Here is a 57,671-nt window from a genome sequence, read left to right as displayed (position 1 = left end):
AGCTGTCTCCTTCTTTAAATTTAACTTTCGTGGTTGTATCTGGAACGTTACTTATACATACTAATATTTTCATAAGCGATGTTTTTTTGTATATGATATAAGAGAAATAGAAGATTCCTTTCTCTTTTATTTTTTCAAATTTTTAATCCACCAAACCTCTCGAAATCACAATTTTTTGAATTTCTGAAGTTCCTTCATAGATCTGCGTTAATTTGGCATCACGCATTAACCTTTCAACATGGTACTCTTTCACATAACCATATCCGCCATGAATTTGAACGGCCTCTGTCGTTACCTTCATTGCAGTTTCTGCAGCATATAATTTTGCCATGGCACTGGCATGTCCATAAGGTTTACCCTGATCTTTCAACCACGCAGCTTTCAGGCAGAAGAAGCGAGCAGCTTCAATTTCTGTTGCCATATCGGCTAGCTTAAATGCAATGGCCTGGTGGTTGATAATTTCTTTTCCGAAAGCTTTTCTTTCCTGGGCATATTTGAGCGCCAGTTCGTAGGCTCCCGATGCAATTCCCAATGCCTGGGATGCAATTCCGATTCTTCCTCCTTCGAGGGATTTCATGGCGAATTTGAAACCAAATCCTTCTTCTCCCAATAAATTCTCTTTGGGCACTTTTACATTGTTGAACATGACTGAATGCGTATCAGAAGCTCTCATCCCCATTTTATTTTCATGCGGTCCTACCGATATTCCTTCCGAATCGGCTTCAACAATCAGTGCGTTAATTCCCCTGTGCTTCAGCTCCGGCTTGGTTTGTGCAATTACAATATAAGTAGATGCCGATTTCCCACTTGTAATCCAGTTTTTTGTTCCATTCAGCAGGTAATGATCCCCCATATCAACGGCAGTTGTTCTTTGAGAAGTTGCATCCGATCCGGCTTCTGGCTCCGACAAAAGGAAAGCACCAATTTTCTCTCCTCGAGCCATAGGCTTTAGGTATTTTTGCTTTTGTTCTTCGTTACCAAACTTCTCTACCCCCCAACAAACCAATGAATTATTCACCGACATAATTACAGAAACCGATGAATCGATTTTAGAAATTTCTTCCATGGCCAATACATACGAAATGGTATCCATTCCACCACCATCATAGTCAAGTCCTACAAGCATTCCAAGGAAACCAAGTTCCCCAAGCTTTTTAACCTGTTCGGTTGGATATATCGCTTTCTCATCTCGCTCAATTACTCCAGGTAATAACTCTCGTTGAGCAAAATCACGAGCTGCATCTCGAATCATCAATTGTTCTTCGGTGAATTCAAAATTCATAGTGTTTGTTTTTAGGTGTGTTAAAATAGGCTAACAGCTTTTAGCATTCAACCATTAGCCTATTTACATTATATTCTACTTCATTTTATTCAAATTAATTCCTACTCACCTCTCTTGTATACAATAACCACAAGAGATTTATCATCTCCCCCCATATTTACAGACATACCATAAGGTCTGTCTTCTTTCATTTCAATTTGTGCTTCACCAGCATTACCTGTTAACTGTTCCCAAACGGTAACTGCCTGGTGAACTCCGGTTGCTCCTGTTGGATGTCCCCAACCAATAAGTCCGCCAGTGGTATTAAAAGGAACTTTACCTTCGCGTGATGTATGACCTTCCAGTACAAAGTCAACTCCTTTTCCCTCTTCGGCAAAACCAATGGCTTCAGCACCCATGATTCCTGCAATTGAGAAACAGTCGTGAACTTCAACCGTACCAATCTGATCAACAGCAACTCCTGCCATTTCCAAAGCTTTAGCAGCAGCTGCCTTCATGGTGGTCAAACTGGTCATATTTTCCGGTTCCTGGGTAATATCAGCCGCAGCTTGTCCAATTCCCAACACTTCAACAGCATCTTTCGGATCGATACCAACTTTCTTTAGCCCTTCTTCAGAAACAATAGCAATTGCTGATGCTCCATCAGATACTTTTGAACAGTCTGAATAATTCAGGTGATCGACAAATTTCTTTGGATTTACAGGCATATTGGCCATGCTTTCCAAATCCTTATTTTTATTGTGAAACTCCTGAGCTGTTTCGCATAAACGAGCATTTTCAATAGCATTGCAATACCATTTTGCCATGGCCTCACGAGTCTTTTCTCTACCAAATTTTTCGTAGTATGCACCAGCACGATTACTGAATACTCCAGGGAAAAAGTAGGCATGACCATCTTTCCTGGTCTTCATCCATCCAGCTCCTGCTAAAACATCGGCACCGTACATAGCTTTCATGGTATTCTGTACCTCGAAGCCAACAACCAATACAACATCAGCTGTTTCGGCAAGAACAGATTTAATTCCACTTGCCAAAGCCAAACCTCCCGATGCACAAGCACCTTCAACACTTATGGCAGGTTTGTGTTTCAATCCTTCATCAATCATTGGTAAAAATGCCGGCAGGTTTGCCTGCTTGTTAAAACGAGATGCCATAAAGTTTCCAATTACTCCTTCATCTACATTTTGAGCACCACCAATCATTTTTAAAGTTTCCTGCCCAGCTTCCTTGATATAATGTTCCAAATCTGGACGTGGCTTTTTTGGATGAAACTCTTTTCTTCCGGTTCCCATTGAAATTGTATTGTAACCGGCTACCATATATACTTTTTTGCGTAAAGCTTTCATATCTTTTTAGATATCAGATTTGAGACAGAGAACGCTTTAAAATCCTCAGATCCCGAATCCATTTGTTAAATGTTTAGTTGTTTAAGTGATATCACTTTCGATTGTATGAATCAAATGCATGAGCATTTTTCAACAAGCGAGAAGTTCTCTCTTTTAAAAATAATCGTTAATCGGACCATAAGCATGGAAAAATCCTGTTTCCAATACAGTATTCACATCATTTGCTGATGCTGCAACTTCTGTATCAACAAGCATTTGACCAATTGCTTTCGAATTTTGTCCGTAAGCAACAGCAAGGTTCGCCCCAACACTGTCAATTGCATGCAATTCCTTAAAGAACTTTTGCAAGTAGTCAGCCTTATTTTTATCGCGCACTACAGTTTTCCAATAAATCTTAAGCGTAGGCAGTTCTCCTAATTTGGCTGCACAATCCATTTCGATATCTTCTTTAGAAACATATTTTCCTGCGCCAAAATCATATACATGTGTAATTCTTCCTTTCTGATATTTGAACACTCCATCTTTCTGCGATCCATCAGCATACTGTCCACCTTTTACATCCTTATCGAACATCTGATTTAGTACACCATGCGAAAGTGTTTCTTGTGGGAAAGAAGGCTGCATACTTTCCAAAATAAATTTGGTTACATCAACGCCTACATAGTCGATCAACTGGAAAATTCCCATTGGGCGCACCAACAGGTCTCTACTAATTGTATCGATCATGAAGAAAGCTTTTGCCCATCCTTCTGTTTCGGCAAGCTTTTCAGCCTGGTTTAAAGCATACAAGGCATCACGCATAAAGTGCCCGTTGCCAATAAATCCTGCTACATCTTTCGATGGAACAATAATTTTCCTCATCGACTTAGCCAGGGCAATCGAGAAATCGTTTAATTCGTCGCCCGTATTTTCGCACTTAATAATTTCAAGTAACTTTTGAATTACCGGTGGGTTGTAGAAATGGTATCCAACGATATCGCCGTTCAAACCAGCTTCCTTTTCAATTTCACCAATTGGAATTGAAGAAGTATTGGTCAGGAACCATGCATCAGGATTATTTTGTTTGATTAGTGAGAACAATTTCACTTTAAGAGCTTTGTCTTCTTTAATTGCCTCAAAAATTAGATTCGATTCAAATGTAGTTTCAATTCTTGTTGATGTTTGAATCATCGCCATTACATCTGTCACAAACTGTTGAATTACCTCTTCATTATCCACCAGGTTTTCATTATCTGCGTACCATTGTCTTAATTCAACGATGTTTTTCTCGGCATGTTTTTCCAACTGGGATCTAACATAGCCCAGCAAATTCACTAATGCAGGCTGTGATACATCAATTGCGTTCAATACAAAATCTTCTTTTGATTTTTGGCCTATTTTAAGTTTGGCCATTTCGAATGAAAGTAATACCAGAATACCGCTTCCCATTTTTCCAGCAGCACCCAATACACTTACGTTTTTCATTTTAGGGACTAAATCCATTTGTTTATTGTTTTATATTTAAATTTCTTAATCATTTTAAGGTATAATTCACCCAATTGAGCTAACTGTTTAAACCCATCATCACAACCTACAAATCGCAAGTTTATGCGATAAGTTTCCCCGCTAAAATTGAATGTTACCAATTAGGCTGACGCTTTTCCAAAAAGGCGTTAACACCTTCTTCGCGTTCTTTTTGATCTTCCTTAAATAATCGACCAAATTCTTTCGATTCCATTTTTCCGGCATCTTTGCTGCCCATTTCTAATCCTTCACGAACCATTTCTTTTACTAAACGCAAAGCATTTGGACTTTTCCCAGCAATTTTCCCAGCCAGTTTAATCGAATCTTCCAGTACCAATTCTGGTTCAGATAACTTTTGAACCACTCCCAGGTTATAAGCTTCCTGTGCGGTTATTCCTTCTCCGAGCATCATTAAATACATGGCATTTCCAGCTCCTACCAATCGCGGCAAGCGTTGTGTTCCGTTAAAACCAGGAATCAAACCAAGGTTTACTTCTGGCAATCCCAAACGGGCTTTTTCACTTGCTACTCTAATATCACATGCTAAAGCCAGTTCTAACCCTCCCCCAAGGGCAAATCCGTTAATGGCTGCGATAACCGGAATTTCCAAATTCGCGATTAAATCGAATACTCGTTTGCCTGTTTCAGAAAAATCGTAGGCATTTTGTGGAGAGTATTCCTGCATTGCCTTGATATCAGCTCCAGCGATAAAGGCTTTTCCTTCGCCGGTAATAATTAATACACGAATATTTTCAACATCATTGCTTTCCAAAAAGCAAGTTAACTCCTTAAAAACCTCTTCATTTAAGGCATTTAAGGCTTTAGGACGATCTAGAGACAAAATTCCAATTTCATCTCTTTTTTCAAATTTTAGATAATTGTACATCATAGGTGTGAGTAAGACTTTTTTTCATCTATATATCTAAATATAACAAAAACTCTTAACACTCAAAAGGTAATTTATCATACGATCAAACAATTGGCTTACACCCCCTAGATTTACAGGCTTTTAGAATCGAGAAAAAAGTTGAAAAAGATCTGCAATTCCGCTATCAAAAAAGGACAATAAAAAACCCGATTCAAGTTTGAACCGGGTTAAGTATAATAAGAATGAAATTCTTTGTGTTGTTACGCCATATTATGGTAAACGTTTTGTACGTCGTCGTTGTCCTCAAGTTTTTCCAATAATTTTTCAACATCGGCAACTTGTTCTTCTGATAATTCTTTTGTGTCCATTGGAATTCTTTCGAAACCTGAAGAGATCACTGTCATGTCATTTTCTTCCAGGTAAGACTGAATTTTACCAAAATCGGTAAATTCACCGTAAAGCATTACACCATCTTCTTCTGCAAATACTTCTTCCACCCCAAGATCGATTAATTCGAATTCTAATTCTTCAATATCGTATTCTTTATTTTCGATTTTGAAATGACACTTGCGCTCAAACATGAATTCAACACTACCAGCAGTTCCTAAACTACCTTTGCATTTGTTAAAATATGAACGAACGTCGGCTACTGTTCTGGTATGATTATCGGTTGCTGTTTCTACAAGAATCGCAATTCCATGAGGCGCGTATCCTTCGTAAACAAGTTCTTTGAAATCTTTTTGCTCCTTAGAAGAAGCTTTTTTAATGGCACGCTCAACGTTATCTTTAGGCATGTTGGCTGCCTTAGCATTTTGAATAACTGCACGCAAACGAGCATTTGTTGACGGATCAGGGCCACCTTCTTTTACTGCAATAACAATATCTTTACCGATTCGGGTAAAGGCTTTGGCCATCTTATCCCAACGCTTCATTTTACGCGCTTTTCTAAATTCGAATGCTCTTCCCATAATTTATGTATAAAATTTTTTCGCAAAAATAACACATGTATTCCAATCTGTGAAACGAATAGACAATTTTATTCGGTGTTTTATTTTGCTTCTAAGCATCTTTTAAAATGAGATTGCTCATTGTTTGCAGGTGTACAATTGCCTATATTAGCCCTGTATATTCAATAATTAGATAACAAACCTAATCAGATGAAGAAAATTTTTATTCTTTGTGCTGCGTTTTTAACTTTAGTATCAACTACTAATCAAGTTATTGCAGAAAAGAAGGCAGAAACATCCAACATTACTGCCGAAACAATTAAAGCAACCATTAACGAGCTAAGTGCAAACTGTTTGGATAAAAGCTTGCTTGAAAAAGGTGTAAAACATGCTGCTAGCCTTTGGCGATTGAGCGATGGAACAGAAGCAGACTTTACAAACTTCTGTAAGAAAAGCTATATCTCCGATAAGGCTGAAAAAGAGATGGTGTTCCATAAAATTTCGAGAAATCTTGAAATTATTACCGGGCACTTTAACAAAATCACTTTAGACTTATTGGAACCTGTTCATTTGAATACCTTCGAGCAGCACCCAATCGACAATGCTTTTGGAGCGTATAGTGTAGGTTCTCACTGGATGAACGACTTTTACAACAACAAGATTGCTTTTACAATTGCACTGAATTTCCCTTCGTTTAGCCTGGCTGAAAAGGAAGCAAATGCTAAAGACTGGACTCGCCAGGAGTGGGCATACGCACGTTTGGGAGATTATTTTACTGCCAGAGTTCCTTCGGAATTGCTGCAAGCTGCCGGTACTGCTGCGGCCGGTTCTGATGTATACATCGCAGACTATAACATTTATGTAGGTCACCTTACGGATAAAAAAGGGAATCGCTACTTTCCAGAAGACAAAGTATTGCTTTCTCACTGGAACTTGCGCGATGAAATTAAAGCGAACTATGCCAACAAAAAGGTTGGTTTAGACAAGCAAAAAATGATTTACCAGGTGATGAAGAGAATCATTTCACAGGAAATCCCTGAAAAGGTAATCAACAGTGGTGATTTTGAGTGGGATCCATACACAAATGTGGTTTACAAGGCTGGTAAAGCTGTAGATGCTACTCCGGAACCAAACGAAAGATATCAGCAAATTCTGAATAATTTCCGTGCGAATAAGGCAATTGATCCTTACTATCCAGATCAGAATACCTTTATTAAGAGACAGTATGATGGAGCCAAAGAGATATCAGCGGAAGCAACCGAAAAGATTTTCTCTGCATTCCTAAGTTCTGAAGAAACCAAAAAAGTAGGTAAACTGATTCAGAAGAGATTGGGTCGTAAGTTACAGCCATTCGATATTTGGTACGATGGATTCAAGGCTCGTAGTGGCATGGATGAATCGAAACTGGATGCACAAACAAGAGGCTTATATCCTGATGCTGCGGCATTAGAAGCTGATTTGGCAAACCTATTGGTAAAATTAGGATACGATAAGGAAAGAGCTCAGTGGCTGGCAGATCGAATTGCGGTTGATCCTGCAAGAGGATCAGGTCATGCCTGGGGTGGAGCAGCTAAAGGCCAAAAAGCTCACTTGCGTACCAGAGTTGGTGCAAAAGGAATGGATTACAAGGGTTATAACATTGCAATCCATGAATTTGGTCACAATGTGGAGCAAACCATTTCTCTTTACGATGTTGACAATTTCGTAATGAACGGCGTTCCGAACACGGCATTTACCGAAGCTTTGGCATTTATTTTCCAAAAGCGTGATATGATGCTATTGGATGTAAATGATGATTCGCCACAAAAAGATGCATTGAAGAAATTGGATCTTTTCTGGAGTGCATACGAGATTATGGGTGTTTCATTGGTTGACATCCGCATGTGGAGATGGTTGTATGCAAATCCTGAAGCAAGCGCCGCTGAACTTCGCGATGCTACCATGGATATTGCAAAAGCAGTTTGGAATGAATTCTACGCTCCTGTTTATGGTATGAAAGACCAGCCAATTTTAGCGGTTTATTCTCACATGTTGAACAGTCCGTTGTATTTATCGAACTATGCTTTTGGTAATGTAATTGAATTCCAATTGGAGCAACATTTAAAAGGAAAGACCTTCCCTACCGAAGTAGACCGTATCTTTAAGCAAGGTAGATTAACGCCAAACCAATGGATGGTAGAAGCAACTGGTAATGATTTATCGGCTGAACCATTATTGGAAGCTGCTAAAGAAGCTTTAAAAGAATTGAAATAAGATAATTGCTTTTGGCGATAAGCCATTGGCAAAATACACAAAGGCCATCTCGAAAGGGATGGCTTTTCTTGTATGCTATCATAGCATTTTTAAAGCTTATTTAATTGCATCATAATAACAAGCTGTTGTTTGAATAAGTAAAGCATAAAAATTAAACATTATCTCATCTATTTTGTGTATTATTAAGAATTAAACCAAATAGCGAGAAAATAAGAATGGCTAGATCACATGGCAGCGATACCTCTAACGTTCCGAAAGGAAAGATTAACCGAAGCGGCATAAGTAGCGCTTTGCGTTTGTATAAATACATTAAACCATACCGTGGGCAATATTTTTTAGGCATGTTTTTCCTGTTGGGCTCAAGTTTGGCCAGCCTGGCTTTCCCAAAACTGCTTGGCGACCTTGTGAATACCGGCAATTCCACTACACTCGGACAAAGTCTAAATCAAACGGTGATATTAATAGCAATTGTATTGATTGTGCAGGCTACCTTCGCCTATTTTCGCATCATACTCTTCGTAAATGTTACTGAAAAATCTCTGGCTGCCTTGCGCCAGGCCAGTTACAGACATTTAATCAAGTTGCCATTACAGTTTTTCGAAAAAAGAAGAGTGGGCGAACTTAACAGTCGAATTTCTGCAGATGTTATTCAGTTGCAGGAAACAATGACCAGTACATTGGCTGATTTCATTCGCCAGATTATCGTAATTACAGGAGGAATTATCTTATTGGCAGTAATCTCGATTAAACTAACTGCCTTTATGCTGATTACCCTACCTCCAACCATGATAGCTGCAAGATTTTTTGGTCGTTTTATCCGAAAATTCTCTAAAGAAGTGCAAACCAAGGTTGCCGATTCGAATACCATTATAGAAGAAACCCTACAAGGCATACAGAGTGTAAAGGCATTTACCAATGAGTTTCTGGAGATTTCGCGTTACAAAAAGAAGACTTTGGAAATTGCCGATTTGGGCATGACACGCGGTAAATATCGTGGGGCATTTTCCTCTTTTATCATATTGGGATTATTTGGCGCTATTGCTGCAATGGTGTGGCAAGGTTCACGATTGTTACAAGCAGGCGAAATGGCTGCCGGAGACCTGTTTTCATTTGTGATTTACTCGGTTTTTGTTGGAGGAACCATTAGCGGATTGGCCAATGTGTATACCAATATCCAAAAGTTCATTGGTGCTACCGAAGATCTGTTCAAAATCTACGATGAAGTTCCCGAAGAAATTGAGGAACTGCAGAAATTAGATCCAAAATATAGAATGAATGGTGAAATCCATTTGAGGAACTTGAGCTTTGCTTATCCATCCCGACTGGAGCAGAAGGTTTTAAATGATATCAACCTGGAAATTAAAAGCAACCAGTTAGTTGCTTTGGTCGGACATAGTGGTGCTGGTAAAAGCACCTTGGCCTCCTTGCTCCTACTCTTGCATCGTCCACCAAAGAACAGTCTGTTTTTCGGTGAACTCGATAGTCATGATTATTCCCTTTCGGCCTTGCGAAGCCAGATATCTTTGGTACCTCAGGACATTTTCCTGTTTGGTGGAAGTATTAGGGAAAATATCGCTTACGGAAAACCAGATGCAAGCCAGGAAGATATTTACGAGGCTGCTCAAAAAGCAAATGCCTTAGAATTTATCGACCGTTTCCCGGAAAAATTCGATACCATTGTTGGAGAGCGCGGAACACAACTTTCGGGTGGTCAGCGACAAAGAATTGCCATTGCCAGGGCAATTTTAAACGATCCTAAAATTCTAATTCTTGATGAAGCAACTTCTTCACTCGATTCAGAATCGGAAAAACTCGTGCAGGAAGCATTGGAAAAACTGATGATTGGCCGAACCTCAATTGTAATTGCACACCGCTTATCAACCATTCGAAAAGCCGATGAAATTGTAGTTTTAGAGAATGGTAAAATTGTTGAACAAGGAACTCACGATCAGTTGATGACCATTTCCAGTGGTCAGTATAAAAAGTTGATTCAACTCCAATATTCTTCCTAAATCCTTACACACAAGTTTGTAGATATGTAAATATTCTCTAACTTCATTCTTTGATCTGATAACAAGTTCTATTTTTAAGTTATGTCGGCAAGTAGCATATTTTTAATTCTAATTAGTGGTTTGGGTGTTCTTCATGGTATTTTTTTGGCATCTTTTCTTCAGATTCACGAAAAATACAAAAACACCTCCAACAAATTTCTTGCTTTGCTGCTGCTGGTACTTTCGTTTCGGGTTGGAAAATCGGTATTTCTAAATTTTGCCGAAACACTTGAATTGTGGTTCATCTTTATTGGCCTTGCGGCGATCATGTTAATTGGTCCTCTTTTCTATTTCTATGCCAAATCCTTAAGTCAAGCCAAATTCAAGTTAAAACCCATTCATTATCTGCATTTTATTCCAACTCTGGGAGGCATTGCCTTTAGCATTTGGGTGAATACTCAATCCATTTTTTCCATTTCGAAGGTGATTTTGGGCCTTGCATTTCTATCCTATTACCTTCATTTTTTGACTTACCTAATTGTCTGTTTCCTATATATTCGAAAAGAACGCAAGAACAATTTAGATGATAATTCATATGCCTTGTTACAACTCTTATTCTATTCGCTTTTAGCCGTATGGATGGTATATGTTCTGAATTTATTCGATAGTATTATTCCTTACATTATTGGGCCTATTTTATATACAATTCTCGCTTATGCAATTAGTTTGATCGTAGTTCAGAAAGGTTACCTAAAAAAGGTGAAATACAAAACAACCAGTATTTCGAACGAACTGTCGGATGAAGTGTGGAGCAATGTAAAAAAATTAGTAGTGGATGAAAAATTGTTTAAAAATGGAGATTTGACCCTAAAATCTTTAAGCCAGCAATTAAATGTTACACCCCAGAGTCTGTCAATGATCATTAACCAGAAGAACAAAACCAATTTCAATAGCTTTATTAACCAATTTCGTATCGAAGAGGCAATACGGCTATTCAAAGATCAGAATTACAAAAATTTTACCATCGCTTCTATCTCATATGAAGCTGGTTTTAACAGTGTTTCGAGCTTTAATACTGCCTTTAAAAACTTCACAAAAAGTACACCTTTTGCCTATCGGAAAAGCCTTGCAGATTGACCATTTTCTTTTCCGAAATGATCATTTCCTAAAAATATTGCATTGGATTTTACTTGATTTGAGAAGTTTTCAAATCAAAATAGAATTACAATGTTTAGATTCAAAAAGTATCCAATTTTAAAATGGTCATTAATCGTCATCAGCTTTTTTATGATCTCCTTAATTGCTTTCGGATATTGGTTTATTGGTATGATTCCTGCCGGACCAGATCAGGAAATATTAAGTAGAACCCAAAGCAAGGATATTCCCTACCTGGCAAATAAAAGCCAAAGCAAAAATGGCAAAATATTAGTTGTGGTAACCAGCTGCAATAGCATGGGAAAATCTGGTAAGGAAACAGGTTATGAACTTACCGAAGTCTCGCGTGCATACTATGTTTTTGAGACCAACGGTTTCGAGGTTGATATTGCCAGCCCGAAAGGAGGAACACCGCCTATTGTAATCGACGAAGATGATATGGGCGTGTACGATTATGCTTTTCTAAACGACCAGGACGCACAAAAAAAGGTACAGCACAGCACCCCCATCGATGATGTGAACGAAGATTTATATGATGCCATTTATTTTGCAGGTGGAAAAGGCGCCATGTTCGACTTTCCGAAAAACCAAAAAATCAAGCAAATTCTTAGGAAATATCAGGAATCGAATAAGCTAATTGGAGCCGTTTGTCATGGTCCGGCCGCACTAATTGACGTGCGTATGGAAGATGGCTCATTCCTATTGGATCAAAAGAAAGTATGCTCATTCACGAACGAGGAAGAACTTTTTTTAATCTCAGATGCCAAAGAAATATTCCCTTTTCTTTTACAGGATAAACTGAGCGAGAATGGAGCTCAGTTCCAGAAGGGATATCAGTATCTCGACAATGTAATTGAGGATGGAAATATACTTACAGGCCAAAATCCCTGGTCGACCTGGACATTGGCCGAAGCCATGATTCGAAAGTTGAAGCATACACCGCTAAAAAGAGAAATGACTGAAGAGGAAATTACCATTAATGTTTTGGCAGCTTATGAACAGAATGGGTACAAAATGGCAAAAGAACTGGTAAATACTATTGTAAATGAGCAGAATAAGTCGCTAAGCCGAAACTTAATTGGCATACATAGTGTGATTGCTGCCATGAAATTTGAGTTTGGTAAATGTGTGGATTTAATCTGTTTGTTGAAGCATACCAATAAGCTTTTGGAAAGTAAATAAGATGATCTCCTAATGAATCAGATATGAATAATGGTAAGCAAAATATTATAGAGATTTGTAAAAATTATTTATTCTATGTGATAAAATTTTTAGTAGTCTTTAAGCCAGACAGGCTGTTCTTTTGTCATTGACACAAAAGAACCAAAAACTCTAGGCTAAAGCTCTTCGCTACCCATAACGGCTCAAAGCTTAAACAGAATAATATTCGTTCGTTCCTCACTCATGAAATTCTGTTCTTAACAGCTTCTTCACCTATGGGGCCCATCGTCGAGCTTCATGCCAAGGGAGCTGCAAATATTAATCTTTGCAATTAAAAAATTGCAGCTCCCTCAACATTAAGTCCGGAGACCGGGACCCACTTAGTGAAGGATTCGTTAAGAACAAAAAGTTGTTTGAGTGAAGCGAGTTCTTTTTGTTTAGAATTCGAACTTTAGTGGGTGGTTGAGGACTTTGTCGATGATTTTTTGTTTACTTTTTTATCCAAGAAAAAAGTAAAAGCCCATCCGGCTGGAGGATATATCATAAATTGAAAACAAAAAGGCAACACATAGTGCTGCCTTTTTAAAATATTATTGAATCGACTCTTACAATCCGAAGAAGTAAGAAAATACTTTGCGAACGTAAGCATTATCCTCAACTCCACCAGTTTCGCGAACCGAGTGCATTCCGAACATAGGATTTCCAATATCAACTGTACGGATATCAACCTGACCAGTTGAAACATTACCTAGCGTGCTACCTCCAACTAAGTCGGAACGATTTACAAATTTCTGGTAAGGAACATCTGCATTTTTACACAAGGTTTCGAATACGGTTCCTGAATCGCCATCGGTAGTGTACTTTTGGTTGGCATGGATCTTAATTACCGGACCTTTGTTAATGAACGGACGGTTTGTTGGATCGTGCTTTTCTCCGATATTTGGATGAACAGCGTGAGCCATATCAGCCGAAATCATGAACGAATTGTAGATGGCGCGATGTAAAGCTTCCATATCCTTACCCAATTTGAATACAATGCGCTGAAGAATGTGGCGCAATACCGGAGAACCTGCTCCCTGCTTGGTCACACTTCCCACTTCTTCGTTGTCGAAAATGGCCAACATCTGAGTTTTCTTAGAATTACCTGCCGACAATAAGGCTTGTAAACCTGCATGTGCCATCGCTAAATCATCTAATCTTGGCGAAGAGATAAACTCATCGTTCAATCCGAAAATGGCACCTTTCTCTACTTCGAATAAATTCACATCAAAATCGATAATTGATTCTGCGTCAATTTTCAATTCATTTGCAATGAGCTTAACCAGGCAATTGTCTTTTTCCATTTCTTCGGTAATCATCGAAAGCAATGGAAGCATATCTTTCTGCTTGTTCAGTTCAACTCCGTCGTTTACTGCACGGTTCAAGTGAATTGCAAGGTTAGGAATCACCATTAATGGACGATCGATCTTCACATACAAGTGCTCAGGGTGTAAAGGGTCATTCGATTTTACCGATACACGACCAGCAATAGAAAGTGGTCGATCCATCCAGGTATTCAAAATCGGACCACCGTACACTTCTGTATTTAATTTGATATAGTTTCCTTCTACTTCAATTTCAGGATTTGGCTTGATTTTAAAGCCCGGTGCATCAGAGTGAGCACAAATCATTTGGAATCCTTCTTCTTCAATCTCACCTGTTCCGATCTGGAAAGCAAAAATCGCAGATCCATTTTTGCTTGTAAAGTATTTTCCTCCTTTTTCAACTGCCCATTCTTCGCGAAGGTCCAGTTCCTGGAATCCAGCCTCATTCAGCTCTTTTCTGATATTATTTACAGCATGGTAAGTACTCGGACTACCATGAATAAAATCGATTAATTCTTGTGCTTGTTGTTTTGAATTACTCATTGTGTATGTTTTAATATTGTCTTCGAAATTTGAATTTCAAATCTACATTATTTTTTAAGTTTGGCAAGTACTTTAGGCAGGATATCAATTCATTTTTCATTCAATAGTTTTATATTTGTTCTAATCTGATTACCCTAAGTAAAACTAACTATGACAAACGATCCAATACTGGAACTGTATAATCATCAATTTGCAATTATTTCGTTAGAAACTACTGGTATCTCACCTCAACATGGCGATCACCTGGTGGAACTATCCATTCAAACTGTAAACTGGAATGGAGAACTTTTGGACAGCTATGAAACACTGGTACATCCTGGAAAAGATGTAGAGGGATTTCAAATTCATGGCATTACCGATGATATGGTAAAAAATGCACCACTTGCTTCTGAAATTGTACCCGATGTCCTCTCACGTTTGAATGGCAAAACTCTAGTGGCTCACGATCTTGATTTTGCAGTTCGATTTCTGGAACCAATACTCAACGGAAGCATGCCAAAACTGGAAGGCATTTGTACATTGAAACTTTTCAATTTGGTAGCACCACAATCGGGTTTGCGTAGGTTGGAGCAGCTTTGCACCTATTACGATATCGATTTTTCGGTACGACATAGCGCAAAGTCTGATTCAATGGCAACAGCTAAACTGTTTTCCATTTTAAAGAATTTGTATGCCCAGGAATTTGAACTGGAAAAGTTTGTGGAGAATTTTCTGCAAATCGTTGAAATTGAAGATTGTCCGAAAGAGCGCAACGTTTTTATGAAGCGCAAAGAGGCAAAAAACATTGCCAACATACAAAAAACCAAACTGTACGATTTACTAAACAGGTTAACTTCCAGTGCGGGAGATTCTGTTCCGGTTCGTCAGTATCTGAATGTTTTGGATCGTGCACTTGCAGATCGTATTTTGGAAGAAAAAGAGATTATTTCACTGGTTGATTTGGCTACCGATTACAAGCTTTCAAAAGAGCAGGTTATGGAAATTCATGAGGAATATCTGCGCAAGCTGATTCGCATTTACCTTTTAGATGAAATTCTGACCAATGCCGAAATGGATGATCTTCATTTGGTTTCCGATTTGCTTTGCATTCTACCAAAAGAGCTGGATTTATTGATCAAATACGAGCGTACCAAAATTCCAATTACCACGCCAGGTGTTCAGAAACAATTGAAATCGCTGGCAGGTAAAAGTGTATGTTTCTCTGGTCACTTGAATTGTAAGATTAATGGCCAACGAATCGATCGTGATTTGGCACAGCAATTGGTGAAGGAACGTGGTTTAATCGTAAAGCGAGTGGTCTCGAAAAATGTAGATTACCTGATTACAGCTCATGCAGAACAATTCTCCGGGAAAGGACGCAAGAACCGCAAAGCCATGGAATATCATGTAAATGTAATGGATGAAAAGGTATTTTGGGAAATGATTGGCGTAGTTGTTGATAATGAATAATGAATAATATGGCGCGATATTCGCGCCTTTTTTGTGCCCTAATTGCTTAGCTCCTGCTCAACAATCTATGCTTCGTTCGTAATTGATAATTCGTAATTCTTAATTAACTTCTCCACTTCATTCATTGCAGAAGAAGCAAAAACCAATGGATACATGTCTTCAAAATACCAAAGCGAAGCAAAGTACAAACCAATTGGTGTTGCATTAATATCATTCAAATCTTTCGGAAGATGCAATTCCAGCCATTTTATTCCACTTTCGATATGGGTCTCGATTTGGTGAGACGCTAAAGCTCTAATTGCCAGCGAACTTTCTTCTATACTAGAGATAATATTGGCACTTCCTCCCCATCCACCATCCTCATTCTGAGAGGTCTGGAGAAAGGCTAAAGCTTTATTTTTCACTTCATCAAAATCGTGTAAACCCACTGCATGTAAATCACTTAAAGAATAAAGTACAATTGAAGTTCCATACACCGGATTCTGATGCTGCATATCATCCTCGTTTCCAAACCATAATGGCAACCACGAACCATCCTCCTGTTGCGATTTTCTCAAATATTTCCAGGCTGAACGAATGCTTTTTTCCATTTTATTTTGAAGCAGGCTATCCATCTGATCTTTCCACAATGCAAAAGCTTTTAATGTATGGGCAGTAATATCAGGACAAGAACAATCGAAAGGCAATTTTCCCCAGCCTCGACAGAAGGTTGGCAAACCTCCATCGTAATTCTGTAGATCCATTAACCATTGTATTCCTTGCGCGATGGAATCGAGAGGTACATTTTCAAATTTACTGAGCTTGTGCAAAGCGATTAATGCACCAGAGGTATCATCGGCATCGGGAACACCTCCTTGCAAGTGAGTCCATGCCCAACCACCAGGTTTCGCCTTGGTAAATGGGTGTATATTTTTTAACTGTTGATTCAAATAGTGAGATACAAGCATCTCTCTATCTGACAGTTCCGAAATTCTATCATTATCGAGAGCATTCACAGCCAGGGAGCTTACCCAGGTTGCCAAATGCGTATCAATTGGCCATGATCCATCTTCCCGAATGGATTGCTCTAAGAAATCAGCAGCTTTCTTACAAACTTCCGATTTTCTTTCTCCTGCTCCTATCAAACTCATCAGAACAAATCCGGTTAAGGGTGTTGCTTCTAAAAAACCACCATTATCAGGTTGCTTTTCGGCCAATATTTTCAAAACCTTAGGTTTTACCCATTTGTTTAGCTTTCTCACCAGTTTATTCTGCCTGCTATTGCGCGATTTTACCAAACCAATGGCTATTAAAGCCGGAATGGCATAACTCACCACCGAAAGCTTGAGAAATTTAAAAAGCTGGTCGGGAAAAACAGCCATTTGGAAAGGAAGTTGTGGTACAAGTTTCCAGCCTTTGTCGCCCAATCGACCAGCCAAAGCACACATCGATAATATGGGAACAGAAAAGGTTTGGTCGCTCTGATAGTGATTCAAGACAGCAGAGCTGATCGATTCCGGGTCTAGTTTTTTCAATCTATCCTTAAGCCAATCCTCAGCATTTTGAATGGTTTCGGCGAATTCAGCCCGATCTTTTGCAATGGAAAAACATGCCCAGGTGAGCAAAGTTGTACTCAAATTACTTTTGCTGCGGATTGTATCTCCCCAGGCGCCATCCAAATTTACATTCTCTGCCAGCCAATATAATCCTTTATTGATCTGGTAGTCGTATTTCTTCTTGTCATATTTCCAAAGGGCAAAAACTGCAACAGCTGTCGAAAGGGCGCTGCTGGAAAGTTGTCCATCCCAATACCCATTTTCATTCCTTACGGAGATAATCTGATTGTCCAGCTTTTGCTTAAGAGACTGTATTCGACTGTAAATCTGATCCATATATAAATTTCACGTTCTACGATAAAACACCGATACCCAAAAGAGCATAGTAGGTATATTCCACATCACAGGTCATATCTGCTATGCTTCCAAAGAAGCCTCCAGACTCATCCCAGTGAAGGTTGATGAAATTTAAGGAATTTTCGGCAAAGGATTCCATTTTTTCTCCAGACAATTTTAAAGCCAGCAAAGCCGTGGCCGTGGAAAGCAAGTCGGTAATTGGAACATTGGCGCTTGCTTTAAACCCACCTCTCCGGGTATACATATCTTTCAAATACAGTTTCGACTGTTCTTGTTCTGCATCCATAATCAAAGCTGCAGCAGTGGCAGATGTTACACCGTCGCTACTGTTTAATTCGTTGGCAAATGAGCCATTGGGCAAGTTCAATTTCTGATTGGCGCGACAGATTTCCTCTAATCTTTTTTCATCATATCCTAAATCGTCGAAAAGTGTCCAGATTAAAAAGTTGGCATAGACAGTCGATTGCTTTTCGTGGCGTCGATTGTGATTGTATCCTTGATCTTCAGATTGATATAAATCCAACACCTGAAACAAGCCATGATATTCCTTTTTAATGCTCTTTGAAATTCTTTTAATCAATAAATTCCCTATAAAACCCTCTGTTAATTCTGCCTTAAGGTTGAAACCTGATTTTTGCTGCAAATCGATCAAATTCAATAGAAATTTAGCACGTATCAAACAGACTGTATGAATAAAATCCAATTTCGATTTGTCAATTGAATTCAGATAGCTTTCTTCTTGCCTGACATTTAGCTTTACCCCGAAAATCAGGCTTAACGTGTAGCCAAAAACCGAATAGTAAAGATCAGGTTTCGCTGCACGGTCTTTAAAACCTCCACCTTCATATTTCTGCGAAGAAATAAATGAGCTGATGTGATTTTGAGCCTCGAGGCTAAGGATATCTTTGCTTTTTAAGAGCGCTTGAAAAATGGATGTATTGCAGCTTCGTTTTTTATTCAAGGTGTTCTAATTTGTCGATATTAATCAATGATTTTAGTTTTCGGGAACGATGCGATTCAACAGGCGCGTTAACAAGATCTTTAAATTTGAACTTGACAGTTTACTAAGGCTTCGCATTGCCTGGTGCTTGTATTCGCTTAGCATTTCTTCAGCCTCTTTCATGGCCAGATTTGTCTCCTCCCAATGCAATATTTCCGAATGTACCGAAGCATCGCCTTCCTGGTTTCTTTTCGACCATTCCTGCATTTTCTGAGGATATTTTTCATTCAATATACTTGATACCAGCGATGGTTGAACGGTATTAAAGCCACTGGCAATTTCCTTTTGCTTAAAATCATCCAGGTCATCATTAATTTGATAGGCTATTCCCAAAGCCCTGCTGTATTCTGCAATCACATTCTGTACACTTCCATTGGCATTTGCCTGTATGGCACCAAATTGCAAAGCTACTTCGAAAGCAGGTGAAGTTTTATTGCTAAAAATTCGGATGATTTCTTCTTTGCTTAGAAATTTGCCATTCGATCGCCACAACAACTCCTCACCTTGCCCCAGGGCCAAATCGCGATGCGCCTTAGAAGCTACCTTCATTAAATTTCGTATGTGCTTGGCTCCCGATTCCGCAATCATCTGGTATCCATAACCTACCATCAAATCACCAACATTTAAAGCCACCGGCATATTGTATTCCTTGTGTAAGGTTGGTTTACCATATCTTTCATCATCCTCATCAACAATATCGTCGTGCACCAGCGAAGCCTTATGAAAGCATTCTATGGAAACTGCCAATTTCTGTATGGTCTCGTCATACTCGCCCGATTTACCGGTAAGAGCATCATAAACAGCAGTCATAATCAATGGTCTCCAGCGTTTTCCATCTTTTTCGATCCAGTCAATGGCAATATCAACCGTTTCGTCGCGATAGGAGAAAAACTCCTCCAGATTCTTTTTGCTAAACCAAGATTTTACCGATTTCTTTAACAGATCCAAATCAATCCAGCCATTCCAATTGCTCTGATTTCTTACCGCAAGAATTTCGTTCAACCAAATCTCATCTACCTTGGAATCTTTACAGTCGTTATTGTACAAAGGAATTGCTATGGATGGCACAGCCTCTTTTACTGCCAGCGGAAAAGATCTTTCGAAAGAATGCAAACAACCAACGCCAATTACACACTCTACCTGACCAGAGGAGAGCAAAACACTGGCCGAAGTTGTTCCTTCGCTTACAATGGTATGGTAACCCAGGTCATCAGCCTTTGAAATGATATCAGCCAAATCGCACCTGCCACATTGTTCGCAAAGCAGGCCCAATTCGTCGAATTCCGCCGGACAATCGGCATGACTAAAGCATTTAGGCAGTAACAATATTCTTCGATTAAAAGGAATACCAGCCACGATATTCTGCCATGCAAAATTGTTAATCATTACAGCCAAAAGTTTCTGATAAAGAAACAATTCCGGATGCAGCTTGATCAACTCTCCCGAATGGAAAATCACCTCCTCTTCCTGTAAGGGCGGAACAATTTCCGTTTCAGCAGCATAATCGCGAATCAAATCCCTGATTTGCTTTAATTTTTCAGGAGTTTGCGGCAGTGCATTTCCTAAATTGGTATTGATTTGATCTTTCCTTAAAATCATTTTATAGATTCCAGATTTAAGATGAGAGAATAAACGAATATAATTACATCCCTTTTAATTGGTTGTTATTGATTTGTTAATTGCCGATTGATTATCCATAGGCACCAAAGCCAAAGAAGGAGTACTTTTTGGCAAATCGATACACCCATGATTTTTCGGGAATTTCCTTTCCCGGTAAATGATGGCCTGCACAAGGCTTCATTTTCTGTAATTCTTGAAATGCTGTGCTTCTTTTCGATGAATCATATGCATCCACCTCCTGGAGCATACGATGTAAATGTTCAGGATCGTCAAGTAAAATACAGCCTTGTGTTTTTTCTTTAATTCCTGATCTTAATCCTGATATGTATTTAGAATTTTCAATGACTGATTCCAGGTTTGAACCATCGCCAACATTCTCTCCCGCAAATTGTATTGGCGGACAAAATTCTATATCACCGTAAGGGTTGATATGGTGCGATAAGCCAATTGCCCCCGGACAAAGTGCATTTCCTTTTTCATCCCAATAGGTATCGATAATCATTAATGGCGCTTTCACACGAATATCGACCATGAACTGGCGCAGTTCCAAAATCTCCTCTTCGGACAAGGCCAAATCGGTTGTTGGACGCTCGCCAACAGGACGATAAATATAGTACCACAGGTAATGCACCCCTTTTTTAATGCAGGAATTCACAAACTCTTCGCTCACCAAATCTTTAAAATTCGATTTGCAAACACTTGTGGCAACACCGGTAAATAGTTTGTTTCGGGTTGCCGATTCTATGCCAGTCATTGTTCTGCCATAAACATTATTTGCACCACGACGAACATCGCTCACATCCTGCAAACCTTCCACACTAATTAAAGGAGAAACATTTCCCAGGGCTCTCATTCTTTGAGCAATCTCATCGCTCAATAAAGTTCCATTGGTGAACAACTGAAAATAGCAATCGGAATGTCGCTCGATAACATCCATTAACTGCGGATACATCAAAGGTTCGCCTCCTAATAATCCGAAGAAATAGGACCCTTTCTTCTTACTGGAATTGATAATATTCTCCAATGTTTCCACATCCATGCCCTTGGAAGTATTGTTGATGCTTACCCAACAGCCCTGGCAATTCAGATTACAGTTATCGGTCACCGAAATCATCATAAAGGCAGGATACAATTCACCTTTTTTCAGACGTTTCTTGTGTTTCGCCACTGCCTTCATTCCTTTAAAACCAAGATTGTATCCAAGTTTCCAAAGCAACTTTAAATCAACGCTACGAAATATTCTGGCTCCTAATGAAAATATCATTAACTATAGTTTTTAGATAATAGATTTGAACTGAGTGAACTAACAACAACAAGAGTTTGAATCTCCCTCTTTACAGTCGCAATCGCAATCGCAACTTGCTACTGCTGCTTCGTCTTTACAATTGCAATCGCAATCGCACTTTTCTTCCTTTTTTTCCTCTTTCTTTTCGCCTCCGCTACAACATGCTCTTCGCTCTTCTTCGGCCAGTTGTAACTGATCTTTCTTCAGTAAAGAAACCTGGAAGTTCTTTCTCCTTGCACTCAATACTGAATAAACATCATCATTCTGGATTTGTTCAAGAATATCTGTTTTTTCATTTTCAGATCCATCTCCTTCTCCTCCATCAATAGGACTTTCGGCATGTTTAGGGAAGATAATTGCATTTTGTGGACAAACCCTTGCACATGCAGGACACATATCCTTACAGTTGGCCGAAGCCGATACCACTACAGTACCATCATCCTCAACCGAATAAACACTAAACAGACAAAAATTCAGGCATTTTCTACAGCCATTACAACGTTCATAATCGATTACCGGATACCAGGGTTTCCAATCATCGGAATATTTAATCTGCAAAGGTTCACCACTACCCGACTCCAGGCTTGAAATCAATTCATCCCTCTCATCATCGATATGGTAATATTCCGTTGCAAGTTCTTCATTCCTACGTCCCGAATTGTCTACCAGGTGTTGCATGGCACGAGCCTGACAGCCAAAAACAACTGCATCTTTGGCTGTGTAAAGGCTTTCCAAATCATCAGGATTTTTAAGTATTGTGCCACACATATCTTCAATATAAGTGAAGCCAATATTCTTCTCCTCCAGAGTCTTCTTCAATTTCTGAACCGACTCTTTTTCGATTTTACCATCTTTCTCGCATCCACAAATAAATATCTGCTTACTCATATTATAAGTTTTTAGTAACAATCTTATTATTTTCCTCAAGCCGGAATACTCTGACTTTTTCCATGGATAAAAAAGTCAGTAAATTCCGATAGCTATCTCGGATTAGGGCATCTATTTAATAATTGTAAATGCTTCTTTGTTCCGAACTTAACACGAGCTTCAAACAAAACATTTTCAACTCTCGCTTGATATTATTAATTACTCATTGTTAATTATGAATTGCTTTTTATATCGTATGCCATAAGTGCATCGCCATGACGGATATACAATACCCCATTGGCAATTACTGGCTGAGCAAAATGCTCCTTAGTACCTTTGGTCACTTTAAATTTACTTACCAATTCCATTTTCTCAGGACTTACAGCAACAAGTCCAACTTGTCCTCTTTCATTGTAACAATACAACATCCCATCGGCAGCAATACTTGCGCCTCGTCCAAATTTTAAGGTGTCGCGTGTTTCACCTGTTTCGGCATCAACACTCTTCCATACTTTCTTGCGATGGCCCGAAGCAATAAGTTTTCCATTAAGCTTCACAACACCGCCCATAATGTTATCTAATTCTTCATTCTTCCACACTTCCGTGATTTTAGCACCTTCTTCTTCAACTTTCAGTTTTACAGTACCATTACCACATCCTGTTACGTAGTATAAAAATCCGTCTTCGTAAATGGGTGTGTTACCATTTACATCTCCTTTGGTAGTATCTTGCAGGTGAGTCCATAATGTTTTACCGGTTTTTGTTTCAATTCCCAATAAAGCATGTTCCGAGAAAGTTACTAAAATATTTCTACTTGGAAACTCTACCAACAATGGAGAACAATAAGCAGGGATTTCACCCAAACCTGCATTGGTCCATTGGGTTTCTCCTGTAAATCGATTCAAAGCAATTACATTGTTTTCTACACCACCTGGAGCTGCAAAAACCAAATCGCCATCAACCAAAAGAGATTGAGAATATCCAAAACGGGTATTTTTGCCTTCAAACTTCTCAAGCATATTCAAATGCCACTTTAATTTTCCTGTTTCGGCATGAATACATGCTACATCGCCTAAACCAGATGCTACATACACCAAACTATCCACTAGTGTTGGAGCAGAACGACTTCCAATAAAATTCTTCATCCAATCTTTTCCAAACTCTGTCTTCCACAATACTTTTCCTTGCAAATCCATTGCAAACAGGTAAGCAACACTATCAATTTCACCATTCAGGTAAATGGTATTATCGCTAATCACCGGAGAGCCATAACCATTACCAATTCCTTCAGCATCCCAAAGCAGCTTTGGTCCATCTTCGGGCCATTGTTTTAAAAGGTTGGTTTCGGCATAAGTTCCAGAGCGGTTTTCACCTCTCCACTCACTAATTTTCTTCTGATTTGATGTGCAGGAAAACAATGTTACTGCCAACAAGATTAAGATGTAGTTTTTCATAGTATGGGTTTTGATATTAGATTTCTGATAATTTTCCATTATCCAGTTTGTAAACTCTTTTCATTTTTTTTGCCAGCTCCATAGAGTGAGTTACCAGCACCAAGGTCACTTTCTGCTCTTCGTTAATCGACACCAGTAGGTCTCCCAGCATTTCAGCCGATAATTTGTCCAGGGAACCTGTAGGCTCATCGGCCAATAGTAAACCTGGTTGGTTAATTAAAGCCCTCACAACAGCGGCTCTTTGGCATTCACCACCCGACATCTGACCCGGATTTTGTGTCATCTGATCTTTCAATCCCACAAAATCAATCAGTTTTTCCGCTCTTTGCTCTGCTTCTTCTCTTAAGCTCTTTTCCTTTTCAGGGATAAGCGGAACCAATACGTTCTCAATTAAATTCAATTGCGGTAGTAAGTGATGCGATTGGAATACAAAACCCAGGTTTCGATTTCGAAACTGAGACAATTCCTCTTCCGATAATCCACTCACATCTTTATTTGCATGTAAAATACTTCCTTCACTCGCCTGATCCAGTGAACTGATCAGATTTAATAAAGTACTTTTCCCTGAACCCGAAGGTCCAACAATAGCAAGTGATTCACCTGATTTTATTTTCAAAGATAAGTTGTCGAGTACAAGTCTTTTTTCCTTACCCGGAATCTGGTAATATTTTGAAACCCCTTTTAATTCTATATCCATTGCTTCTTCTTTAGAATGCTTAAAATATCAATATTCGTTTTCAAAATCACTTTTTTTCGTTCTATGCCCCAATTCTCCTGTCAAATGCTCTATTTCTCTCCAAAGGCATAAACACTGCCGTCCATCGAGCTCACAACAATCAAGCCTTCCACCACAGCAGGCGTTCCAATTAAGGCTCTGCCAATTTCGTACGACCAAATTTTCTGGCCATTTTCTTTGTTCAGCAAATAAATTCGGCCATCACCCGAAGCCATTACCACTGCATTGGCAGCAATTATGGGCGATGCTTCTATTTTATTCCTGCTTTTAAATTGCCATTTGATTTTTCCCGATTTCTTATCGAAACAATACACCTGTCTGTTCTCAGCGCCAATAATGGCCACATCATTGGCAATGGCAGGCGATCCCAGGTAAGAAATGGCACCTTCCTTTTTCCAGTTTACCTGATTTTTCTGAAAATCAACGCAGTAAAACTCTCCATCGTGATTGCCAAAAAAGGCTAAGTTACCATCCAATGCTACCGATGAAGCGATGTAAGTCTGTATATCGAGCTTGTTTTTTGCTTTCCCAGTCATTACATCCACCTGGTGCAGAAAACCGTCGCACCCTCCAAAAACGGCAATTTCACCATTGCAGGAAGCTGCTCCATTAATGTAATTATCCGATTCGTAGGTCCACATTTTTTTCCCGGTTTTAGCATCGAGGCAATACAGCAGGAAATCATACGATCCGAAAATAATTCTCTTCTTCTTACTCTCTTTATCGAAGAACCAATTGGCTGAACCTGAAATTTGTCCATCCGTGGTAAACTTCCACTTCACAGTGCCCGAACTGGCATCCAGGCAATAGAACTCTCCATCCAGTGCCCCGATATAGATATTTCCATCCAGGTACATAGGAGAAGCTTCCAAAGAAGTCTTGGCATTAAATTTCCATTTCAATTCGCCTTTATTGTTCAAGGCGTATAAGTAACCATCGTTTGAACCCACATAAACCATCCCGTTTTTCACAATTGGCGAAGATTTTATGGCATCGCCTGTTTTAAACGACCACAAAAGCGATGGGTTCTTCGGCAATTCAGCCTGGCTTACACCACTCAACTCGGTATCTCCACGAAAAGAAAGCCAATTGTGTTTATTCTGTGCAATAGAGCCAAGACTCATCACTACACTTAATATGATTAAAATCAATTGTTTCATAACTACTTAAAGCTGACAATTTCTGAAAAGACTGCCAGGTCATTCTCATTGTTAATTACTAATTATTCATCGATAAAGCTCCTGTTGGGCAAGCTTCAGCACATTCTCTGCCCGCTAGCTTAAGCGCTTCATTCAATTCCTGATTAAAGGGTACTGCTACCTTAACGGTAAAACCACGGCCAATATTGGTCAATCCTGTTTTTTCACCATGCCTTTCGGCGATTTCAATGCACAATCCACATTTAATGCATTTTTCAGGTTCGTAAATTACCGAATCATGCTTCATGTATTTCACCACAGAATTTCTTTCTCCCAATGCAAACCTTCTGCGGTCGATCTTATATTCTTCTGCGCAATCTCTTAAACGACAATTGTCGAGTTTACGGCAATCGCAATGCATACAGCGCTTTGCTTCCGCAATAGCTTCTTCTTTGCTATATCCTTTCGGAGATTTTGCTTCCACACGATCTCCTTCTACCGATTCTTTCAAATATTCTGCCAACTCCTCTTTACGAAGGGTTCCAAATCTGGAGTTAAACAGGCGTTCTGTTGTCTTGGCTTCGCCCTTACTTAGGTATGAATCTACCGACCAGGCTGCCTCTTTTCCCATAGCTACAGCTTTTACAGCCATTTTTTGCACTCGAATAATGCTACCACAGGCAAACACTTTCGAATTGGAAGTGGCATAAGTTCCTGACTTAACCTGCAAGCCCGATTTTCCTTTCTCCAAATCAAACACTTCTCCTTCTGCACCATTGGCAAGAATCAATGCATCAAAATCCTTTTGTAAAGAGGCAGACTTTTCCAATGTAATTTCTTGCTTCACATTTAGCACAAGGCCCAATTTCTTCAGAATTTCAATTTCTCTTTTCAGGATATCTTCAGGCAATTCTCCCTTTTCTATGGCAGGCAAAAGGCTCCCTCCGGCTTGCTCTTCTTTTTCAAACACTTCACAGCTGTATCCATTCAGCAGCAAATGATAGGCAGCCGACAAACCCGCCGGACCTGAACCAATTACCGCTACTTTCTTCCCATTACTTTCTTTTTTCTCAGGAAGATACTCATTGCTTTCCTCGTCGGAGAAACGTTTCAGTAAGCAGATGGAAACTGCCTGATCCACATCTTTTCTACGACAAACTTTTTCGCAGGGCGCAGAGCATACATATCCCAAAATCCCTGGAAGGGCAATTTCCTCTTTTACAATTTGTAATGCCTTATCAAACTGATTATTGGCAATGAAGCGGTTCATTTTTGGAATGTCCATATAGGCCGGGCAAGCCACACGACAAGGAGCTTCGCAATCACCAACATGATCGCTCATTAAAAGCTCAATGGCCTCTTTCCTGGCTTCCTTTACTTCTGCATCATCGCTTGCCAAATCCATTCCATCTACCACTTTCGTAGCACAGGAAGGAATCATTTGCTGGTTGGCATTGTTTTTTACCATACAAACCATGCAGGTTGGATGATTGCTGCATCCATCCAGGTAGCACATACTTGGAATTTCGATGCCTGCAGAACGGGCTGCATTTAAAATACTTGTTCCTTCGGCAACTTCTAAGGTCTGCTTATCTATTGTAATTGTTGGCATTGGTATCTTATTTCTGAGCTGTCTGTTCTTAAAACCGATCAGCTCTCGTCAAATTCTATTTTATTTCTACTGCATCAACCGGACAAATCTGTTTACAGATATCGCATTTAATGCACAATTCATTGTCAACCGTGTGCAATTCGTATGGTTTCGCCTGAATGGCATCCACCGGACAACGTTGAGCACATTTGGTACATCCGGTACAGTCGTCGTTAATTTCGTAGCGAATTAGGCTTTCACATTTGCCGGCAGGACATTCGCCTTTGATGTGCGCCTCATATTCGTGACGGAAATATTTTAAGGTTGACAGCACTGGATTTGGCGCCGTTTTTCCCAATCCACAAATACTTCCCTTTTGCGTATTGATGGCCAACTGTTCCAGTAGATCCAGGTCGCTCAATTTTCCCTTTCCGGATTTGATTTTATCAAGGATCTCAAGCATTCTTCTTGTACCAATTCTACAGAATGTACATCGTCCGCAGGACTCTTCCTGGGTAAAGGACAAGAAATAGTGGGCAATATCCACCATACAATCCGATTCATCGAGAACAATCAAACCTCCCGATCCCATCATGGCTCCTACCTCTTTAAGAGAGTCGAAATCAATGGCTGTATCAGACATGTTTGCAGGGATACATCCACCTGATGGACCTCCAATCTGCACGGCTTTAAACTTTTTGCCTTCGGCAATTCCACCACCAATTTCCTCTACAATTTGTTTAATGGTAATTCCCATTGGTACCTCAATCAAACCACCTCGCTTGATTTTTCCTGCCAAGGCAAATACCTTGGTTCCCTTGCTGTTATCCGTTCCAATCTCCTTGAAACTTTCGGCACCTTTACGAATGATAAATGGCACCAAAGAAAGGGTTTCTGTATTGTTGATTAAGGTTGGTTTCTCCCATAATCCTTTCTCGGCAGGATAAGGTGGGCGCAATTCGGGAATTCCACGTTTCCCCTCAATTGAGGCGATTAATGCAGTTTCTTCACCACACACAAAAGCTCCAGCACCTTCGAACACCTGTAAATCGAAAGAAAAGTCGCTTCCCAGGATATTATCTCCAATAAAACCTTCTTTCTTCAGGATTTCCAAACCTTCCTTAATTCGGGTTACCGCCAGTGGATACTCTGCACGAATGTACAAGCGACCTTCGCTGGCACCAACTGCATATGCTGCAATCATGATTCCTTCGATTACACGGAATGGATAAGATTCCAGCAACATACGATCCATGAAAGCTCCCGGATCGCCCTCATCACCATTACAGATGATGTATTTTTTATCGGCCTTGGCATTTTTCACCAAATTCCACTTGATGAAAGATGGAAAACCTGCTCCTCCTCGGCCTTTTAGTCCGCTTTCTTCTATCTGAGAAATGATTTGATCAGGCGAAAGCTCTTTCAAACATTTTATAAATGCCTCGAAACCATTCTTCGATTTGTATTCTTCAAAATCAGAAGGTTTGATCTCTCCCCTGTATTCGGTAGCAATATTAACCTGTCCTTTCAAAAATTCGGCAATTGGCGTATCTTCTTCGTTGGCATTATACCTGTTCGAACTAATCGGAATATCAGAAAAAGTAAGATTTTCGGCGTAGTTGTAGAACCTGTTTTTAAAGCGACTCATCCAACTTTCGGAGCGAAAGTGCTTTTTTATAATTTCGCTTACCTCATTCGCATTGATTTTGGTATAAAAAGCAGCTTCTTCCCCCTCTTTGTGAATCTCTAACATTGGCACCTGATTACAAACACCAACGCAGCCTACCTGCTTCACATCCACTTTAATCTGGTTATCGGCAAGTGTTCTTTCCAGTTCTTCCTTTACCCCCGAACTTCCACTCGCAATACAGCAAGATCCTAATCCGATGCGGATTTCTCCTTGCGAGATCCCATCTTCTGTTACTTCACGAACCTGCTTCTCCTCTCTTGGGGCAAGATTTTTAAAATCTTCAATAATTTCGGCAACCTTACCTGTTTCTACATGACCATAGGTTACATCATCGATCTGAACAACCGGGGCAATGGTACAACAACCCAGGCAGGCAACTTCTTCTACAGTAAATAGCTTCTCGGCATCTGTATCGCCCTCGCTAATGTTTAATTCGCGCTTAAAGCTATCGTAAACCTGTTTTGCTCCCTTTACGTGACAAGCCGTTCCAACGCACACTTTCACAATATGCTTCCCTACAGGCTGATGACGAAACTGGGAGTAAAAGGTAGAGATTCCCGTAATCTGAGATTCGGTAATTTCAGTGGTTTCACAAACTCTTTTCAGGGCTTCCTCGGGCAGGTAATTAAACTTCCCCTGAATGGCCTGAAGAATTGGTATTACCTTATCAGAATCCTTTCCTTTTTCAGCAATTATCTTATCAACAATATTTTGAATCTCCATCATAACTATTTCCCTATGCAATAAAGGTGTTTCTCTCCTCGGATATATACTTTGCCATCAGCAAATGCTGGTGTCATATCTGATTTCTCTCCCAATGCAGGAGCTGCAATTTCCTGGTATTCCTTATCGGCTTTAAAAATATGCATTACCCCATCTCTGTCAAGCAGATACACATTCCCATCAACCAATATTGGCGATGCATAAAATCCACTGTCGAATTCCTGTTCCCAACGGATTTCTCCCGATTTGGCATCGTAACAAACCACTGCACCATAACTGGTTACAATAAACAAGTTGTCGCCAGAAAGAATCGGACTAGGAACATCCGAAAGGTAATCGTATGCTTCCCATAATACCTCCGGACTTTCGCCTGGTTTAATGGCTACTAGGCTTGCATATTCATTCAAAGCATATACAATTCCATCGCCAACTGCAACCGAAGGACCAACCTCACCAGTAATACAATCCAGTTTCCATAGCTCTTGCCCTGTGTTTACATCATAAGATGCCACACAAGGATCAGCAGCCAAAATCACCTCTGTTCTGCCACCAATTTCAGCAATTACAGGTGATGCCCACGAAACGCGAACTTTTCTTTTTGTGCTCCACAACTCAGCTCCATCGGCAGTTGAAAGAGCCATTACTTTTGCTGCCTTTTTGTGATCGAACTGTACAATCAATTTTTCTTTGTAGATCAGCAAAGACGAAGAGTGTCCGTAATGGTTATCAGGTACGCCCAGGTTTTTTGCCCATTTCTGTTTTCCATTAAAATCCAAGGCAATGATATCGCCATTGGCGAAAATGGCAAATACCGATTTTCCATCGGTTGTTACCGTCGAAGCTGCATGACCTGTATCTGGTGTTACTTCAGGCGATTTGGCAGGAGATCCGGCAATGCCTTCCGCTTTTGCTGTCCACAGCAATTTTCCGTTGTTGCGATCGTAGCAATATACTTCTCTTTGACTGGCATTGGCACCAGATAAAAACAATTTATCTCCCCAAATTACAGGCGAGTTGTAGGCATGAATCGGCACCTGAACTTTCCAAAGTACATTCTTGCCACTTGCTCCATCCCAATCGGTTGGGATATTTTTCTGGTAAGATACTCCCTGTCCACCAGCACCACGGAATGCAGGAAAGTTTGCCATCATCTCCTTTGTAGGATAGCTGGCACTGCTTGCAGGTTTTGTGACAGGAGCTTCTATTTTCTTCTCAGCTGGCTCCGCTTTCTTTTCCTCCACAACAGTTTCGGCAGGCTTTTCTTCCTCTTTCTGTACTTCTTCGCTTGCTTGTTCTTCTTTAGTTTCTTCCTCTTTGGCAGGTTCTTCCTTCACAACTTCTTCTTTGATTGGTTCTACCACCTCAACATCGCTGGTCTCTTCAGGTGTTGTTTGAGCCACCAAAGCAGCCTGGGTAAACTGATTTCCCAATTCCTTGTGGGTTAAAAAGGCTATCAGTAAGGTAATTGCCACCAATCCAAAACCACCAACACCAATCCATTTGCGTGCCTTCTCTTTGAACAAGACAATGTTCTCCTCTTCTTCTTCGCTAATTTGAGGCAACTTTTGCTTACCTGCATAGAACATTTGTAAAGCGATAGCAGTTACAATTACACCCAATAACAGAAGATATCCTCCTGCTTTTACCTGCCACTGATTGGTAAAATAGGCCTTTCTTACCAAAAGATCCATTTCACGAATCTGCTCGCGCAATTGGTTATCATTTGGATTTTCTTCTAATCTTTGAACCAATGAATTAATCAATTCCGTATTTACCGGATCAATTCGATTAATTTGTATGTAATTCACCAGCACCAACATGCAGATGATAAAGGAGAAAGTACCCGCTATTATGGCAATGTTTCTCCACAGCGAAAGATTGGTTTTTCTTATTTTGAATTTGTTCTTCATAATTTTACCACAAAGGATACTCGAAGTACTTCACAAAGGCACTCAAAGGCGCCCAATTTAATATCCGAGTTATATTATTAATTCTTATAAAATCACACGTTTTATTCCGTTCTTTAAATGCTTTTCATTAAAATTTACAAGCAGTCCAAGCTTACTTTGTGGTTAAGCCTTTTCCACCGGGCAATATTTCAAGCATCGGGCACAACTCACACATTCGCCTTTGTCGGCTTCATAGTCTTCACGATAGCGGTATCTTGTTAATCCTGCCAGCGATAATCCAAACACCAAACCAATAAATCCGCCCAAGATCCACGATCCGTAATAGAATTGCTTCAAAATATCGGCTGATTCCAGGTACAACTCCTCTTTGGTTTTTCCAGAAGTTCTGAACCCTTCAATCTCCAGGCTTTCTTTCATGGTATCAGCATCGAAATGCAATAGTTCATTTGCCAGTCTAACCTTAGAGTTTACCATGGCCAGGTTCTCATGGAAGTTTGAAACCACCCAACCTCCAATAATCATAAGGGCCGGAATAATCATTGCCAGAAGAATAAAACGTTGGGTTGCCGATCGTTTATCTTCCATTTGCTTCACCTCTACCGGCTTATTGATGGCATCAATCGGACATGAATTCTCACAAAGTTTACACTGAATACAGCTCGCTGGAGTAATGCTTAGGTGATTTTTGGACACACGGCTTACCAGGTTCAAAATCACACCATAAGGACAAAGAAAACGACAGTATGGACGCGCAATAAACACACTGATTAGCAAAAATGCCGCTCCAATGGCAAACATGAAAAAGGTAGCATTAAACCTGAATATCCCTACAAAAGGGTCGTATCTGCAAATGATAAAATCGGTTCCGGTTGCAGCATAAAGAACTGCCAAACCAAGGTAAATCCAAGGAATTAAACCAAGAACCTTCTGAAGCCACTTTTTCAAGCTTACTGGTCTTAAAAGGAAAACATCCTGCACAGCTCCCAAAGGACAAACACCTGCGCAAAAGGTTCTTCCGAAAAAGAGTGTGTATACCAAAGGAATTACAAAAAATGCCAATGCCGAAAGTGGGATATGATATCCAGGATTGAACAGGGCCAAGACCACATTCTGAACCGATCCCACAGAACAAACACAGCCTTCTCTTAGGAATCCGAAATATACAAGGGAGAACAGAGAAGTGATTACCACTCCTGTTCTGGAACGTTTTTTATGAATAAACCAGGTAATCAGGCTTAAAGCCGCAATTAAAAGCAATACATCTACCAAGGCAAATATTCCTGCTCGCGGCGCCGGCATTGAAGTAACCGGTTGGGTATAACCTGACTCAAACTCCGGTCTTGGAAATCGTTGCGTTTGCGCAAAGGTGGCAAAATCAACTATGGATAATAGTAAAAGAGAGAGTATCGAAAGGACTTTCTTCATTTCTTAAATCTTTTTATTGGTTTTGAAGCCGGCAAACTGGTAGGCTTCTTCAAGAGGAACTCGTTTAAATGCATCGGCAGGACAATCGCGTGCAATGGCACATTCGTTGCAATTCACACACAAATCGTGACTCACCTGTAATTGCAGGGAACCATTTCCGAAAGCTCCACAACCTTTCACACACTTTCCACAGCCAATACACAAATCGTCGATAATTTCGTATTTGAAATACGGATCTTCGACATAGGTTCGTTTGATTGCTCCTGTTGGGCAAAGCATATTTTCTGCACCTGTAGATAGATTTTTTACGTTCGGACGAAAATATCCACCACACAAATCGCAATAGCCGCACATGTCGTATACGTGGATGCATTTTACCGCCGATGGTGTTACCACACAACTGGTTGCACAACGCCCACATTGTGTGCATTTTGTTGGATCGAGCTGCCAAAAATAATCTCCTTTGGCACTTTTGCTTGCCAAGACTCCTGCAACACCTACAATACTGGCTCCGGCTGCAAAACGAAAACAGGTATTGATAAATTCTCTTCTGTCTTTTTTCATATTGACTAGTTTTTGCTGACTAGTTATTGATTATTAGAAGCTTTTTGATCTCTTTTGTACTTTAAACCTTCTGGTTTTTGGCAACTTTTTAGGCTTTTACAATCCTGACAAGGAGTTGTAAACTCGCAAGTTTCCTCTGTGGTGTAATTGCGATAAACAAAAACGCCACTAATTGCTGTTAATCCTGCAATGATTAGCCCTCTCATACCACTTCTCAAAAAATCTCTTCTTTCCATTCTATTTTGCTTCAAAAATTCTGATTAATCCTTTTACAGGATCCAAGACCAATATCCTGTCATTTGAATCCACTGCCAGGTCGATTCCAATGGTGCCCTCCTCAAACAATTCGGGAGCGGCAACTACTGATTTGAAATCCCCGGAAGGGAGGTGTATTTTAATTCTTTCCAATCCTTTTTCTGCTGTTACAAAAGAACCATCGGAAAGCATTGCTATATTCGATGGATTACAACAACCGCTAAAACCTTCCACACTCATCGAGGTTCTTTCCCAATTCGATATTTGCTGGCCTTCGAAATTATAGGCCTCAAAAGCATGTCTGCCCGGGTTTACGGCCCATAATTCTCCCTGGCGACCAATCAACAGGTCGAAAAATGGACTCGGAATTACGAATCCTTTGATTCCTTCCTCCTGGTTTTCTCCTCCAATTTCTTTGATTTTGTTTCCATCCATATCGAAATGATGAATGATTTTCTGGCCAGCATCGGCAATAAAAATGTTTTCATCCTGAACTGCAATGGAAGTGATATAGGTTCTCTCCCCTTTCACCACGAAGCTATTTCTCAGGCTTCCATCTGGTTTCCTGATATCGACACGTGTACTCATGCCAACCACAATATTTCCATTATCCATTACAGTTAGACAAGAGGCAGGCTGTCGCAGTTTTAAGCTGCGGATTAGAGCTCCCTCGGCATCCAGTACAATTACATTTTTATCGGTACCCACATAAATTTGATCATTCTGATCGGTAGCAATGGCATGAATTTCATCGGCATTGATTTTGATTTGCTTGCTCTCCTTATGGCTCACCAATTTGGAATCCACCTCTCTAAGAGAGTTCAAATCGTATTCATACACATTCTTATCTGTGGGATCATTGGATGTAAACAGATCCTTTGCCATGAATGCTATCAGCACCACAAGCAAGAGAACAGAAAACCATAAAATCAATTTATTTCTCATTGGTATACGATTTTAGCAAATTCATTTTTTTCAATTCCTACTACTTTCTCAGATCGATACAAAGCATGTGTTTATCATCTCTCATTAGCAAGCGGCCATCTACCACTACCAATGGTCCCCAGGCATCGTGTCCATCCATCACCTTGGTTTTGTCCAATAACTGGAAACTTTTAGATGTTGCTTTTGCAATGGCAACCGTTCCATCATCTCTTAGGATGAAAAACTTACCATCGGCAACCACATAAGGTCCCAATCCGTAACGGTTTGCCGAACCACTATCCCAAAGAATGGTCTGACAGTCGTTTGGATCGACACACACGAAACGATTTCTTATTCCACCTGCATCTTTTGGAAGAATACTAAACATGTGCCCATCGTAAAGGATTGGTGTTTGCTGTTCGGAGGCAATACCATCTTTTGGTTTGAATTTCTGCAATGTTTCAACCGTATAATTTCCTCCTGATTTTTTAACCTGCAATAGAATACCACCGGCTCCATATCCGGCAGTCATATATACTTTGCCATTTCCAAAAACAACTGGCGACGGCGCAACAACCGAAGGGGCAAAATCTTTGGTTTTCCACAGAATCTGACCCAAATCGTCACCTTCTGCCGAAACACCAACAATACCGCCAACAGCAGCATACACCCACATTTTCTTACCATCCAAAGTCATTGGCATAACCGAAGAGTGTGACATTTTCCAGCCATCAGGATTTGGCGTTTCCCAGATCACCTTGCCCGTTGCGCAATCAACCCCAATTAAAAGAGATGATCCGCCAGGCGCGATAATGGCAATATTATCAACAATTACAGGACATTGACCAGTGTACCAAAATGGAATTTCGGACATGTATTCTTTTACCAAATCGATTCCCCAAAGAAAATCTCCTGTGTTAGGATCGGTACACATGACATGACAGCGAGGTCCAATTGTAATTAGGTATTTGTCGTTGATGGCAGGAACCGTTCTCGAAATCCCATGATTTCTTTTGATACGAACGCGGTACCATCTTCTCCAGAGTTCTTCTCCGGTCTCTAAAGAGAAGCATCTTAAGGCATCGGCTTTTTTTACTTCATCGTAATCCAGTACATAGACTTTGCCATTATAGACTACAGGAGCGGCATGACCTTCTCCCAGTTCCACCTGCCAATCAATTTTAGGGCCATCGCCCCAAGAGTCGATTAGTTTGCTTTGATCGCTGGAAATATTATCTGAATTGGCTCCTCGAAACTGCACCCATTTTCCCTGCAAATCGGACTCAAAATCCTGGTAGAAATCAAATCCTTCTCCAATTTTCACTTTTCCACCATCATCGGCACTTTCCTTCGGACGATTATCCATTCCAGGAATACTTGCATGAATATCCTTTACCGGATTATAAGCCAACCAGTATACAAAAAGTAGCATTGCAACTACAATGGCCAGTAGAATTAAACCTTTTTCGCTTCTTTTCGACAGCATATTGTAATGTCTCAACAAGACACTGACAGGTTCGAAGAACACTGCCAGGTCATAAATTCTTATTTTTATTCTTTAATTGAGTAAGCCATTAGTGCGTTTTCATGACGCACATACATCACCCCATCTTGTATCACAAGATGCGACCAGTGTGGTCCTTTTCCATAAGGAACTTTGAATTCACTAATTACCTTAAACTCTTTAGGGTCTGCTTTTACCAAAGCAATGTTACCACCTTTTTCATCGTAGCAGTACAACATTCCTTCGGCCGAAATAATCGAACCTTTGTTCTGCCACTCGGTTTCGTACATTTTTTCACCGGTATTCCAATCCAGGCAACACCAGTTCCCCATTCTGTTATGAAGCCAGTTGGCGCCATAAATGTATCCATCCAGTAATACAGCTCCACCATGGTGTACATCCAAAAGAGAATCAACATAGGCCAATTCCACACCCGAAGCATCTTCGTTCAGGTTCAGCATTACCGATTTATGATCGTAACCATTGGTAATGTATATCTTACCATCCTTGTACAAGGGCGTATTGGTTTGAATATTGGCTTTCCATTTTCCCCCGGCATATGCGCCATAATCAAATTGCCAATCGATATTCCCGTTATCCGGATTTAATCCGATAACGCTCTTTTCGATTACGGTTACAATCTGATTTTTGCCATTTCTGTTGATCATCAGTGGCGATACATAGCCAGGATTATCATTCAGGCTTTTCGATTGCCAAATGGTTTCTCCCGTCATCTTATCCAGGGCAACCATGGTAGTTTGATCACCGCAAGGTGTATAATACACCATGTTTTTGTATAGAAGAATCGATTCTGAAATTCCCCATTTGCCAAAAGTTCCACCAAAGTTTTCTGTCGCTTTTACTTTCCAGATAATTTCACCCGTTAAAGCATTTACACAGGCAACATCTCCTTTACCACTCGAAAGGTAAATTCTTTCATCTTCGATGGTTGGAGTTGCACGGCTATCCACGAAAGAGCCATCCCATCCGCGACCATAAGCAACCTGCCACTTCTTGTTTCCTTTCATATCAAGGGCAAGCAAGTAGTCAAGGCTATCCACAAGTCCGGTTAAAAAAATGGTATTGTGAGCAATAGCAACCGATGAGTAACCTACCGGAATACTGTCGTTGTGCCAAAGTAACTCAGGACCTTCGGCCGGCCACTCTTTTAACAAACCTGTTTCCTGGTATACACCCGTCCTGTTTGGTCCGCGCCATTCGGTAAACACTTTTTCCTGTGCAATAGCAGGTACTACAAGAAGAAAAGCGATTATACTTACAAGAATTTTAGTCATATCAATTTAATTTTAGCTTAGATAGAATAAACCATTAAAGAACTACCGTGACGCACGTATAGTTTCTTATTGTGAATTACAAGGTGTGCCCAGTGCTGTTTTTCGCCAAATGGGACTCTGAACGAGCTCACCTTATTAAATGAACCATTGCTAACATCTACCAATGCAACTTCGCCGCTATCGCCATAGCAATACAGCATGCCGTCAGCAAAAATTACATTTCCGCGACTTAGCATTTTCTCTGAATACACGGTTTCGCCAGTTTTCCAATCCAAACAGAACCATTCTCTGTTAACATGACCCGATCCGTAGATTTTTCCATCCAAAAGAATTACACCACCCATTTGGTTGTCCAGCTTTTCATTTCTCCAAAGTTCTTTTGCACTTGAACCATCTTCCGACAATTCCAACATTACACCACCTTTGCCATATCCGCTAAAGCAGTACAACATTCCATCCTGGTAAACAGGAGTATTTGGATGAATTGAATAACGGTTAGGATGATCGATACTCCATAGCATTTTACCATCTTTGGTATCGATACCTACTATTGAATTTTGAGTATGAGTTACCAAAAGACTTCTCTTGCCCACTTTAATTAAAGCTGGCGAACAGTATGCTGATTTCTCACCCTTGGCAACTGATTTCCAAATCAAGTCACCCGATTTCTTGTTTAGAGCTACAACACTTGCCTGGCTTCCTCCAGGAGTACAGAATAGCTTCTCTCCTTCAACCACAAGGTTTTCAGTTACTCCCCAACGAATGTTACTTCCTTCAAATTCGTCAAGAATATTCTTTTTCCACACAAGGCTTCCATTGTCGGCATTCATGGCTACCAACTCTCCAAGACCTGTAAGGATATAAAGCATTCCATCATTAATCATTGGAGTTGTTCTTACACCATCGTAAGAATCCATCCACTCTTTGCCATACACTTCTTTCCACACCTGCTTTCCATCATGATCGAAAGCAATTACAAAACCATTGTCTCCTTCTGTTCCACCTGTGTATACATATTTCTCGGTTACAGCAGCAGAAGCATGTCCATCGCCAAGATTGTCGAAATGCCAAAGCATTTTAGGACCTTCGGCAGGCCATGACTTTAGAAGGTTTGTATCAGGATATTTACCATCTCGGTTTTCTCCGCGCCATTGCGCATCTTTTTGAGCCATTCCAGCCAAACTGGAACACACAATTATTAAGGATAATAAAATACGTAGCATGCTTGAAACTTTTATTATTTGGTTAAAACTCTATAAAGATAAGTGACAGGAGCTTTTTTAAAGACAAATTCATCGCCGTACAGTCAAATATGTTTTAGGTCTAAATAAAAACGATTTGCGATGCAACATTTTTTATACCAAAACACAAAAAACACTACTACCCACCTTTGTATTTCTATCGATCTTATTTAGAATTATTCTAATAATGTTCGATTTCGTTACAACACTGTCCGTTATTGAACTTTTAAGACATTCAAGTCTTTATTTAATTTACAATAACATTTTAAACTCACCGATAACAAATAAAAAGTTTTCTCTGCTGAGGATGGATATTTAAAAGTCTTTTAACAAGTTTTTAACTTTCTTAAACAAGACTTGTAAAGCAGGTAAGAATAAAACCATTATCTTGTATATAAAATCAAGATATACACCTATGAAAAAATTAGTATTATCCATCCTATTTGTAAGTGCCATACTCTTATCGGCCTGTAAAAATGAACCAAAACAAGCTTCTGTAGACGTTCCTGACGGCAGAGAAAAAATCACAGTAAGTGAAGTAATCAACGGAAGTACCTATTCCTATATTAAGGGAAAGAACGACAAGGAAGAGATATGGGTTGCCATTAGAAAACAACCAATTGAAATAGGAAAAGCCTACTACTACAAAGATGCTTTACCCATGAAAGATTTTCACAGCAAGGAGCTGAACAGAACCTTTCCTTTGATTTACTTCCTGAACTCCATATCAGGCGAATCAAAGCCCATTTCTAACCTTCATCATGAAAGTATGATGAAAAAACCATCGTCGGTAAAACTAGAGGTAGACATTAAAAAAACGGAAGGCTATACCACCATTGAGGAGCTTTACAAGAGTAAATCAGAATTGGCAAATTCCATTATTAAAGTAAAAGGGAAAGTGAGCAAATTCAATAAAAATATATTAAATAAAAACTGGGTTCACATTCAGGATGGCACCGACCATAATGGAAGTTTCGATCTTACCATTACAACAAAAGAGAGTGTAAGCATTGGGGAAATTATTGAATTTAAAGGACTTTTAACTTTAGATAAAGATTTTGGTGCTGGTTATAAATATGATGTAATTCTTGAGGAGGCAGAAATTATTAACAAAACAAAAAAACAATAATTTTTATAATAAAGTATTGACTTAACAAATTATTTTATATAATTTTAGTATAATCTCAATTACTACATACATCATTACTTTTAACCCACTAGAAAAAACGGCTTCGGTCGTTTTTTTTGTGTTATACAGGCAATTGGCTAGAAAAGCCCGTAACAAGTCTTTAATTTTTAGAACGATTTGCTATTTTTATTGCTGATTCAAATCAATAATATGCAAAAAAATCCCCTACATGTCAGACTATACCTAGCCTGTATCCTATTTACCACCATCCTGGTTTCGGCTTGCAGTTCTGACAATACCATTGTATTCAATTCTGATGAGTTTAAGATTTATCCCAACAGGATTGAGCAAGGAGAATTTAAGGCCGTTGCCGATGGCAGTAAAGAAATCACATCAAATTACCCCAATCTTGCAAGTGATGAATGGAAGCTGAAACGAAAATTGTTTCATTATCCTTCTTATGAATCCAATCATGATTTGTTAAATGCCGTTTACAACCTTTCCCTTGAGGAAATCGATCGTAAAATTATAGAAGACAGCATTTTTTTAGATGAATACATCACAACGGTTGAGCTTGGATATTCCAGCATTTTTTCTTTGGCGCTTATCCACCCTGAAGTATGCAAAAACAGCCTGATTAAACGAGTTAAAAATGATAGAATTATGCAAGATCCTGGCACAGGTGGCTCATGGCCAATTGCTTCGGATCGATTGCTTTGGGCAATAGCTGCCTGGGAGGTTTATAAGGCAACCGGTGACAACGATTGGCTGAGAAAAACCTACTTTATCATCAAAAACAGCATAGAGGATGATGTAAATGTGATTTGGGATTACCACATGCACCTGTTTAAGGGCGAAGCCTCTTTTTTAAACTGGAGAGAACAGTCCTACCCTGCATGGATGACACCAACAGATATCTACGAAAGTTATTCTCTTTCGAACCAGGTGATCCATTTTGAGGCATTGCAAGCCTTAATCAACATGGGCAAATTGCTCTCGAAAGATGTTCAAAAATACGAGCACATTTCGGAAGCCTTGAAAAAGAGTATCAATACAAAATTCCGTTTGGATCGAAACAAACATTTCGCCCAGTTTCTATACAAAAACAGTAATTTACTTTCCGAGCATTCAGATGGACTTGGAGAATCGATAGCTAACATTTGGAATGTGAGCAACGCTTCGGCAAATCAAGTGCCAGTAAGCAAGTTTGGAGTAGCTTGTTTTCATCCTCAAATCCCAAACATCCCAAGCTACCACAACAATAGTATTTGGCCATTTGTTCAGGCGAGTTGGAATTGGGCTGCAGCCGAAAATGGCAATACCAGGGCGGTTCTGCATGGTTTGGCATACTCCTTACGATCGAGTGGATTGTTTTTAACAAACAAGAAGAATTTCTTGATGGAGAATGGCGATTTTCAGGGAACAGAATTTAATAAGGATTCCGACCTTTTAAGTGCTTCAGCCTCCTTATCGAACTATCTGCATGTGCTGATGGGGATTCGATTAACAAGCGAGCAAATGGAGTTTAGGCCAGTAATTCCGCGAGAATTGAAGGGCAAGCAAATTCTAAGCAATTTAAAATATCACAATGCAATTCTTCATGTAGAAGTATTAGGATTTGGAAATAAAATCAGCTCCTTTACCTTCGATGGAACGCCATACCGACGAGCGGTAGTTCCTAAAAACATAGAAGGGCATCATAAAATTGTGATTAAAATGAACAACCAGGTTCCCGCAGGAGAAGAATTAAATCTGGTAGATCATTACCACTCACCTGCAACTCCTGTACTATCGTACCGAAATAACGAATTGCAATGGAATAGCATTGAGAATGCAGTGTATTACAAAGTGTATCAGAATGGCGAACTGCTATTGGAAACCAAGGACAGCTACATGACCGATGTTAAAATAGAAGAGCCTGTTGAATATTGTGTACAAGCACTTGACAGCAATAAAGTTCATTCTTTTCTTTCGAAACCAGTGGTTTTGTATGAGAGCAAATACGAAAAGCATTTGGAAGCTGAAGCTTTTCAAACCAATCGGAAGTCGCCTTATATCGTTTTAAAGAAAACAGATGAAGAACCCTATTATTTCCAGGTAAAAGCGCCTAGAAAAGGAACTTATCAAATCAGTTTTTTGTATGCTAATGGCAACGGAGATTTCGACAATGGAGACATGTGTGTAAGCAGGAGCTTATGGCAAAATAACGGTTACCTGGGCTCCATTGTGTTTCCGCAACGAGGCAAAGGAAACTGGAACGAATATGGCTATAGCAATAGCTTCCAGGCAGATCTGAAGAAAGGCTATAATTTCTTTAAGATCAGTTTTGAGGAATTCAACAACAACATGAATGGCCAGGGAAATGCGGTTCGAATAGATAAAATCAGGCTGCTTCGATTGAAATAAATCAAAATCAAAAGTCATGAAAATCATTATAGAAACGGAGAGGTTGCAATTGAGGGAGTTTGTTCCCGATGATGCTCAGAGCATGTTTGATCTGAATGCCGACCCGGAAGTAATCAGATATACTGGAGATCCACCCTTTGAATCGGTAAATCAGGCCAGAACATTTCTTGAGAATTATGCCGACTATGAGAAGAATGGTTATGGTCGCTGGGCCATGATTGCCAAAGAGAATCAGGAATTTATTGGATGGTGTGGATTAAAATTGATTGAAGAAGGCCTGATAGATCTTGGCTTTCGCGTATTCAGGACCCACTGGAACAAAGGCTATGCGAGCGAAGCAGCAAAGGCATGTATCGATTATGGTTTCAACAAACTGGGTTTCGATGAGATTATTGGCAGAGTGGTTGCTGAGAATACCGCCTCGGTAAAGGTTCTGGAAAAAATGGGCATGCAGTACTGGAAAAACGACATTTGCCATGGCTTCGAGAATGCAAGGTACTATCGTATCAGTAAAGAAAGCAATCAAAACCTGGCATAAAAAATCCCTGCAAAAGAAATTTACAGGGATTTTATCGACTAGTTAGTATAGTGGTTAGCTTGAACTCACACTTATTTCTTAAGCAATTCGTACAATTTCTTGTCGATATACAAAGCAAGTTATTTTTAACAGTCTATCAGGTTAATGTTAAGCCAATTTAGGTTAAACTAAGTTAAAGCTCTTGCTGATTTATTCACTCAAATTCCTGAATATCCTTACATCGTGCGTTCCGGTATCTACCACATACATTCTGCCATCGCTGTGAAAACCTATACCCTGTGGCATTTCCAATTTTCCCATCCCAATCTTCGAAAGAATATTTCCTTCCTCATCGGTTTTGAGTACATAGTTTCTACAGGAAATATACAAGTGTCCCTTGTGAGCAGTGATGTAATAAACAGGTGTTTCAAAATCCCATTTTTCGATAAACTCACCATCTAAGGTAAAGAGGCGAACAAAATTTCCATCGCCAACATATACTACATCATTAAAAACTTCCAATCCCCAGGGAAAATCAAATTGGGTATCACCAGTGCCTTCACCACCCCACATTCGAATGAAATTTTTATCCTTATCGAATTTCTGCACCCGATCGTTATCACTATCGGTTACATAAATATTTCCAGCTTTGTCTACATCAATTTCCCTGAAATACCTGAAAGAATTGTTCCAATAGTCAATTCTGTTTCCATTTAAATCGTATTCTACCATTCTGCTCACATCCGATTCTCCAATCAGCATATTTCCATTAATGAACCACTCCATTCCTCTTGGAACCGACATGTGGGCAAATACCTTGATGAAATCGCCATTCGCTTTGAATTTCTGAATTCTGTTGGCACTGGTTTCCGAAACATAGAAATTGTCCTGAGCATCGAATAAAATGCCATAAGGCCAACTAAACTGGCCAGTGTCGTAGCCTCTTTCCCCAATGGTTTCAAGATATTCATACTGCTCATAAATGTAGCTGCTATCGATACCCGAAAATTTGGTTTTTCCCAATTTCATATTCACCGCTCTAAGCTTATAGTAGTATTTAGTCAAAACATCTACCTTTCTGTCGTAGTGGTGATTAGACTTGGTTTCGATCAACTTTTGGAAGTTTAAGGTATCGTCAACTGAACGATGCACCTCGTATGAATCTGCTCCTTTTACTTCGGGCCACTCCATATAAATGTGATCCAAATTATCTCCGTCGACCACATCGAATCCCTGTACCGAAAGAAACTGATCGAGATAACCACTACAGATATCACTATAATCGCTATGCAACTTCTTCGAGTTGTAAACCCGAACTTTGTAATAGTAATTGGAATGTGTTTGTTCAACATCATGATCCACAAAATACTTGTGCCCAGTCTTTCCAATTAACTCATATTCTTTCGTTTCATCATTCATTCGATAGACTTCGAAAATCTTTGCGATTGGATCAGCATCCCAGGCCACTACAATCATATCTACAAAATCTCCTTGCGTGGCTCTTACATCTATCGGGCGATCGATGGTATGTTCGTATATGGTTTCTCCATCGCTACAGGATGAAAGAATGAAAGCAAATACACCCGCCAGCAGCAAGTATCCCCCTATTATTTTTCTTTTCATGCTTTAAAATGCTTCTTTACAATTTTATTACTCTCCCAAAAACCAGGAAATATGAGTGCAATTGGCACATACAAAACAAATAGCCGAACGATTGGCCCAATCAAAATTAAAAAATGAAGCAACTGCGGTATTTAGCTGTGCTTCCCGTTGGTAAAACAATGTCTCACTACAAACCGGACAATGCAATTGATGTCCTTTCACACTCACTTGTTGTGCTTCTGCTTTTTTAAATAACCCCATATTTTAATTATTGTTTATTATCATATCTTCAATGACCCAATCCAGAACCAGATCTCTTCCTGCTTGCAATTCCTGGTAATCATTTTGTATCAGGATATCAGGTACAAGGCCAATATCTTCAACCACAGCATCATGTGCATTATTGGTTTTGCGTACCGATAGTCGATATTCCCAGCCATTTGGCAATTTTCCAATGTGAGTGTCGGCAAAAATGCCCGAAGTGGTATCACCAATCTGTTTTACCCTTGGCAAAGTCATCATCATCAGGCAAAACAATTCGGCTGCACTTTGGGTATTTCGGTTGGTAAGCAAGGCTATAGGCTGGTTTTGGTAAGTGCTTTCCCTTGCGGGATATAAAATCCAGGGTTCAGCTGCTTTAAACTTCGCGGTATTTTCCGGATTTCTCAATCGAGAAATGGCATAGGTATGCTCTTCCTGGCTAAAATGGGCTGCCAATTCTTTTGATGGCATCGAATAGCCTCCAATATTGTCTCTCACATCAATTACATAGCCTTTTGCAGTTTGGTATTTCTTCAGAAAATGCTGAATCGATTCATGAACCTCTTCGGAACGATTGCTCATCTCACTCATGTGGATATAGGCTATAGAATCCTGCAACCAACCTGTTGTAAAGACTTTGCGAATGCCCATTGGTGGCAAAAAGGAATAAACCTGCAGTGATTTTTCCGATTCCAGCAGGTATTCATCTTCAATCACATCCAGGGAAAAACCATTGCGTGGCAATCGAAAATCGAAGGATAATAAATCGTAATAGTTCAAAGAAGGCAGGCCAAAACCCGAAAAATAGATTTCATTGAAACGGTAAATGTAGCAATGCTTATCATCCAGCTTTTGAAGCATTTCCTGAAAAATGGCAAACAGTTCATCATCGCTGGTATGCTCGTTCACCAGTTTGGAGTAGTGTTGGTATTCTGCATCCCAATCGATCTGTTTCACATCAAACAATGCGTACTTTTCACTAAAAACCTTGTGAAAGGCTTCGAAGCTCTCCACAGGTTTTCCCTTGCTACGGCCCAGGTAAAAATAGCTTCCTATAAGAAGCAGTGCAATAAGCAGTAGTACGATTCGTTTGTTCATGGCAATTGGGTGGCCATATATTTGAAAAGTACAAATAATGACCATTTTTTATAGAACATTAATTCTAAAATATGATAAGCCTAAAGGTAAGGATCGATTACAAGTTTAACAAAAAACAAACTTAACTTTATGCCCCTTATTGTTAGATTTATATTTATTATAAATATGGATATGATATTTTGTTGAAAAAACGAGAAAAATGGTGTCTTAGTAGGAGTTTTATTGAATGGGATAATGCCTTTAATAAATATTAATTACCACAAGTCTTAAATAAAACAACTCAACTAAGAGATACTAAAAAGCCACTCACATGTTACTGTAAGTGGCTTAAGTTTCTTTTTGAGTCACAAGTCGCAGATTTGCGGCAATTGACAAGCATTTTAATGTTTAAAAAGTCAAGACCTTGTCGCTATCGATGGTCCATTCAGCCAATGCTTGCATGGTTGATTTTTCGGCTCCTTCGAAATAGGGATGATTTTTATAGATCCCACAGCGCGACATGCAAGAACCACAAACCTTAACAGGAACTCCATTGGCAATAAGGTCTTTCAGCATTTGCGATAAATCCTCACTTCCCTCTGGTGCTTTGCACACATCTCTTGCCATATCGACAGAATCATTCATTAGAAAAATTCTTACTTTCTGCCCGTTTTTTCGCAGTGTTTCGGCAAGCCTTAATGCATTCCAGTTTACATCGGTATTGTCGTAAGGTTCACGATTAAAAATGATGAGTACTTTCTCCATTTCTCTTGTTTTAATGTAGTTGTTTATGAATTCATTTTTCGCATTAAACTTATTCAGAAAAAGAAAATTAGAACAGTACTATCGACAAACAATAGCTGTGTATCGACAAGCGTAGGCTGAATATCGATTTATTGGAATATGTTGCTTAAAAAAGAGGTTGATAATAAAATCCTCTTACATTTTTACTGTAAGTGGCTTGGGGTTTTCTTATATACTGCTTCGCAGAGTCCGATCCCGATAGCGATCTGGGAGCAAACTCGAACTAGCGGGCTATGCAAACTCGCGCCATCTGGGGAGAACAGTTATGAATATCACTCATTCAGTTTTAAAGTTTCCATTATAAAATAATATTTACGCTTTTCCTTAAAAACGTATAGTGTATCCGAATTTGATGGCTTATAAATAGAATCATTTATCCTCAGAAATCGACTCAAAAGTCTAGGATTATAATTATTATTTGCTGATGATCTAATCGAAAAAGATTCGTCATTCTTGAGAACTATTGTAACCCAACCTCTATCAACATTAATATCCTCTACTTTTCCTTCAAATTTAATTGAAAATAACTTGGTACTATCATTTTTAAAGCCGTCATAATATCTATTACTGTCAGCAATGTAGTATCCTACAAAAAGGATCATTAACAATGATATTATAAATTCTTTCTTCTTATAAAACATTACTTAATTTTTTTATTATTCTAAAAAATTAAAGTTTCTAATTCTTTTTTCACTCCACACCTTAGCTTTACAGCTTTTTCGTTTACTATAAACCGAATCTCCTATCTGAACGTAATTATAAAACTCTTCATCATTTGTCTGAAAATAAAATTTATACGTTTTATCATCACTATTTTTAATAACAACTATTGGTCGATTATGTGAATCACTTAAATACTTTTCTTGTACCACACCTTTAACTTCAAAATCTGTAAATCCTAAATCATAATGACTTGATAAAAAATCTTCAGTTGTAGGGGGTGTTGGACCTATCAAATTTAACAGTACAAACAAAATAAAGATTACTGCGAATAGAACAAACAACAACTTAAAATTATTCTTTTTCATATTTTATTGTTATTCATAATTAGTATAGAAGGTAGTCCAAGTATCGAATTCTCCATGTTATTGGAAAACCAAGTGGTGAAACATTTATACTGTTTATTTGAAATGATGATCCTTTTCTTTCATGTGGAGCACCTCCAGATAGTCCGAGTTTGCATTTGCGGGGGTAACCCTTATTATCTCTTCCACACCTTTAATTTTTTGATTACGATAATAGATTTTTTTTAATACAGCTTTACTCCTAAAATCGAAATAAATTCTATAATCTGACAAATCTTCATCCGAATTATTATCATATTTAATGTCAAATATGTAACAATCATTAACTCGAACATTAGAGAATATTGTATCAACTACACCAATTAAAGAAACATCAAGACTATCATATTGAATATCTTCTCTAGAACTTCTCCATTTAGCACCAATACAGCCCTTATCTTTTTTCAATTGAATTGCTCCGTATAAAAAATGCTCTGTATCGTTATATTTTTCAAAAATTTGAAAGTTTAATTCTTTAGAGATAGTATTTGTTGAATCTAAACCAACATAATAGCTTTTAATCACAACACTATCTGTGATATTTTGAACAATCGAGTAATATTTAATGTTACTCGATAACACAGATTTACCCGCATAATCATATTTTAATATTACATCTTCACCTTCTTGGCAAGACATAAGTAAAATTATAAAGGAAAAAAATACTATTGCTTTATTCATCATTAAGTTTTTCAATAGCTTTTCTTGCATCATCACCTAAATATCTTTTAACATTTTCATCTGCAGTTCTAATAAGATCTCCAGATGGTTTGAGTTTGCACCGACCGCTTGCGTGAGCGTCTCACTCGTGTCCAAGTAAATACAGGAAAACAATTAATACTCAAACTGCCCTCTCTCCTGCCAAATTTCAACAAAACACTTCCGTTCTCAATGTAACAATAAATTAGCTTAGGTAAAAATAGCCAGCGAGTTTCCAGTACCAAAACAAACAAGCCACTCACATTTACTGTAAGTGGCTTGGGTTAAATTATTTTCTATGAGAATAGATAGGAGCATGAAGTTCGCATCAGCGAGGGGCATCTAACTTGGCACTCATATGTAGAAAAAATGCTCAGACACTAATCACATTTATTGTATTCTTAATTCGGCCTTTAGTGTTATAGATTTGGGATAAGCAGTACTCTCACTCACATGTTCACTATAGTCGTAATCATTAAGAGAACCCTTGTAATAGAATGAAATATCATCATCGGTACCATTAAAAGAAATTTCATAAGTTTCTGAGTTTTGTAATATACTTAAAGTGCCATTGGTGATCTCCAGGTAGCTTCCTTCTTCGGTTTGTGTGTTGTAATTAATTACTCCATCAGCATAATCATAGCTTTTGGATTCTCCACTTGCATAGGAGTCGTATACATAATCTCCAATCTCTAATTTTTCAGAACTTGACGAATAGAGCACAAAATATACTCCATGTCCTGTTCCAGAAATAGAGTCAAATACTTCATCAAATTCATGTATTGTAAAACCTGCTGAAAGTAGAGTTAAATTAAATTTATTGCTACTGTTCCCTTTACTACCAAAATTCTCTAAAACTCCTTGTTGTAAATCATATTTGGAGCCGCCTAATTTGAGATAATTAGATGAGTGGTGGTCATTTTCTTCTTTACTACAACCAACAAATAAAAAGCCGCTAAGCAGTATAGCAATTGCCAATGTCTTTAATTTCTCCATACTTTTTTTTGAATCATAATTCTTGCCCAATCGTTTCCTGGTTTATACCAAGTTTTAAGTATTTTGCATATGCTTTAACACCCTATAAACTGAAGCAATGCATTCTAATTACAAATAGACTAATTTGTAAAGCCACACAAACGCAAGGTGATTTCTCAAATTCCTTTCTATTATTTTGAATATTTTCTAAATGGGAATGCTAATTTATTCTTACTTGCTATACGAATCGTCTCACATTCCAATTCTGAGACTTTAAGGAGTATCTACAAAGTATAAATGCCTAATTTACTAACACTTTGGTGAGTTTTATTTTAGGCTAAAAGGCTTACAAATTGAATTGTAAAAAATGTATGGATAGTTGAAATCTTCAAAAAATACTTTCTTTGAGCTGTAGGGCTACTGGGTAAACTCTCGCCAGCCTGCTTACCCACAAGTTAGAGACTTGAACTGGTTGGAGATAGTGGTTCCAAATCAAAAACTCAAAGACCACCTAACAGATGGCATAATTGGCACAATGCTTAATTGCTGCCATCTCTCCTCGTCATAAAAGTACAGGTAAGGGTTCTTTCTGTTTAATACATTAAAAATAGAAATGGAGAGTTCGCGTTTTGATTTTTTGCGATATTTCACGAAAGTATAAGCAAGGTCGATTCTAAAATAATCTTTCATTTTATAAGCGTTTCGTGCGGTCATTTCCTGCCTGTGATAGGCGTTGTTATCCGCTTCGATGGGCAAAGTCCATCCGTTTGCACGCTGATTCCAGTATGGTGGTAAAACTCCCTGGTATGAGGAAACCGGCAAAGTAGTTTTGTGCCCTGTTGAGAAGGCCAAAACCGCATTAACAAACTGCTTTACTTTTTGATTCTTCTTATTGATTTTTTCCGCTACTGTATATTTCGTTTGCAGATTTAGGATGTGTCGCCTGTCAAATTTAAAAGGGTAGCTCTTCCCCTGGTTGATTTCTTTAAATTTCCTGTCAGATTTTGATAAGGTGTAGGCCATTGTTGCACCTAGTTTTTTTGCTTGTAGCGAACCCGAGAGTTCTACCCCATAGGAATACCCTTTTCCAACATCAACCTCATCTTCCCAGGTGGCATCGTTCAAACCAAAGAGATTAATACTGTTTTTATAGCTAAGCAGATTTTTCATTTTTCGGTAATAAGCCCCCAATGTCAATTGAAAATTGATATCCTTTTGCTGTTCTTTCAAAAAGAAACCTGCATAAAGCTGTTTTGTAACTTCTTCGGGATGCAAATCGGAAGAAGGAATTAAAACATTTAAGGACCAGCCAGTGGGCAAGCCTTCCAGCACATGGTAATATTGCGTGAGCTTATCAAAAGTCAGTTCAATCCCCATTTTTTTATGGAGATAAATATCTGCTAGAAAGCGCAAATCGAAATTGCTGACTTTACTACTATTGTCTCCCGATTGAATCGTATGCCTATAGCCCGCCATCAATTCCATTTTTTGAGGAATATGATAGCGAAAATTAGCATAAGCCGCCAGGAGTCCCACTTTTAAGTCAGGACTGGATTTGCTATGACTATTTTGCTCATAAAGCGTTTTTTCCGATGCAGGATGAAAAGCCCGGTTCTGGTAATTCAAACCTGTGGTCATTTTTAAACGATCGGTAAAATCGTATTGCAATTCACTGTTTACGCACCATTCATTCAGTTTTGTCCCCAGTTTCAATTGCGATTCCGGATGATGATCGCTACGATATTCATTAAAATAAATCGATTCCCGTGCCGAATAGCTATGAGAGAAATAAGACTTTGTTCTCCATTCTAACACAGGTGAGAGCTGGCACTCCCAGGCTAATTTCGCTACTTTGCTCCCCCAGTTTAACTTGTTTTGATTGCTTTCGTCTTTAAAATCGAAGTAATCGTTCGAAGCGTAAAGCATTAGATCTATGCTGTTGTGCTGATTTACTTGCCAATCGAGAATGGCTGTAAAATCCATTACCTGCGCTTTCATTTGTTCCTCTTCCACATCTTCATCCTCATTTAAATCGGCTATACCATTTAAAATATAGGGAAGTATTGAATGCCTTGTAGAGAGTTGCAAGGAGACTTTCTCCTTTTTCAAGGGAAAAGCAAGGTAGGCACCAACAAGATAAGGCGATAAGCTAATCTTGCCTTTCAAGGAATCAGCTTTGGCTTTCTTTTTGGTGATTTGTAAAATTGAAGAGGAAAGATCGCCCGATTGTGCAGGAATTCCTCCCGGACGAAATGTACTTTGCTTGATTACTTCGGATGGGAATGCAGAAAAAAGCCCTACCAAATGTGAGTAGGAATAAAAGGGAACGCCATTAAATTCTACCCTGTTACTGCCATTGTTACTGCCGCGCACAAACAAACCCAGTGTGCCTTCAATTCCCTGTGCTACTCCCGGAAGACCAGACAGATGCCTGATTACATCGGGTTCGCCGGCAATGGAAATGCTTGACTTTGCCTGCTCGGGCGAAAAGGAAAAGACATTACCCCGATTTTCGGGAAGGTGGTCGGAATAAACATTCACATTCGAAAGTGCATAATCTTTATGCTTTAGGTAGATCTTGACCTGCTGATCTTTATCAGCGCTAAGCTGAATGCTTTTGTTTTGATAATTAATATGACTGATTTGTAAGTCTACAGTTTCACCCGGGCTTTTTTTAATGTGAATGAGAAAAGTACCATCGCCTTGCGATATGGTTCCTGTCTTTAGCCTGGTCTGCCCATTTCTTACAATCACATTACAGGAAGGAATTGCTTTTTTAGTATCGCTCTCTAATACGATCCCACTGATAGAAATATGCTCTTGACCAATTGTCGCAAGGCTGCAAATTACAAGTAGTATTGTGTAATAAAATCGTTCTTTCATTCGATTAAAATTTGTTTGGTAAGTGAATCGTAGAGTTCTGATCATAAAAGCATAACAACAGGAAAGGATTGACCTATTAATTGCATTTTTCAGGATTTTCTGCACTTGTCATATCCCCCAATCGTCATCGTACATTAATATGTGGTCGGAGTAGGCTGCAAATATCCCAAGCCCGTTTTCTATATTGGAATACACCTCGTTTTCATCGAACCATTGCGAGGGATCTTCTGAAGCTTCATAAACCAATATTTTTTGAATACTGCTTTTCAGATATCGGTCGTATTCGGGAGAAGCTGCCCTGCAAAAAAGAAGGCATTTGCTCAGACGGCCTTCAATGTAAAAATCATGAGGAGTTTCAGCCTTTTCTTCCGGTGTTTCAATCCTGATGTACATGTCAAATGGCTGCTTGATAAAACTTTCTGCGGGATCTGAAATGTTAAAATGATCGCTAAAAGGATGGTTTGTACCCAACTGGTTTTCTAACTCATCGCTGGCAGACACTTGTGGAGTCAAATTCATCGGGTATTGCTCACTTTTCTTTTGCCTTAAAATAAAAAGCCAGTAAGGAGAGTTGGCCATTTTTTGATTCAAATGCTTTCGGGTGCCAGAATCATTTCCATTTGCCTTGCTTATTTGCAGGGGAAAAGGCATTGTGGTAGATGCTCTTATCTCCTTATGTTCGGGAACTTCCACCTTTAACTGATAGCTTTTTCCTGCACGCGGTCTGTATTTCAATTCCCAGTGAGCGTATGCTGTTTTTGTAAAATGCCCCAGCATGCTGCTGTCTTCGTATAGGCTAACCGTGGCAGTTTCCACCTCATCGTAATAATGTACTCCCAACGGATTGCTGTAGGTAAGCTTAAGAATTTGCACACTGCTTGTATCCAATGTACAGTTCACCACAATTTTTTGCTCCCATTTATTTTCAATATCAATGTCTTCCACGCATGCTCCAAGTAGCAAATACAGCACGATACATAGCTTGTTTGTTTTCATATTTTTAAGCCGATTTTTGATTCTTATTAATTGCCTGCACAAGCATTTCAGCAGCCACTGGTACTGCTCGCAATCATTACAGATATCCCAACTTTAAGGCAATAGTCTTACCATTGAACTGGTATCTCGTAAAACGTCACCGTTTGCCAATTCCATTTCCACTACCATTCGGGTATCGACAGGCAGTTCGGGTGGTAGCGATTTAAAGCGCAGGTATAAAAGTTCTGATGCAAAGGGGCGAATACTTAAATATTTACCAATACTCCACCCTTCTATTTTTGGAGCAATTAACTGCTTGTTGGCATCAAAGATGAAAGCATGAGAAACGCTATAAATTTGAAAGTATGCGTTCAAAGCAGTTGCCGAATCTTCACCAAAAAGAGAATTTGTGCTGAAAATCCTTAAATTTTTCACCTCATTTAAACGATACTCTATACTTTTAAGATTTGCAGAAGAATAAGACGAACCTCCACTCCCACCCGAGCCATTTTGGAAATACCGTTTCAATTGGTTTTCCATACTTATATCACGTGCATCAAAGTACTCTTCAGAAAGAGGGTTATCTAAAAAATAAGGGTTAAAATACCAGTATATTGTACCACTGTTTATATTACTGGTATTAACAGCCATTATATAATTTTCAGCTTTTAGGTCGATGGCTGCTTCTTGCATTTCACCATCCTTAAAGGCATAATCCTGCATGTGTTCCAAAGTATAAGTGCGTTCTATACCGGGAAAGGGGCCATGTTCTTTTAAGTAAGCATGTTTCGCAAAAACAAAATTACATTTGCGAGGTATATATTGATACATGACTCCATCGATCTCATTATCTTCTTTTTTACAGGAAAAAACCAATGCTGCTATTAAAATTATTACTAGTGTGTATTTCATAATTAAAATGTATTTTGTTGTCTCAAATCACTACATTTCACTTATTTGAGAAGTCTCACCAGTGCACTGCTATCTCGTAAAATTTCCCCGTTTGCCAGTTCCATTTCCACCACCATTCGGGTATCAATGGGCAGTTCGGGTGGAGCTGATTTAAAGCATAGAAATAAATCTACTGATGCAATGGGGGCAATACTTAGGTACTTTCCAAGGCTCCACTCTTTATTTTTGAGTGGAATAAGTTGTTTGTTACGATCGAATACAAAACCATTAGAAGTACTGTAAATTTGAAAGTATCTGTTTAGGGGTCTTCCTGCCTTTTCCCCAAAAAGAGAACTCGTACTGTAAATCTTAAGGTCTTTTATTTCACTTAAGCGATACTCTAATGGCACCAAATTTACACCATCAGTAGCTGTACTTGATGATGACAGAGAAGATTTGCTTTCGAGATACCTACTCATTTGCCTTTCCATGTCAAAATCATGTTCATCAAGAAAAACACTATCAATTAATTGAATAAGCGATTCTCCCTTGTAGTCCGGGGAACTCATATAGGCCTCAATAATTTCCGGGTTTACATTACTAGTATAGATGTCTAGTAAATAATTTTCTACTTTCACACTATTCTCTTCATTGGTTATTCTATTAATGGAATAGAGACCTTCCAAGCCGAGAAAGGAACCTTCGTCTTTTAAAAAGGCATTACTTGCACCTAAAATTTTACATTCTCTGGGCAGATAAAAATAATCGATACCACCTGGTATATATTTGTCTTTGCAAGAAAAAAGCAAGGCTAGTATTAAAATTGTAATTAGTGTGTATTTCATAACTTAAGTTTTTTATCTGATTATTTTTCTAATTGGGAATCCTATGCTTCTACAATTTCTCATTTGCGACTCAATGATCTGGAAGATCTTATATGAACAGCTTCCGAAACTCTTAAAATTTCTATCTAAAATCGTAAAAGATTCTCTTCCTGTACTGGAAATCATACTCACCAGCTGTCCATATTGCACTGGAGTAAGTAGCATATTCTCCATTATCATATGCTCCATCCCAACCCCAATTCATTATTAGGTGATTATGTGTATTAGTGTAGGTTTCAGTGACCCGTTTGCCATGATAAATATCATCATCAATGGAGGAAGGAGATAAAGCTTCATGTCCAACAGGATCTTTATAGTAAGGGTTATTCCGTTCTAAATATTCATCGTCTATGTGACCTACAAATTCCCACTCGTAGATGTAAGTAGAGGTGGTTTCTTTCTGCCTGTAACCATCAATTACCCAGGCATGTCCTTTTTTGTAAACCGTTTGTCGAAATGGCCATATGCCTACCCTGTCCTTATCAGCGTCTGCTGTTACTAGTACAGGTTTGTTATTGTTTAAATTGTTGTAAACCGTATTGTAGTCGTAATCAGCTTCGCTGGCATTTATGCCATATCTATTAAATGCTGCAATACTCGTTCGTGCGACACTTATTTTAGCGCTGTAACTCATATCTACCCGGTTGCCAACATCTGCCATTAGATCCGCAACATAAGAGGAATAAGGAGTAGTATAATCATAAATATATCGACCTAATTCAGGATTGTATACAACTCTTTTTTGAAAACGCAAAGGCATCAGATCCCATCTGTTAGAATTTGTTACATAATTGCCACGATAAAAGTGGACATCATTACGTCTAATGTAAATCCTTCCTGTACCCAAAACATCATGAAATAATCCTGTTGGTTTGTTGATGCAGTAGTGCATGTTGTAAATAATTTGTGACATAGCTACCGCAACACATCCTGTGGGGCATTTTACCCAATCATTACCTATTCTTACACTGGGAACATTGCTATTCCAGGGAGCCCCTTGTCCCCATTTGGTTTGCAAGAGTGGACCAACCTGATTTGTTATCATTGTTCTGGAACTCACAGAAATCAAGCGTTTAACCCAACGTCGACCATCATCCCAACCGCCCGGAGTACTTTTGTTATTGCCTACAGCAACAGCTTTGTATTTCGCCCTGTAATAATCCAGATTTTCTTTGGTAAAATGTGCTGCTTTATCAATGAGAATCCATCGTTTTATATTTTCATCATAAGGCACTTCAGGGTTGGCTTGTTTTAATGCATATATTCGATCAGCAAGGTCGCCTAGCCAGGTTGTCACCCCCGGATGATCTAAGTGGTCGGCATTTAGGCTTCCCTCAGAATCGGAAGCCAAAATGGCTTCGGTTCTTTTATCGCCCGATATTACCTGCCATCCTTTGTTAAAGTTTACAATGTAAAGCAGGGTATCACCAGCATAAACAATGGGGTCTACTTTTTTCACCCTATGTTCCTGGTCCTGATCTACCGATTCCGCTAAAAACCTGGCACTTTTTAGGCTCACATCGTAGTTAATCTTGCCAGAAGATTCATTTTGTTTTTCGGCTTGCTTGGTATCAAACTCATCATCCATGTTAATTTGTTCACAAGCTAAGGCAAATAGCATTCCTACAAACAGACTTAGAAATAAAACATCTTTTCTTTTCATACTGATACTTTTTTAAGGCATTTTTTACTTTGCTTAATCGTCTAAGCAATGGATTCATAGTCTTCGCTCAATGGAAGTTTTCGGCAAGAAGTCTGTTCTACTCGTAAGTCTGCCAAAAGAGGATTTTTTCAAGATGCTTAACAATATGAAAAAGCAAACATTGAATTCCTAGCGATATCGACAAACACATACTCAGCATCGACAATCGGGCATTGAGCATCGATTTAGCAGATTTGGGAATGAGAATTTGGGGTAAACAGCTTATGCTATAACAGAAAAAACCCACTTACGTTTTTGTGTAAGTGGGTTGGGTTTAAGTCTTTATATTTTTTTCAGTCGCAAGTCAAATGCTTGCAGCACATGCTATATTACAATTGTTGACTATTGCGGCGATACCCCCTCTTTCTTTCCCAAACAGATGTATTCGTAGGATTCCAGTACATACCGTTTAATGAAAATGACAATGAGAATTGTAAGTGGGATACCGATAAGCAAACCTGGTGTTCCTAAAGTGTAACCCCAGATGGTCCGAGTTTGCACCGACCGCTGGCGCGAGCGTCTCGCTCGTGTCCTGTGAATACAGAAAATTACAATAGTTTAATATCAAGCTGTCCTTTTTCACCAGCATAATTTTTAGCACTACTATATTTCCAGTGATGTGCCTCTTCCACAAAACCTGCATCTACCGGATTATTATGAATATAATTTAACTTCTCTATTATTACCTGGTTACTCCACAATTCTATAGGTTTGTTATTTTGTTGCCAAAACTGACGGTGCACTATATTACTATTACCCTTGCCTGCACGTTGCATCATCCACAATAACCACTCTTTTCTGCTTTCTTGTGGGTTTTCTTCTATC

Annotated in this window: 46 protein-coding genes and 1 pseudogene (1 of these 47 running past the window's edge); 8 read left to right on the top strand and 39 right to left on the bottom strand. The window is 39.1% G+C overall.

What is annotated here, in order from left to right; translation table 11 throughout:
• The 6 genes from ELS83_RS14340 to ELS83_RS14315 form a co-directional block, all read right to left on the bottom strand.
• Nucleotides 1–73, bottom strand: partial view of an electron transfer flavoprotein subunit beta/FixA family protein gene (locus ELS83_RS14340; protein WP_171596248.1) — the beginning only. The gene continues 677 nt to the left of window position 1, outside the view; only the first 73 of its 750 coding nucleotides appear in the window; the start codon lies at nucleotides 71–73; its stop codon lies beyond the left edge, outside the window.
• Nucleotides 74–142: 69 nt separating this feature from the next.
• Nucleotides 143–1,282, bottom strand: a complete 1,140-nt coding sequence (locus tag ELS83_RS14335) for an acyl-CoA dehydrogenase (protein ID WP_171596247.1) — start codon at nucleotides 1,280–1,282, stop codon at nucleotides 143–145.
• Between the two features lie 101 nt (nucleotides 1,283–1,383).
• Nucleotides 1,384–2,628, bottom strand: a complete 1,245-nt coding sequence (locus ELS83_RS14330) for a thiolase C-terminal domain-containing protein (protein WP_171596246.1) — start codon at nucleotides 2,626–2,628, stop codon at nucleotides 1,384–1,386.
• Between the two features lie 153 nt (nucleotides 2,629–2,781).
• Nucleotides 2,782–4,110 (bottom strand): 3-hydroxyacyl-CoA dehydrogenase family protein, encoded by a 1,329-nt coding sequence (locus ELS83_RS14325; protein WP_171596245.1) that lies wholly within the window; start codon nucleotides 4,108–4,110, stop codon nucleotides 2,782–2,784.
• 136 nt (nucleotides 4,111–4,246) lie between these two features.
• Nucleotides 4,247–5,020 carry an enoyl-CoA hydratase/isomerase family protein gene (locus tag ELS83_RS14320; protein ID WP_171596244.1) on the bottom strand — a complete coding sequence of 258 codons (774 nt, stop codon included), beginning with the start codon at nucleotides 5,018–5,020 and terminating at the stop codon, nucleotides 4,247–4,249.
• Between the two features lie 239 nt (nucleotides 5,021–5,259).
• Nucleotides 5,260–5,967, bottom strand: coding sequence for a YebC/PmpR family DNA-binding transcriptional regulator (locus ELS83_RS14315; RefSeq protein ID WP_171596243.1), 708 nt, complete (start codon nucleotides 5,965–5,967; stop codon nucleotides 5,260–5,262).
• Nucleotides 5,968–6,156: 189 nt separating this feature from the next.
• Between ELS83_RS14315 and ELS83_RS14310 the strand changes: the two genes are divergently transcribed.
• The 4 genes from ELS83_RS14310 to ELS83_RS14295 all read left to right on the top strand — a co-directional run bounded on the left by ELS83_RS14310 (nucleotide 6,157) and on the right by ELS83_RS14295 (nucleotide 12,527).
• Nucleotides 6,157–8,199, top strand: a complete 2,043-nt coding sequence (locus tag ELS83_RS14310; protein WP_216616567.1) for a hypothetical protein — start codon at nucleotides 6,157–6,159, stop codon at nucleotides 8,197–8,199.
• Between the two features lie 215 nt (nucleotides 8,200–8,414).
• Nucleotides 8,415–10,211 (top strand): ABC transporter ATP-binding protein, encoded by a 1,797-nt coding sequence (locus ELS83_RS14305; RefSeq protein ID WP_171596242.1) that lies wholly within the window; start codon nucleotides 8,415–8,417, stop codon nucleotides 10,209–10,211.
• An 81-nt stretch (nucleotides 10,212–10,292) separates the two neighbouring features.
• Nucleotides 10,293–11,327, top strand: coding sequence for a helix-turn-helix domain-containing protein (locus ELS83_RS14300; RefSeq protein ID WP_171596241.1), 1,035 nt, complete (start codon nucleotides 10,293–10,295; stop codon nucleotides 11,325–11,327).
• A gap of 90 nt (nucleotides 11,328–11,417) precedes the next feature.
• A complete protein-coding gene (locus tag ELS83_RS14295) occupies nucleotides 11,418–12,527 on the top strand; it encodes a type 1 glutamine amidotransferase domain-containing protein (protein ID WP_171596240.1) in 1,110 nt (369 codons plus the stop codon).
• A 584-nt stretch (nucleotides 12,528–13,111) separates the two neighbouring features.
• Here the strand turns inward: ELS83_RS14295 and ELS83_RS14290 are convergent.
• Complete coding sequence (locus ELS83_RS14290; protein WP_171596239.1) at nucleotides 13,112–14,413, bottom strand: M18 family aminopeptidase; 1,302 nt, start codon at nucleotides 14,411–14,413, stop codon at nucleotides 13,112–13,114.
• Between the two features lie 150 nt (nucleotides 14,414–14,563).
• Between ELS83_RS14290 and ELS83_RS14285 the strand changes: the two genes are divergently transcribed.
• Entirely contained in the window at nucleotides 14,564–15,862 is a 1,299-nt protein-coding gene (locus tag ELS83_RS14285) for an exonuclease domain-containing protein (RefSeq protein ID WP_171596238.1), read from the top strand.
• A gap of 65 nt (nucleotides 15,863–15,927) precedes the next feature.
• Here the strand turns inward: ELS83_RS14285 and ELS83_RS14280 are convergent, their stop codons facing one another.
• The 18 genes from ELS83_RS14280 to ELS83_RS14195 form a co-directional block, all read right to left on the bottom strand.
• A complete protein-coding gene (locus ELS83_RS14280; RefSeq protein WP_171596237.1) occupies nucleotides 15,928–17,733 on the bottom strand; it encodes a prenyltransferase/squalene oxidase repeat-containing protein in 1,806 nt (601 codons plus the stop codon).
• A 16-nt stretch (nucleotides 17,734–17,749) separates the two neighbouring features.
• Nucleotides 17,750–18,715 carry a prenyltransferase/squalene oxidase repeat-containing protein gene (locus tag ELS83_RS14275; protein ID WP_171596236.1) on the bottom strand — a complete coding sequence of 322 codons (966 nt, stop codon included), beginning with the start codon at nucleotides 18,713–18,715 and terminating at the stop codon, nucleotides 17,750–17,752.
• Nucleotides 18,716–18,748: 33 nt separating this feature from the next.
• Nucleotides 18,749–20,353: a polyprenyl synthetase family protein gene (locus ELS83_RS14270; protein ID WP_171596235.1), complete on the bottom strand. Its 1,605-nt coding sequence runs from the start codon at nucleotides 20,351–20,353 to the stop codon at nucleotides 18,749–18,751.
• Nucleotides 20,354–20,444: 91 nt separating this feature from the next.
• A complete protein-coding gene (locus tag ELS83_RS14265; RefSeq protein ID WP_171596234.1) occupies nucleotides 20,445–21,638 on the bottom strand; it encodes a radical SAM protein in 1,194 nt (397 codons plus the stop codon).
• Between the two features lie 39 nt (nucleotides 21,639–21,677).
• Nucleotides 21,678–22,547 carry an ATP-binding protein gene (locus tag ELS83_RS14260; RefSeq protein WP_171596233.1) on the bottom strand — a complete coding sequence of 290 codons (870 nt, stop codon included), beginning with the start codon at nucleotides 22,545–22,547 and terminating at the stop codon, nucleotides 21,678–21,680.
• A gap of 212 nt (nucleotides 22,548–22,759) precedes the next feature.
• Entirely contained in the window at nucleotides 22,760–23,980 is a 1,221-nt protein-coding gene (locus ELS83_RS14255) for an outer membrane protein assembly factor BamB family protein (RefSeq protein WP_171596232.1), read from the bottom strand.
• Nucleotides 23,981–23,996: 16 nt separating this feature from the next.
• On the bottom strand, nucleotides 23,997–24,677 hold the full coding sequence (locus tag ELS83_RS14250; RefSeq protein ID WP_171596231.1) for an ABC transporter ATP-binding protein: 681 nt from the start codon (nucleotides 24,675–24,677) through the stop codon (nucleotides 23,997–23,999).
• Nucleotides 24,678–24,766: 89 nt separating this feature from the next.
• Nucleotides 24,767–25,876: an outer membrane protein assembly factor BamB family protein gene (locus tag ELS83_RS14245; protein WP_171596230.1), complete on the bottom strand. Its 1,110-nt coding sequence runs from the start codon at nucleotides 25,874–25,876 to the stop codon at nucleotides 24,767–24,769.
• A gap of 58 nt (nucleotides 25,877–25,934) precedes the next feature.
• The gene (locus ELS83_RS14240) at nucleotides 25,935–27,467 is read right to left on the bottom strand and encodes a 2Fe-2S iron-sulfur cluster-binding protein (RefSeq protein ID WP_171596229.1); all 1,533 of its coding nucleotides are present in this window, start codon (nucleotides 27,465–27,467) and stop codon (nucleotides 25,935–25,937) included.
• Nucleotides 27,468–27,522: 55 nt separating this feature from the next.
• Entirely contained in the window at nucleotides 27,523–29,862 is a 2,340-nt protein-coding gene (locus ELS83_RS14235; protein ID WP_216616565.1) for an NAD(P)H-dependent oxidoreductase subunit E, read from the bottom strand.
• A 2-nt stretch (nucleotides 29,863–29,864) separates the two neighbouring features.
• A complete protein-coding gene (locus tag ELS83_RS14230) occupies nucleotides 29,865–31,769 on the bottom strand; it encodes a PQQ-binding-like beta-propeller repeat protein (RefSeq protein ID WP_171596228.1) in 1,905 nt (634 codons plus the stop codon).
• Nucleotides 31,770–31,931: 162 nt separating this feature from the next.
• Nucleotides 31,932–33,194 (bottom strand): 4Fe-4S binding protein, encoded by a 1,263-nt coding sequence (locus tag ELS83_RS14225; RefSeq protein ID WP_171596227.1) that lies wholly within the window; start codon nucleotides 33,192–33,194, stop codon nucleotides 31,932–31,934.
• A 3-nt stretch (nucleotides 33,195–33,197) separates the two neighbouring features.
• On the bottom strand, nucleotides 33,198–33,758 hold the full coding sequence (locus ELS83_RS14220) for a 4Fe-4S dicluster domain-containing protein (RefSeq protein ID WP_171596226.1): 561 nt from the start codon (nucleotides 33,756–33,758) through the stop codon (nucleotides 33,198–33,200).
• A gap of 23 nt (nucleotides 33,759–33,781) precedes the next feature.
• Complete coding sequence (locus ELS83_RS14215) at nucleotides 33,782–33,994, bottom strand: hypothetical protein (RefSeq protein ID WP_171596225.1); 213 nt, start codon at nucleotides 33,992–33,994, stop codon at nucleotides 33,782–33,784.
• Nucleotide 33,995: 1 nt separating this feature from the next.
• Nucleotides 33,996–34,958, bottom strand: coding sequence for an NHL repeat-containing protein (locus tag ELS83_RS14210; protein ID WP_171596224.1), 963 nt, complete (start codon nucleotides 34,956–34,958; stop codon nucleotides 33,996–33,998).
• Between the two features lie 40 nt (nucleotides 34,959–34,998).
• On the bottom strand, nucleotides 34,999–36,423 hold the full coding sequence (locus tag ELS83_RS14205; protein WP_171596223.1) for an outer membrane protein assembly factor BamB family protein: 1,425 nt from the start codon (nucleotides 36,421–36,423) through the stop codon (nucleotides 34,999–35,001).
• 65 nt (nucleotides 36,424–36,488) lie between these two features.
• Nucleotides 36,489–37,736 carry an outer membrane protein assembly factor BamB gene (locus ELS83_RS14200; RefSeq protein ID WP_171596222.1) on the bottom strand — a complete coding sequence of 416 codons (1,248 nt, stop codon included), beginning with the start codon at nucleotides 37,734–37,736 and terminating at the stop codon, nucleotides 36,489–36,491.
• Nucleotides 37,737–37,753: 17 nt separating this feature from the next.
• Nucleotides 37,754–38,959, bottom strand: a complete 1,206-nt coding sequence (locus ELS83_RS14195) for an outer membrane protein assembly factor BamB family protein (protein WP_171596221.1) — start codon at nucleotides 38,957–38,959, stop codon at nucleotides 37,754–37,756.
• Between the two features lie 433 nt (nucleotides 38,960–39,392).
• Here ELS83_RS14195 and ELS83_RS14190 point away from each other — a divergent pair, with 433 nt between their 5' ends.
• From ELS83_RS14190 to ELS83_RS14180, 3 genes are all read left to right on the top strand, one after another.
• On the top strand, nucleotides 39,393–40,106 hold the full coding sequence (locus ELS83_RS14190; RefSeq protein ID WP_171596220.1) for a hypothetical protein: 714 nt from the start codon (nucleotides 39,393–39,395) through the stop codon (nucleotides 40,104–40,106).
• Between the two features lie 210 nt (nucleotides 40,107–40,316).
• Nucleotides 40,317–42,512: an alpha-L-rhamnosidase-related protein gene (locus ELS83_RS14185; protein ID WP_171596219.1), complete on the top strand. Its 2,196-nt coding sequence runs from the start codon at nucleotides 40,317–40,319 to the stop codon at nucleotides 42,510–42,512.
• Between the two features lie 16 nt (nucleotides 42,513–42,528).
• On the top strand, nucleotides 42,529–43,050 hold the full coding sequence (locus ELS83_RS14180) for a GNAT family N-acetyltransferase (protein ID WP_171596218.1): 522 nt from the start codon (nucleotides 42,529–42,531) through the stop codon (nucleotides 43,048–43,050).
• A gap of 189 nt (nucleotides 43,051–43,239) precedes the next feature.
• Here ELS83_RS14180 and ELS83_RS14175 read toward each other — a convergent pair whose 3' ends face one another.
• The 14 genes and pseudogenes from ELS83_RS14175 to ELS83_RS14110 all read right to left on the bottom strand — a co-directional run.
• Entirely contained in the window at nucleotides 43,240–44,652 is a 1,413-nt protein-coding gene (locus tag ELS83_RS14175) for an NHL repeat-containing protein (RefSeq protein ID WP_171596217.1), read from the bottom strand.
• A 27-nt stretch (nucleotides 44,653–44,679) separates the two neighbouring features.
• A complete protein-coding gene (locus ELS83_RS14170) occupies nucleotides 44,680–44,892 on the bottom strand; it encodes a hypothetical protein (RefSeq protein ID WP_171596216.1) in 213 nt (70 codons plus the stop codon).
• Nucleotides 44,893–44,895: 3 nt separating this feature from the next.
• Complete coding sequence (locus ELS83_RS14165; protein ID WP_171596215.1) at nucleotides 44,896–46,035, bottom strand: S41 family peptidase; 1,140 nt, start codon at nucleotides 46,033–46,035, stop codon at nucleotides 44,896–44,898.
• Nucleotides 46,036–46,377: 342 nt separating this feature from the next.
• On the bottom strand, nucleotides 46,378–46,734 hold the full coding sequence (locus ELS83_RS14160; RefSeq protein WP_171596214.1) for a DsrE/DsrF/TusD sulfur relay family protein: 357 nt from the start codon (nucleotides 46,732–46,734) through the stop codon (nucleotides 46,378–46,380).
• 311 nt (nucleotides 46,735–47,045) lie between these two features.
• Nucleotides 47,046–47,414, bottom strand: coding sequence for a hypothetical protein (locus tag ELS83_RS14155; RefSeq protein WP_171596213.1), 369 nt, complete (start codon nucleotides 47,412–47,414; stop codon nucleotides 47,046–47,048).
• A 15-nt stretch (nucleotides 47,415–47,429) separates the two neighbouring features.
• Nucleotides 47,430–47,801 (bottom strand): hypothetical protein, encoded by a 372-nt coding sequence (locus ELS83_RS14150; protein WP_171596212.1) that lies wholly within the window; start codon nucleotides 47,799–47,801, stop codon nucleotides 47,430–47,432.
• 93 nt (nucleotides 47,802–47,894) lie between these two features.
• On the bottom strand, nucleotides 47,895–48,551 hold the full coding sequence (locus ELS83_RS14145) for a hypothetical protein (RefSeq protein ID WP_171596211.1): 657 nt from the start codon (nucleotides 48,549–48,551) through the stop codon (nucleotides 47,895–47,897).
• 375 nt (nucleotides 48,552–48,926) lie between these two features.
• Complete coding sequence (locus ELS83_RS14140; RefSeq protein WP_171596210.1) at nucleotides 48,927–49,532, bottom strand: hypothetical protein; 606 nt, start codon at nucleotides 49,530–49,532, stop codon at nucleotides 48,927–48,929.
• Nucleotides 49,533–50,003: 471 nt separating this feature from the next.
• Nucleotides 50,004–52,394, bottom strand: a complete 2,391-nt coding sequence (locus ELS83_RS14135) for a TonB-dependent receptor (protein WP_171596209.1) — start codon at nucleotides 52,392–52,394, stop codon at nucleotides 50,004–50,006.
• Nucleotides 52,395–52,502: 108 nt separating this feature from the next.
• On the bottom strand, nucleotides 52,503–53,390 hold the full coding sequence (locus ELS83_RS14130) for a DUF4249 family protein (RefSeq protein WP_171596208.1): 888 nt from the start codon (nucleotides 53,388–53,390) through the stop codon (nucleotides 52,503–52,505).
• A 93-nt stretch (nucleotides 53,391–53,483) separates the two neighbouring features.
• Nucleotides 53,484–54,281 carry a hypothetical protein gene (locus ELS83_RS14125; protein ID WP_171596207.1) on the bottom strand — a complete coding sequence of 266 codons (798 nt, stop codon included), beginning with the start codon at nucleotides 54,279–54,281 and terminating at the stop codon, nucleotides 53,484–53,486.
• A gap of 41 nt (nucleotides 54,282–54,322) precedes the next feature.
• Entirely contained in the window at nucleotides 54,323–55,105 is a 783-nt protein-coding gene (locus tag ELS83_RS14120) for a hypothetical protein (protein ID WP_171596206.1), read from the bottom strand.
• Between the two features lie 121 nt (nucleotides 55,106–55,226).
• On the bottom strand, nucleotides 55,227–56,807 hold the full coding sequence (locus tag ELS83_RS14115; RefSeq protein WP_171596205.1) for a C10 family peptidase: 1,581 nt from the start codon (nucleotides 56,805–56,807) through the stop codon (nucleotides 55,227–55,229).
• Nucleotides 56,808–57,394: 587 nt separating this feature from the next.
• Nucleotides 57,395–57,671, bottom strand: a pseudogene (locus ELS83_RS14110) (REP-associated tyrosine transposase); the annotation flags it as partial.

This window comes from Marinifilum caeruleilacunae (genome assembly GCF_013141825.1).
In the GTDB taxonomy this organism is placed as follows: Bacteria; Bacteroidota; Bacteroidia; order Bacteroidales; family Marinifilaceae; genus Marinifilum; species Marinifilum caeruleilacunae.
The sequence above is the reverse complement of the archived record's forward strand: the minus strand, read 5'-3'. Positions and strand labels throughout refer to the sequence as shown.

What these genes read in the sequence shown, in the direction of transcription:
- ELS83_RS14335 (WP_171596247.1), bottom strand. Translation starts at nt 1,282, where the DNA reads ATGAATTTTGAATTCACCGAAGAACAATTGATGATTCGAGATGCAGCT.
- ELS83_RS14330 (WP_171596246.1), bottom strand. Translation starts at nt 2,628, where the DNA reads ATGAAAGCTTTACGCAAAAAAGTATATATGGTAGCCGGTTACAATACA.
- ELS83_RS14325 (WP_171596245.1), bottom strand. Translation starts at nt 4,110, where the DNA reads ATGGATTTAGTCCCTAAAATGAAAAACGTAAGTGTATTGGGTGCTGCT.
- ELS83_RS14320 (WP_171596244.1), bottom strand. Translation starts at nt 5,020, where the DNA reads ATGATGTACAATTATCTAAAATTTGAAAAAAGAGATGAAATTGGAATT.
- ELS83_RS14315 (WP_171596243.1), bottom strand. Translation starts at nt 5,967, where the DNA reads ATGGGAAGAGCATTCGAATTTAGAAAAGCGCGTAAAATGAAGCGTTGG.
- ELS83_RS14310 (WP_216616567.1), top strand. Translation starts at nt 6,157, where the DNA reads ATGAAGAAAATTTTTATTCTTTGTGCTGCGTTTTTAACTTTAGTATCA.
- ELS83_RS14305 (WP_171596242.1), top strand. Translation starts at nt 8,415, where the DNA reads ATGGCTAGATCACATGGCAGCGATACCTCTAACGTTCCGAAAGGAAAG.
- ELS83_RS14300 (WP_171596241.1), top strand. Translation starts at nt 10,293, where the DNA reads ATGTCGGCAAGTAGCATATTTTTAATTCTAATTAGTGGTTTGGGTGTT.
- ELS83_RS14295 (WP_171596240.1), top strand. Translation starts at nt 11,418, where the DNA reads ATGTTTAGATTCAAAAAGTATCCAATTTTAAAATGGTCATTAATCGTC.
- ELS83_RS14290 (WP_171596239.1), bottom strand. Translation starts at nt 14,413, where the DNA reads ATGAGTAATTCAAAACAACAAGCACAAGAATTAATCGATTTTATTCAT.
- ELS83_RS14285 (WP_171596238.1), top strand. Translation starts at nt 14,564, where the DNA reads ATGACAAACGATCCAATACTGGAACTGTATAATCATCAATTTGCAATT.
- ELS83_RS14280 (WP_171596237.1), bottom strand. Translation starts at nt 17,733, where the DNA reads ATGGATCAGATTTACAGTCGAATACAGTCTCTTAAGCAAAAGCTGGAC.
- ELS83_RS14270 (WP_171596235.1), bottom strand. Translation starts at nt 20,353, where the DNA reads ATGATTTTAAGGAAAGATCAAATCAATACCAATTTAGGAAATGCACTG.
- ELS83_RS14265 (WP_171596234.1), bottom strand. Translation starts at nt 21,638, where the DNA reads ATGATATTTTCATTAGGAGCCAGAATATTTCGTAGCGTTGATTTAAAG.
- ELS83_RS14260 (WP_171596233.1), bottom strand. Translation starts at nt 22,547, where the DNA reads ATGAGTAAGCAGATATTTATTTGTGGATGCGAGAAAGATGGTAAAATC.
- ELS83_RS14255 (WP_171596232.1), bottom strand. Translation starts at nt 23,980, where the DNA reads ATGAAAAACTACATCTTAATCTTGTTGGCAGTAACATTGTTTTCCTGC.
- ELS83_RS14250 (WP_171596231.1), bottom strand. Translation starts at nt 24,677, where the DNA reads ATGGATATAGAATTAAAAGGGGTTTCAAAATATTACCAGATTCCGGGT.
- ELS83_RS14245 (WP_171596230.1), bottom strand. Translation starts at nt 25,876, where the DNA reads ATGAAACAATTGATTTTAATCATATTAAGTGTAGTGATGAGTCTTGGC.
- ELS83_RS14240 (WP_171596229.1), bottom strand. Translation starts at nt 27,467, where the DNA reads ATGCCAACAATTACAATAGATAAGCAGACCTTAGAAGTTGCCGAAGGA.
- ELS83_RS14235 (WP_216616565.1), bottom strand. Translation starts at nt 29,862, where the DNA reads ATGATGGAGATTCAAAATATTGTTGATAAGATAATTGCTGAAAAAGGA.
- ELS83_RS14230 (WP_171596228.1), bottom strand. Translation starts at nt 31,769, where the DNA reads ATGAAGAACAAATTCAAAATAAGAAAAACCAATCTTTCGCTGTGGAGA.
- ELS83_RS14225 (WP_171596227.1), bottom strand. Translation starts at nt 33,194, where the DNA reads ATGAAGAAAGTCCTTTCGATACTCTCTCTTTTACTATTATCCATAGTT.
- ELS83_RS14220 (WP_171596226.1), bottom strand. Translation starts at nt 33,758, where the DNA reads ATGAAAAAAGACAGAAGAGAATTTATCAATACCTGTTTTCGTTTTGCA.
- ELS83_RS14215 (WP_171596225.1), bottom strand. Translation starts at nt 33,994, where the DNA reads ATGGAAAGAAGAGATTTTTTGAGAAGTGGTATGAGAGGGCTAATCATT.
- ELS83_RS14210 (WP_171596224.1), bottom strand. Translation starts at nt 34,958, where the DNA reads ATGAGAAATAAATTGATTTTATGGTTTTCTGTTCTCTTGCTTGTGGTG.
- ELS83_RS14205 (WP_171596223.1), bottom strand. Translation starts at nt 36,423, where the DNA reads ATGCTGTCGAAAAGAAGCGAAAAAGGTTTAATTCTACTGGCCATTGTA.
- ELS83_RS14200 (WP_171596222.1), bottom strand. Translation starts at nt 37,736, where the DNA reads ATGACTAAAATTCTTGTAAGTATAATCGCTTTTCTTCTTGTAGTACCT.
- ELS83_RS14195 (WP_171596221.1), bottom strand. Translation starts at nt 38,959, where the DNA reads ATGCTACGTATTTTATTATCCTTAATAATTGTGTGTTCCAGTTTGGCT.
- ELS83_RS14190 (WP_171596220.1), top strand. Translation starts at nt 39,393, where the DNA reads ATGAAAAAATTAGTATTATCCATCCTATTTGTAAGTGCCATACTCTTA.
- ELS83_RS14185 (WP_171596219.1), top strand. Translation starts at nt 40,317, where the DNA reads ATGCAAAAAAATCCCCTACATGTCAGACTATACCTAGCCTGTATCCTA.
- ELS83_RS14180 (WP_171596218.1), top strand. Translation starts at nt 42,529, where the DNA reads ATGAAAATCATTATAGAAACGGAGAGGTTGCAATTGAGGGAGTTTGTT.
- ELS83_RS14175 (WP_171596217.1), bottom strand. Translation starts at nt 44,652, where the DNA reads ATGAAAAGAAAAATAATAGGGGGATACTTGCTGCTGGCGGGTGTATTT.
- ELS83_RS14170 (WP_171596216.1), bottom strand. Translation starts at nt 44,892, where the DNA reads ATGGGGTTATTTAAAAAAGCAGAAGCACAACAAGTGAGTGTGAAAGGA.
- ELS83_RS14165 (WP_171596215.1), bottom strand. Translation starts at nt 46,035, where the DNA reads ATGGTCATTATTTGTACTTTTCAAATATATGGCCACCCAATTGCCATG.
- ELS83_RS14160 (WP_171596214.1), bottom strand. Translation starts at nt 46,734, where the DNA reads ATGGAGAAAGTACTCATCATTTTTAATCGTGAACCTTACGACAATACC.
- ELS83_RS14155 (WP_171596213.1), bottom strand. Translation starts at nt 47,414, where the DNA reads ATGTTTTATAAGAAGAAAGAATTTATAATATCATTGTTAATGATCCTT.
- ELS83_RS14150 (WP_171596212.1), bottom strand. Translation starts at nt 47,801, where the DNA reads ATGAAAAAGAATAATTTTAAGTTGTTGTTTGTTCTATTCGCAGTAATC.
- ELS83_RS14145 (WP_171596211.1), bottom strand. Translation starts at nt 48,551, where the DNA reads ATGATGCAAGAAAAGCTATTGAAAAACTTAATGATGAATAAAGCAATA.
- ELS83_RS14140 (WP_171596210.1), bottom strand. Translation starts at nt 49,532, where the DNA reads ATGGAGAAATTAAAGACATTGGCAATTGCTATACTGCTTAGCGGCTTT.
- ELS83_RS14135 (WP_171596209.1), bottom strand. Translation starts at nt 52,394, where the DNA reads ATGAAAGAACGATTTTATTACACAATACTACTTGTAATTTGCAGCCTT.
- ELS83_RS14130 (WP_171596208.1), bottom strand. Translation starts at nt 53,390, where the DNA reads ATGAAAACAAACAAGCTATGTATCGTGCTGTATTTGCTACTTGGAGCA.
- ELS83_RS14125 (WP_171596207.1), bottom strand. Translation starts at nt 54,281, where the DNA reads ATGAAATACACACTAGTAATAATTTTAATAGCAGCATTGGTTTTTTCC.
- ELS83_RS14120 (WP_171596206.1), bottom strand. Translation starts at nt 55,105, where the DNA reads ATGAAATACACACTAATTACAATTTTAATACTAGCCTTGCTTTTTTCT.
- ELS83_RS14115 (WP_171596205.1), bottom strand. Translation starts at nt 56,807, where the DNA reads ATGAAAAGAAAAGATGTTTTATTTCTAAGTCTGTTTGTAGGAATGCTA.